The organism is Flavobacterium humi (genome assembly GCF_004745595.1).
Taxonomy (GTDB): domain Bacteria; phylum Bacteroidota; class Bacteroidia; order Flavobacteriales; family Flavobacteriaceae; genus Flavobacterium; species Flavobacterium humi.
This window is the reverse complement of record NZ_SRLH01000008.1, coordinates 57,672-115,342: the sequence shown is the minus strand read 5'-3', so window position 1 is coordinate 115,342 and position 57,671 is coordinate 57,672. Positions and strand designations below refer to the sequence as shown.

Annotated in this window: 44 protein-coding genes (2 of these 44 cut by a window edge); 25 read left to right on the top strand and 19 right to left on the bottom strand. The window is 41.7% G+C overall.

Annotated elements, in window-relative coordinates; all coding sequences use genetic code 11:
- Both E4635_RS14055 and E4635_RS14050 read left to right on the top strand, forming a co-directional pair.
- A protein-coding gene (locus E4635_RS14055) for a T9SS type A sorting domain-containing protein (protein WP_135527339.1) crosses the window boundary here: on the top strand, positions 1-1,758 show its 3' portion. The gene continues 543 nt to the left of window position 1, outside the view; the window shows 1,758 of its 2,301 coding nt (coding positions 544-2,301); its start codon lies beyond the left edge, outside the window; the stop codon is at positions 1,756-1,758.
- Between the two features lie 103 nt (positions 1,759-1,861).
- On the top strand, positions 1,862-2,650 hold the full coding sequence (locus tag E4635_RS14050) for an SDR family oxidoreductase (protein ID WP_135527338.1): 789 nt from the start codon (positions 1,862-1,864) through the stop codon (positions 2,648-2,650).
- Between the two features lie 9 nt (positions 2,651-2,659).
- On the opposite strand, the gene E4635_RS14045 is transcribed toward E4635_RS14050, so the two are convergent.
- Genes E4635_RS14045 through E4635_RS14015 form a run of 7 tightly spaced genes read right to left on the bottom strand, consistent with a single transcriptional unit; the run spans position 2,660 to position 6,652 of the window.
- Positions 2,660-3,109, bottom strand: coding sequence for a tetratricopeptide repeat protein (locus tag E4635_RS14045; protein WP_135527337.1), 450 nt, complete (start codon positions 3,107-3,109; stop codon positions 2,660-2,662).
- 56 nt (positions 3,110-3,165) lie between these two features.
- Entirely contained in the window at positions 3,166-3,435 is a 270-nt protein-coding gene (locus E4635_RS14040; RefSeq protein ID WP_135527336.1) for a tetratricopeptide repeat protein, read from the bottom strand.
- A 15-nt stretch (positions 3,436-3,450) separates the two neighbouring features.
- The gene (locus tag E4635_RS14035) at positions 3,451-4,251 is read right to left on the bottom strand and encodes a TPM domain-containing protein (protein WP_135527335.1); all 801 of its coding nucleotides are present in this window, start codon (positions 4,249-4,251) and stop codon (positions 3,451-3,453) included.
- Positions 4,251-4,688, bottom strand: coding sequence for a TPM domain-containing protein (locus tag E4635_RS14030; protein WP_135527334.1), 438 nt, complete (start codon positions 4,686-4,688; stop codon positions 4,251-4,253). Before E4635_RS14030 ends, E4635_RS14035 begins: the two co-directional genes overlap by 1 nt.
- A 12-nt stretch (positions 4,689-4,700) precedes the next feature.
- The gene (locus E4635_RS14025) at positions 4,701-5,282 is read right to left on the bottom strand and encodes a LemA family protein (RefSeq protein ID WP_135527333.1); all 582 of its coding nucleotides are present in this window, start codon (positions 5,280-5,282) and stop codon (positions 4,701-4,703) included.
- A 57-nt stretch (positions 5,283-5,339) separates the two neighbouring features.
- Positions 5,340-5,672, bottom strand: coding sequence for a MerR family transcriptional regulator (locus E4635_RS14020; protein ID WP_135527332.1), 333 nt, complete (start codon positions 5,670-5,672; stop codon positions 5,340-5,342).
- Positions 5,672-6,652: a M23 family metallopeptidase gene (locus tag E4635_RS14015; protein ID WP_135527331.1), complete on the bottom strand. Its 981-nt coding sequence runs from the start codon at positions 6,650-6,652 to the stop codon at positions 5,672-5,674. Before E4635_RS14015 ends, E4635_RS14020 begins: the two co-directional genes overlap by 1 nt.
- Before the next feature lie 210 nt (positions 6,653-6,862).
- Here E4635_RS14015 and alaS point away from each other — a divergent pair, with 210 nt between their 5' ends.
- The 4 genes from alaS to E4635_RS13995 all read left to right on the top strand — a co-directional run bounded on the left by alaS (position 6,863) and on the right by E4635_RS13995 (position 12,156).
- The gene (alaS, locus tag E4635_RS14010) at positions 6,863-9,499 is read left to right on the top strand and encodes an alanine--tRNA ligase (protein ID WP_135527330.1); all 2,637 of its coding nucleotides are present in this window, start codon (positions 6,863-6,865) and stop codon (positions 9,497-9,499) included.
- Positions 9,500-9,575: 76 nt separating this feature from the next.
- The gene (locus E4635_RS14005; RefSeq protein ID WP_135527329.1) at positions 9,576-10,331 is read left to right on the top strand and encodes a hypothetical protein; all 756 of its coding nucleotides are present in this window, start codon (positions 9,576-9,578) and stop codon (positions 10,329-10,331) included.
- 251 nt (positions 10,332-10,582) lie between these two features.
- Positions 10,583-11,536: a GSCFA domain-containing protein gene (locus tag E4635_RS14000; RefSeq protein ID WP_135527328.1), complete on the top strand. Its 954-nt coding sequence runs from the start codon at positions 10,583-10,585 to the stop codon at positions 11,534-11,536.
- Between the two features lie 2 nt (positions 11,537-11,538).
- Complete coding sequence (locus tag E4635_RS13995; RefSeq protein WP_135527327.1) at positions 11,539-12,156, top strand: DUF4230 domain-containing protein; 618 nt, start codon at positions 11,539-11,541, stop codon at positions 12,154-12,156.
- Position 12,157: 1 nt separating this feature from the next.
- On the opposite strand, the gene E4635_RS13990 is transcribed toward E4635_RS13995, so the two are convergent.
- The 4 genes from E4635_RS13990 to E4635_RS13975 form a co-directional block, all read right to left on the bottom strand.
- Entirely contained in the window at positions 12,158-13,915 is a 1,758-nt protein-coding gene (locus tag E4635_RS13990) for an aromatic amino acid hydroxylase (RefSeq protein ID WP_135527326.1), read from the bottom strand.
- Positions 13,916-14,068: 153 nt separating this feature from the next.
- A complete protein-coding gene (locus E4635_RS13985) occupies positions 14,069-14,602 on the bottom strand; it encodes a DUF4136 domain-containing protein (protein WP_135527325.1) in 534 nt (177 codons plus the stop codon).
- Between the two features lie 69 nt (positions 14,603-14,671).
- Positions 14,672-16,648 carry a urocanate hydratase gene (locus E4635_RS13980; protein ID WP_135527324.1) on the bottom strand — a complete coding sequence of 659 codons (1,977 nt, stop codon included), beginning with the start codon at positions 16,646-16,648 and terminating at the stop codon, positions 14,672-14,674.
- 150 nt (positions 16,649-16,798) lie between these two features.
- A complete protein-coding gene (locus E4635_RS13975; protein WP_135527323.1) occupies positions 16,799-16,978 on the bottom strand; it encodes a DUF5522 domain-containing protein in 180 nt (59 codons plus the stop codon).
- A 28-nt stretch (positions 16,979-17,006) separates the two neighbouring features.
- On the opposite strand from E4635_RS13975, the gene E4635_RS13970 reads away from it, so the two are divergent.
- On the top strand, positions 17,007-17,333 hold the full coding sequence (locus E4635_RS13970) for a hypothetical protein (RefSeq protein WP_135527322.1): 327 nt from the start codon (positions 17,007-17,009) through the stop codon (positions 17,331-17,333).
- 75 nt (positions 17,334-17,408) lie between these two features.
- On the opposite strand, the gene E4635_RS13965 is transcribed toward E4635_RS13970, so the two are convergent.
- A complete protein-coding gene (locus E4635_RS13965; protein WP_135527321.1) occupies positions 17,409-22,397 on the bottom strand; it encodes a GEVED domain-containing protein in 4,989 nt (1,662 codons plus the stop codon).
- A gap of 271 nt (positions 22,398-22,668) precedes the next feature.
- Positions 22,669-27,534, bottom strand: a complete 4,866-nt coding sequence (locus tag E4635_RS13960; protein ID WP_135527320.1) for an Ig-like domain-containing protein — start codon at positions 27,532-27,534, stop codon at positions 22,669-22,671.
- A gap of 523 nt (positions 27,535-28,057) precedes the next feature.
- On the opposite strand from E4635_RS13960, the gene E4635_RS13955 reads away from it, so the two are divergent.
- From E4635_RS13955 to hemL, 4 genes are all read left to right on the top strand, one after another.
- Positions 28,058-29,887 carry a T9SS type A sorting domain-containing protein gene (locus E4635_RS13955; protein WP_135527319.1) on the top strand — a complete coding sequence of 610 codons (1,830 nt, stop codon included), beginning with the start codon at positions 28,058-28,060 and terminating at the stop codon, positions 29,885-29,887.
- 72 nt (positions 29,888-29,959) lie between these two features.
- Positions 29,960-30,862 carry a 1-aminocyclopropane-1-carboxylate deaminase/D-cysteine desulfhydrase gene (locus tag E4635_RS13950; RefSeq protein ID WP_135527318.1) on the top strand — a complete coding sequence of 301 codons (903 nt, stop codon included), beginning with the start codon at positions 29,960-29,962 and terminating at the stop codon, positions 30,860-30,862.
- Complete coding sequence (locus tag E4635_RS13945) at positions 30,855-31,721, top strand: glucosaminidase domain-containing protein (RefSeq protein ID WP_135527317.1); 867 nt, start codon at positions 30,855-30,857, stop codon at positions 31,719-31,721. Before E4635_RS13950 ends, E4635_RS13945 begins: the two co-directional genes overlap by 8 nt.
- Before the next feature lie 8 nt (positions 31,722-31,729).
- On the top strand, positions 31,730-33,016 hold the full coding sequence (gene hemL, locus E4635_RS13940) for a glutamate-1-semialdehyde 2,1-aminomutase (protein WP_135527316.1): 1,287 nt from the start codon (positions 31,730-31,732) through the stop codon (positions 33,014-33,016).
- 51 nt (positions 33,017-33,067) lie between these two features.
- Here the strand turns inward: hemL and E4635_RS13935 are convergent, their stop codons facing one another.
- Together E4635_RS13935 and E4635_RS13930 are read right to left on the bottom strand one after the other, a co-directional pair.
- A complete protein-coding gene (locus E4635_RS13935; RefSeq protein WP_135527315.1) occupies positions 33,068-33,406 on the bottom strand; it encodes a hypothetical protein in 339 nt (112 codons plus the stop codon).
- A 62-nt stretch (positions 33,407-33,468) separates the two neighbouring features.
- On the bottom strand, positions 33,469-33,927 hold the full coding sequence (locus E4635_RS13930; RefSeq protein WP_135527314.1) for a hypothetical protein: 459 nt from the start codon (positions 33,925-33,927) through the stop codon (positions 33,469-33,471).
- A 116-nt stretch (positions 33,928-34,043) separates the two neighbouring features.
- Between E4635_RS13930 and E4635_RS13925 the strand changes: the two genes are divergently transcribed.
- The 3 genes from E4635_RS13925 (at position 34,044) to E4635_RS13915 (ending at position 38,203) form a co-directional block, all read left to right on the top strand.
- Positions 34,044-34,412 (top strand): hypothetical protein, encoded by a 369-nt coding sequence (locus tag E4635_RS13925; protein ID WP_246020803.1) that lies wholly within the window; start codon positions 34,044-34,046, stop codon positions 34,410-34,412.
- A 97-nt stretch (positions 34,413-34,509) separates the two neighbouring features.
- A complete protein-coding gene (locus E4635_RS13920) occupies positions 34,510-36,669 on the top strand; it encodes a TonB-dependent receptor (RefSeq protein ID WP_135527313.1) in 2,160 nt (719 codons plus the stop codon).
- A gap of 1 nt (position 36,670) precedes the next feature.
- Positions 36,671-38,203 (top strand): PepSY-associated TM helix domain-containing protein, encoded by a 1,533-nt coding sequence (locus E4635_RS13915; RefSeq protein ID WP_135527312.1) that lies wholly within the window; start codon positions 36,671-36,673, stop codon positions 38,201-38,203.
- A 67-nt stretch (positions 38,204-38,270) separates the two neighbouring features.
- On the opposite strand, the gene lysS is transcribed toward E4635_RS13915, so the two are convergent.
- A complete protein-coding gene (gene lysS / locus E4635_RS13910; RefSeq protein ID WP_135527311.1) occupies positions 38,271-39,962 on the bottom strand; it encodes a lysine--tRNA ligase in 1,692 nt (563 codons plus the stop codon).
- Between the two features lie 177 nt (positions 39,963-40,139).
- On the opposite strand from lysS, the gene E4635_RS13905 reads away from it, so the two are divergent.
- Together E4635_RS13905 and lipB are read left to right on the top strand one after the other, a co-directional pair.
- Complete coding sequence (locus E4635_RS13905) at positions 40,140-40,880, top strand: hypothetical protein (RefSeq protein WP_135527310.1); 741 nt, start codon at positions 40,140-40,142, stop codon at positions 40,878-40,880.
- A gap of 6 nt (positions 40,881-40,886) precedes the next feature.
- Entirely contained in the window at positions 40,887-41,585 is a 699-nt protein-coding gene (lipB, locus tag E4635_RS13900) for a lipoyl(octanoyl) transferase LipB (RefSeq protein ID WP_135527309.1), read from the top strand.
- A gap of 33 nt (positions 41,586-41,618) precedes the next feature.
- Here the strand turns inward: lipB and E4635_RS13895 are convergent, their stop codons facing one another.
- Positions 41,619-42,218: a ribonuclease HII gene (locus tag E4635_RS13895; protein ID WP_135527308.1), complete on the bottom strand. Its 600-nt coding sequence runs from the start codon at positions 42,216-42,218 to the stop codon at positions 41,619-41,621.
- Positions 42,219-42,416: 198 nt separating this feature from the next.
- Here E4635_RS13895 and E4635_RS13890 point away from each other — a divergent pair, with 198 nt between their 5' ends.
- The 4 genes from E4635_RS13890 to E4635_RS13875 all read left to right on the top strand — a co-directional run bounded on the left by E4635_RS13890 (position 42,417) and on the right by E4635_RS13875 (position 50,680).
- On the top strand, positions 42,417-45,515 hold the full coding sequence (locus E4635_RS13890) for a SusC/RagA family TonB-linked outer membrane protein (RefSeq protein ID WP_135527307.1): 3,099 nt from the start codon (positions 42,417-42,419) through the stop codon (positions 45,513-45,515).
- A gap of 13 nt (positions 45,516-45,528) precedes the next feature.
- Positions 45,529-47,094, top strand: a complete 1,566-nt coding sequence (locus tag E4635_RS13885) for a RagB/SusD family nutrient uptake outer membrane protein (RefSeq protein ID WP_135527306.1) — start codon at positions 45,529-45,531, stop codon at positions 47,092-47,094.
- 110 nt (positions 47,095-47,204) lie between these two features.
- Complete coding sequence (locus E4635_RS13880) at positions 47,205-49,118, top strand: putative porin (RefSeq protein ID WP_135527305.1); 1,914 nt, start codon at positions 47,205-47,207, stop codon at positions 49,116-49,118.
- A 200-nt stretch (positions 49,119-49,318) separates the two neighbouring features.
- Positions 49,319-50,680 carry a pyridoxal-phosphate dependent enzyme gene (locus E4635_RS13875; protein WP_135527304.1) on the top strand — a complete coding sequence of 454 codons (1,362 nt, stop codon included), beginning with the start codon at positions 49,319-49,321 and terminating at the stop codon, positions 50,678-50,680.
- Positions 50,681-50,763: 83 nt separating this feature from the next.
- On the opposite strand, the gene E4635_RS13870 is transcribed toward E4635_RS13875, so the two are convergent.
- Positions 50,764-52,440 (bottom strand): GLPGLI family protein, encoded by a 1,677-nt coding sequence (locus E4635_RS13870; RefSeq protein WP_135527303.1) that lies wholly within the window; start codon positions 52,438-52,440, stop codon positions 50,764-50,766.
- Between the two features lie 178 nt (positions 52,441-52,618).
- Here E4635_RS13870 and E4635_RS13865 point away from each other — a divergent pair, with 178 nt between their 5' ends.
- From E4635_RS13865 to E4635_RS13850, 4 genes are read left to right on the top strand one after another with little or no spacing between them, the layout of a single operon-like run.
- On the top strand, positions 52,619-53,812 hold the full coding sequence (locus E4635_RS13865) for a DUF2851 family protein (protein WP_135527302.1): 1,194 nt from the start codon (positions 52,619-52,621) through the stop codon (positions 53,810-53,812).
- Between the two features lie 41 nt (positions 53,813-53,853).
- Complete coding sequence (locus tag E4635_RS13860; RefSeq protein WP_135527301.1) at positions 53,854-54,081, top strand: PspC domain-containing protein; 228 nt, start codon at positions 53,854-53,856, stop codon at positions 54,079-54,081.
- An 8-nt stretch (positions 54,082-54,089) separates the two neighbouring features.
- Complete coding sequence (locus E4635_RS13855) at positions 54,090-54,968, top strand: helix-hairpin-helix domain-containing protein (RefSeq protein ID WP_135527300.1); 879 nt, start codon at positions 54,090-54,092, stop codon at positions 54,966-54,968.
- A 35-nt stretch (positions 54,969-55,003) separates the two neighbouring features.
- Entirely contained in the window at positions 55,004-56,176 is a 1,173-nt protein-coding gene (locus tag E4635_RS13850) for an acyl-CoA dehydrogenase family protein (protein WP_135527299.1), read from the top strand.
- 82 nt (positions 56,177-56,258) lie between these two features.
- Here E4635_RS13850 and E4635_RS13845 read toward each other — a convergent pair whose 3' ends face one another.
- Positions 56,259-56,927 (bottom strand): ferredoxin reductase domain-containing protein, encoded by a 669-nt coding sequence (locus tag E4635_RS13845; protein WP_135527298.1) that lies wholly within the window; start codon positions 56,925-56,927, stop codon positions 56,259-56,261.
- Between the two features lie 177 nt (positions 56,928-57,104).
- Here E4635_RS13845 and E4635_RS13840 point away from each other — a divergent pair, with 177 nt between their 5' ends.
- A protein-coding gene (locus E4635_RS13840; RefSeq protein WP_135527297.1) for a hypothetical protein crosses the window boundary here: on the top strand, positions 57,105-57,671 show its 5' portion. Its footprint extends 348 nt past the window's final position; 567 of the gene's 915 nt are visible here — the first part of the coding sequence; its start codon is at positions 57,105-57,107; its stop codon lies beyond the right edge, outside the window.

Here is a 57,671-nt window from a genome sequence, read left to right as displayed (position 1 = left end):
GTGGCCATCAGCCCGAATAACCCTAAAATGCTGTTCCTTGCCAGAGGATTGGGAGACAGCGGCATAGACGGCGGTTTGTTTATTTCCGTAAACGGAGGGAATAGCTGGCAGGAATCTTTAGCTGGTGTTTCAACCGAAGCCATCGCTTTCAACCCTGCTAACGGGAACGAAATCCTGGTAGGTTCTTCGATTGGTTTTGGCATCCACCCTGAAAACTTGTTCAAATCAACAGATAATGGGCTTAGCTGGAACGCTTTGCCAATTACCTGGACAGATGAAACACTAAATAATATTACGAAAATTGTATACAATGATTCCAATCCGAATAAAATTATCGTCCTTGACGAAAATGAAATTGTTCGTAGCGATGACGGGGGAGATACCTGGACAAATGTAGTATACCCGGTAGGGATTTCAATGGTATATTATTATGGGATCAACGCGTCTTACAACCCGGTTAATGAAAACCAGGTAGTGATTACCACAGATTTATACCCGCAGATTTCAAATGACGGAGGAGCTACATTAACACAAATCAGGGCACCTTTTTTTAATTGCGTTAGCACTTCTATCGGGAAATATGCTACCGGTTCACATTTGTATTACCATGCACAGGGCGGGCGTCTGCACAAAAACCTGCAAACCAATGTAACCTCGGCTTACGATACGGAATTGCCGAATTCATTTAACCCGAAAAGAAATTACAGCGTTGCCGATCCTACTATTGCGGGAAGGGTTTTCACGTATGCTTCTATGGGATTCTTTGGTGGTTACTTAAAAGTTAGCAATGATTATGGTGCTACAACGACTGATCTTTTACAGGCTTTCGCCGATGATATGCAGGAATTGACCATAGACCCGAACAACAGTAATGTTATTTATGTTTCTATGAGAAGTACCGAAAACAGTACAGTATATAAAATTGATTTTAGCGACCTAAACAATGTGGTTACCACCGAAATTACCACTCCGGAAGTGAGTGAGTTTGGTTACGGTGTGGTAACGGGGATTATTGTTGGCGGTGCCAATTCTGAGGAAATGTATATCGCTAAAGGCACAAAAGTGTTTAAATCGGTTGATGGCGGTGTGAACTGGATAGAGAAGATTTCCGGATTGGCTCTTAATGAAGGAAACGATATTATTTTCGATTTGGTAAAAAACCCATTCCATGCCAATCAATTGTCAGTAGCAACGAATGCGGGGATTTACACCACATCAGACGGCGCCGAAAACTGGACATTGTCTATGGGTTCAAACGTGAACAGGCTGAAATATTCGCCAATCAATGATGGTGTTATCGCAGCGGCAGCCCATACTTCGGCTTTAGGTGAGGCGGCAATCTATTACTCTATCGATAATGGTCTTACCTGGTCTACTGTTGCTGCAGCACAACTGAATTATGCCGCGACAGGTGCCGTTGATTTCAGTTTTGAAGGCACTACCATCGATGCTTATATCGGAGCTGTCGATTTAGGAGTGGTTAAATATTCTATCATCAACCTACCATTGAGCATCAAGCATCCTTCATCAAACGGCACTTTAGGATTGTACCCAAACCCTGCTGTTTCCGAAGTTACGCTTTCCGTACCGGATACAACCCAGATCCAGTCTGTAGCTGTTTTTTCTTTGCTGGGCCAGAAAGTGATCGAAAGCAACACGTCCAGATTAAACGTTTCCGGATTGGCAGTAGGAACTTATGTGGTGAAGGCAACGACATCTTCAGGAAATATTTTCATCCAAAAAATGATTGTAGAATAATAATTGCTTTTCCTATTAATTTTGGTTTTAAAAGGACCCCGGAGTATTGCACCGGGGTCTTTTTTTTACAAGAATAAAAGGTTTTTAGTATTTTTATAAAAAAATGGTAGCAATCAACGGTAAAATAGTCTGGATTACAGGAGCTTCGTCAGGAATTGGCGAAGGGCTGGCATATGCGCTGGCCGCGAAAAACTGCAAGCTTATCCTCTCCGGCCGAAACCGGGAAGCATTGGAGGAAGTGAAATCCAAATGCAATACCGAAGTAGCGCTCCTTCCTTTCGACCTGGCTGATTTCGACCATGCTAAAGATCATGTTGCCAAAGCATTGGAGGCTTTCGGGAAAATTGATGTCCTGATCAACAACGGTGGTATTAGCCAGCGATCCTTGTTGGCAGAAACCGATTTTAGCGTAGATAAAAAACTAATCGAAGTGGATTATCTGGGAGTAGTGGCTTTAACCAAAGCATTGCTTCCTCATTTTTTGCAACATAAAAGCGGGCATTTTGTAACGGTTACGAGCCTTATGGGAAAATTCGGTTCGCCTTACCGTTCGGGATATTGCGGAGCGAAACATGCCCTGCACGGTTTTTTTGATGTACTACGGATGGAACACCAGAAAGACGGTATCAATGTTACGCTAATCTGCCCGGGATTTATCCAGACCAATGTGGCCAAAAATGCTTTGACCGCCGATGGTTCAAAACAAATTACAGATGATAAGGCTACCCAAAACGGAATGCCGGTCATTGTTTTTGCTCAAAAATGCATCAAAGCTGTTGAAGCGTCCAAATTTGAAGCTTATATTGGAGGCAAGGAAGTCATGGGGGTTTACCTGAAACGGTTTTTTCCTAAATTCCTGCATTATTTTGTATTGAGGAGTACGGTGAGGTAAGGAAAAAACTTACTTGCAATATTGCTTAAGGAATTCTTTTGCATGATCGAAACCTAAACTGACCGCTTTTCTTAAATCGGAACAATAATCTTGCTTGTAATTGTTGTTTATGTAAAAAAGGGCCCTGTTGAGGTAAGCTTCACCACTTGGATCCAGAGTGATTAAACGGTTAAAATCATCTAAAGCGGTTTTGTCTCCAATAGTAGCTTTACAAATGCCTCTGTTTTGAATAGCTTGAAGAAGAGTTGGGTTTAATGTTATTGCCTTGTTAAAATCTTTAATAGCTTCACTGTATTTTTCAGCGTTCATTTTCAAATTTCCTCTGTTCAGATAAGAAGAAATGTGCTTTGGTTCAAATTCAATAGCTTTTGAATAATCAATAATTGCTCCATTGACATCATTGAGTTGTTCTTTTATTAAAGCCTTATTATAGTATGCTTTATAGTTGTTTTTATCCAAAGCGATTACTTTCGAATAATCAAGGAGCGCTCCTTTATAATCTTTAAGGACATTTTTTAGATGCGCCCGATTGAAAAAAACTCATGATTTGTACTGTCTAACGAAATAGCTTTGTTGTAATCTGACAATGCATTATCATACTCTTTGTTTAAATAATATAGATAAGCACGATTGAAATATTCGCCTGAAAAAGGTTTTAACCTTATTATTGAATCATAATAGGATATCTTGACATCTAAATTTTTACCATAAATCTCTTCAGGGGTTTGCGATTGGATTGGGTTTTGGAAAAATAAAATAAATGCTATTAAAACAAATTGTTTCATTACAGTAAATTTAAATTACCAGCTTCCGCCGCTTCCGCCACCAGAGAATCCGCCACCGCCAAAACCACCTCCGAAGCCGCCGCCGCCGCCAAAACTACCTCCGCCGGAAGAACCACCACCAAAACCGCCCCGGCCTAAACTGCTCAGGATGATAATATCGGATAAGTCCAAACCACCGCCACGGTTGCCCGAATTGCCGCCGTTGTTTTTGTTTTTGGCAATGATAATGATGATGAACACAAATAATCCTATGAAAAAGATGATTGGGATGCCGCCGCCGTCACCGCTTTTTTTGCGGGAACCTTTGTATTTTCCTTTGAAAACGTCAAAAAGGGCATCGGTACCTTTGTCCAGTCCGTTGTAATAACTCCCGGCCTTGAATTCCGGAATAATAATATTTCGGGTAATTTCCCCTCCGATTCCGGCCGTCAGTCGGTCTTCTAACCCATAACCGGCTGAAATCCAGATTTTTCTTTCGGCCTTGGCCAGTAAAATAATAACCCCGTTATCGTTTTGTTCGGTTCCGCCGATACCCCAGGCGTGCCCCCATTTTGGGGTAAGGATCCCGATGTCTTCGCCTTTGAGGCTTTCAATGGTAATCACAACGATCTGTGTGGTGGTCGAATCGGAATACTGGATCAGTTTTTTTTCGAGTTGTTTTTCTTCGCCTGGATTCAGCACATCGGCATAATCATACACCGAAGTCTGGAATTTAGGTTTTTCGGGAATGTCAAACTGGGCAAAACCAAGTTGTGTGAATAAAAAACAAACGGATAGCTTCAGGAAAAGCCAGTAGTTTTTTTTAAGTAAAGTCATTATCCTTTAGATATTTCGTTTGATAATTCGTTTGTGTCCCCATGCTGCCACGGGAAATAATGGCGAAGCTGTTCTCCAGCCCTGAGAATCCCGTCAATAAGGCCTTGCTTGAAGTCTCCGCTTTTGAAATGAGATGCCATAATGTCTTTGGTTGAGTCCCAAAAATCAGGTGTAACGACATCGTTAATGCCTTTGTCCCCGCATATGACAAATGTTTTGTCCTTTACGGCAACATAAATCAAAACCCCGTTTTTGAGCTGGGTCTGATCCATTTTCAGCATATGGAACACTTCCATAGCGCGGTCGTAGGCGGCTATGGAAGTTGTTTTTTCTATATGAACCCTAATCTCGCCAGAAGTCTCATTTTCAGCCATGCGGATAGCTTCAACAATTTCTTGTTCTTCTTCTTTGGTTAAAAAATCTTCTACTTTTGACATTTTTTGTATCGATTAGAATTTTACTTCAACTGGTTTTTCTGCTCCGGCCACCGCCTGGAAATACCCTTTTTCTTTGTAGCTTCCTAAAAACCAGCTGTTAGGAATGGCCAAAATATAACCGTTATACGCTTGTACCGATTCGTTAAAACGAGTCCTTGCCGTTAAAATTTGGTTTTCAGTGCTCGCTAATTCGTCTTGCAGTTTAAGGAAGTTTTCATTCGCTTTCAAGGTCGGGTATTGTTCTACGGTTACCAATAATCGTGATAAGGCAGAGGAAACCCCGCTTTGTGCCTGGTTGAATTGTGCCAATTGCTCCGGGCTGATGTTTTTCGGGTCAACGTTTATTGAAGTGGCTTTGGCTCTGGCCTCGATAACTGCCGTCAAAGTTCCTTTTTCGAAATCTGCGGCCCCTTTTACCGTATTTACCAAATTGCCAATCAAATCATTTCTTCTTTGATAAGCCGTATTTACATTTCCCCATTCTTTTTCAGTAGCCTGGCTGTATCGTAACGCTGAGTTCTTTATTCCAATAACCCAAAATCCGATGATTACAACTAATGCAATGATAATTCCGATAGGCAATAATTTTCTCATAATATCTGTTTTAAATGTTTAGTTTTTGTTTAATTAGTCGATGTGACAGGCAATTCGTTACAATTCGTTCTTGATATTCAACAATTGCGTCCTGATCATTTCCAGTTTGCGGATAATGTCAAATTTGTCCAGTGTTTTCTGCTGCCCTTCTTTCAGGTGTACTTTTGCGCCTTCTAATGTAAAGCCTCTTTCCTTGACCAAATGATAAATCAATTGCAGGTTTTTCACATCTTCAGGCGTAAACATCCTGTTGCCCTTGGCGTTCTTTTTTGGTTTGAGGATGTCAAATTCCTTATCCCAAAACCGGATAAGCGATTGGTTCACGTCAAAGGCTTTCGCGACTTCGCCCATGCTGTAGTATCTTTTATTTTCAGGTAATTCGATATGCATTAATCCAGAGATTGGTTTTCTTGAGTTGCTAATTTGGCAATAGCCGTATATTCCACAGCCGAAATATTTCCGTAATAGAAATTAAGAGGGTTGATGGCATTTCCGTTTTTATGTACTTCGTAATGGCAATGTGGTGCTTCGCTTCGTCCGGTGCTGCCCACAAATCCTATAATGTCGCCGCGGTTTACACGCTGTCCGACTCTTTTGTTATACCGGCTCAAATGAGCGTATAACGTCTCATATCCGTAGCCGTGGCGTATGACAATGTGGTTCCCGAACCCGGAAGCCGTATTGTCGGCGCGTTCTATCACGCCATCACCGGTGGCAAAAACAGGTGTTCCCGTCGGGGCGGTAAAATCCATGCCTTTGTGCATTTTCCGGGCTTTTGTAAAAGGGTCGCTACGGTATCCGTAACCGGAGGCCATGCGTTTAAGCTGTTCGTTCTTTACCGGCTGGATGGCAGGAATGGACCCTAAAAACTTTTCTTTTGCTTTGGCTAATTTCAAAATTTCATCCAATGATTTTGACTGGATGGCCAGCCTTTGGGAAATCTGGTCCACGCGTTGCGTCGTATTGGATACCAGCTGCTCGTTATTGGAACTTAAAAGCTCTTTGAACCGCTCGTTGGTTATAATCCCTTTTTTCTTCGGCATTTGGGAAAGCGGGGCATTGTTGAAATATACCCTGTATATATTATTGTCCCGGTCTTCAACGTTTGCCAAAACAGCGTCCAGCTCATCCATTTTCTTGTCCAGGATCTTATAGTTCAGTTTCAGGTTTTCAATTTGCCTGGCTTGGGCTTTGTCTTTCGGGGTTTCAAAATAAGGGGTGTTCAATAATACGACAAAACACAGAAAACCAAATAAAGCTGATGCGACTAAAAACAAAGCGGCATAACCCAAACTTTTGGCTTTCTTGGGTTTGATCTTATGATAGGCTAAATTTTCGGTGTCGTAATAATATTTAACTTTTTTCGACATAACTTAAAAATATACTACTTTTGCACTCATTATTACAAAGTAACAACTATTATACGTAATAACTTAAAAAATGTTTCAACTATTTGTAGTTTTTTGAAGCAGTTTTTCGGGTTTTGCTTTAGTAATAATCCATGCGGAATTACCCTATACGTTTGGTTTTTTTGCCGTGGCTCAATAAACAGATATTAAAATATAACGAATCAACATACCATGAAATCACAAGACATTCGCAAGCAGTTTTTGCAATTCTTTGAAAGCAAAGGACATACCATCGTTCCTTCTGCGCCTATCGTACTTAAGGACGATCCGACCCTGATGTTCAATAACTCGGGAATGGCCCAGTTCAAGGAATTCTTTTTAGGGAACGGAACACCTAAAAGCCCAAGGATAGCCGATACGCAAAAATGTCTCCGTGTGTCAGGTAAGCATAACGATTTAGAGGATGTAGGTTTTGATACGTACCACCATACCATGTTTGAAATGCTGGGGAACTGGTCTTTTGGCGATTATTTCAAAAAAGAAGCCATCAACTGGGCGTGGGAATTGCTGACGGAAGTGTATAAGATCCCAAAAGAAAACCTATATGTTTCCGTTTTTGAAGGAAGCAAAGAAGACAATGTGCCTTTCGACCAGGAAGCATGGGATATCTGGAAAACCCTGGTAGACGAGGACCGTATCATTTTGGGGAATAAAAAAGATAATTTCTGGGAAATGGGCGATCAGGGGCCTTGCGGGCCTTGTTCCGAAATTCACGTAGATATTCGTTCTGCGGAAGAAAAAGCGTTGGTTTCAGGAAAAAGCCTTGTAAACAATGACCATCCGCAGGTAGTTGAGATCTGGAATAATGTTTTTATGGAATTCAACCGTAAAGCAGACGGTTCGTTGGAAAAACTGCCGGCACAGCACGTAGATACAGGAATGGGCTTTGAACGTTTGTGCATGGCTTTGCAAAACAAAACCTCGAATTACGACACTGATGTCTTCTCACCGCTAATCGAAAAAGTGGAGCAGATCACAGGATTGAAATATACAACCAACGATGTCAAGGATATCAGCGAAGAGCAAAACAAAATAAATATCGCCATACGCGTTATTGTAGACCACGTACGTGCCGTAGCTTTCGCTATTGCAGATGGCCAGTTGCCTTCCAACACAGGAGCTGGTTACGTAATCCGTAGGATTTTGCGCCGCGCCATCCGTTACGGGTTTACTTTCTTAAATACAAAAGAACCTTTCATCAATAAATTGGTAGCTGTATTGGCAGATCAGATGGGCGAATTTTTCCCGGAAATCAAAGCCCAGCAACAACTTGTTACCAATGTGATCCGCGAAGAAGAGGCTTCATTCCTAAGAACTTTGGAACAAGGGTTGCAACTACTGGAAAATGTAGTGGCCGAAACCAATGCAAAAGAAGTATCGGGAGCCAAAGCCTTCGAATTGTACGATACCTTCGGTTTTCCGAAAGACTTGACAGCCCTGATCCTAAAGGAAAAAGGCATGACTTATGATGAAGAAGGATTTGAATCGGAACTGCAAAAGCAAAAAGCCCGTTCAAGAGCCGCTTCAGAAGTTTCTACAGAAGACTGGTCTGTACTTATTCCGGGCAATGTGGAAACCTTCGTAGGGTATGACCAGACAGAAAATGACGTCAAGATCACGCGGATCCGTAAAATCGATTCCAAAAAAGACGGTATCCTGTACCAGATCGTTCTGGACAACACCCCTTTCTATCCGGAAGGAGGAGGGCAGGTTGGCGATAAAGGAATTTTGGTCTCTGCCAATGAAACCATCGAGATCATCGATACCAAAAAAGAAAACAACCTGATCCTGCATTTTGCCAAGCAGCTTCCTGAAAATGTAAATGCGGCTTTCACGGCCAAAGTCGATACAAGCCTAAGGACTTCAACATCCAAGAACCACTCGGCTACACATCTTATGCACCAGGCACTGAGAACCCTTTTAGGAACGCATGTAGAACAAAAAGGATCTTTGGTAAACCCGAATTATTTGCGTTTTGACTTCTCGCACTTCAGTAAAGTCTCCGATGAGGAAATCAGGCAGGTAGAGGATTTCGTCAATGCAAGGATCGAAGAGCAATTGCCTCTTATTGAAAGAAGGAGTATTCCAATCCAGCAAGCACTTGAAGAAGGCGCTATGGCGTTGTTCGGGGAAAAATACGGAGACAACGTGCGTGCCATCAAATTTGGCGACAGCATGGAACTTTGCGGAGGAATCCACGTGAAAAACACCGCTGATATCTGGCATTTCAAAATCATTTCCGAAGGTGCTGTAGCCGCAGGTATCCGCCGTATCGAAGCCATCACGGGCGATGCCGTAAAAGATTTCTACACCACTCAGGAAAGTACGCTGGCAGGAATCAAGGAAACACTAAAAAACCCGCAGGATATCTTAAAATCAGTTGTTTCGTTACAAGACGATAATGCAAAACTTAAAAAACAGGTTGAGGTTTTGATGAAAGAAAAAATCGAAAGCCTGAAACAAAGTTTAGTTTCAGAAAGCAAAGAAATAAACGGTATCCATTTCTTGGCCAAACAGGTAGATTTGAGTATGAGCGGGACCAAAGACCTGGCACAGGCCATAGGAAGCTTTGCACCGGATTCTTTTGTAGTCCTGGCTTCCATTGAAGAAGGGTTGCCAAACATCCATTGCTATATTTCAAAAGAACTGGTAGCGGCCAAAGGTTTAAACGCCAATGTGGTCATCAAAGAACTTGGCAAATATATCGATGGAAATGGAGGAGGACAGCCGTTTTTCGCTTCAGGGAAAGGTAAAAACGCAGCCGGCATTACCGAAGCACTTGCAAAAGCCATTGATTTCGTAAAGTAATCCATTGTTTAATAAATTCAAAAAACGGAAGCTTCGGTTTCCGTTTTTCTTTTCTCCATAAAAATCAAAAACCCCAATGAGAAAATTAATGTACGTTTTTAGTTTCTTCGCAGTGTTCTTTTCCTCTTGTTCTAATGATGATTCCTCCAATCCTGGTTTTCTTTTGGTCAAAAAGGCAACTTCGGAAAATGGCAGTTCAACCTACCGGTATGACGGAAATAAACTGGTACAGGTAACTATAAATGCAAGTGATTATGTTGTAAATACGTATAATGGAAATTTAATCACAAAAACGGCTCGTTATTATGCGGATGGTACTTTGTTAACAGAAACACTATATGAGTATAATGCGAATCAGAAATTAATAAGCCAAAAACTTTTATTCCATCAGAATCTAGGGCTGGATCCAACTTCCCAAGCTTTCAGAAGAGTATTTACCTATAATCCTGATAATACGCTAACATATGAAGAGTATTCCGGGACCTTTCAAAACCAAACCACTCTAACCCACACAGGAAAAATGTGGCTGGATTCCGAAGGGCAAACGTTAAAGACTGAAGACTACCGGAACGGGTACTTATTCAGTACGGAAGAATTTACCTATGATACTGAAAAAACAATATTTGAAAATGCTGCGGGGATGCAAAAAGTGCCTAATTCGAATTCTGGTTTTGCCAAGCATAATATCCTAACGTATAAGTATTACAATTCCATGGGTAATTTGGTTAATGGTTTTTCGAATCAAATGACCTTTAATGCTGAAGGTTATCCAACAGAAATAAACATGATTTCGCTTTCGGGTGCCAGGAATTCCGTTCAATTTACGTATTAAGCACTGCGATTGATTAATTTACAAATAAAAAGCCTCACATTTCGTGAGGTTTTTTTATGTTTTTAGGCAGCTTATCCGGCTGTACTCTCTATCTTTTGCTTTTTAAAGAAAAAAGCAAAAGGATGCCGTTCCCATCCGGGCTGTAGCGAACAAGCTCCGGCAGCAGCCCTGTCAACCGCCACTGCAAACTGCAACTACCCACTCTAAAATTAAAAACTATTTACTATTTTTGAATACCAATACCAGCCATTATGCAATTCTCCACCAAAGTTCCCATTCCGGATTCAGCAAATCCCATCGGTTATGATTCCAAAATTGTTTCCCTGGGTTCCTGTTTTGCCGAAAGCATAGGGGAGAAATTCCAATACTACCATTTCGAAAACGCGATCAATCCTTTCGGGATCATCTTCAATCCGGTTTCCCTGGAAAGAAACATCCGCAGGATCCTCCAAAAAGAGTCCTTTACGGAAAAAGACATCTTCTTCCATAACGAGTTGTGGCATTGCTTCGAGGTGCATTCGAAGGCAAGCCACCCCGATAAGGAATATTTCCTGGAGCATCTCAACACTACCCTCGAAAGGGCAAACCGGCAAATAACAGAAGCAACCCATATCTTCATTACGTTAGGTACGGCGTGGGTTTACCGGGATATTGCCTCGGGAGAAATCGTAGCCAATTGCCATAAAGTGCCTCAAAAGCAATTTGCCAAAGAACTGCTTTCCACAGAAGCCATCCAAAAAAGCATACAACATATTTCCGATCTGATATTTGAAGCCAATAGCAAGGCCGTTATCGTTTTTACGGTTTCCCCGGTGCGCCACATCAAAGACGGCTTTACCGAAAACCAACACAGCAAGTCACATCTTTTTGCCGCCCTGCACGCCGTGTTAGGTTCTGCTGGACCGCGTTTGGGCTATTTTCCCAGTTATGAAATCATGATGGACGAGCTCCGCGATTATCGTTTCTATACCGAAGATATGCTGCATCCAAACACAGTAGCCATAGATTATATCTGGAAAAGATTCACCGAAACAACTGTTTCTCCAGCTGCCTTTCCCGTTATGGAAACCGTGGATGCCATTCAAAAAGGATTGGCACACCGGCCTTTCAACCCGGATTCCGAAAGCCATCAGAAGTTTTTGCAACATCTGAACCAAAAAATCAATACATTAGTATCACGGTTCCCCAACATGAAATTTGAATAAATATGGTCAATTTAATCAACTACAAGAAACTCTTTTACCTGCTGATCATCGGTATACTGGTTTTTATTGTCATCAAATCTTTTACATCTGATGCCGAGGCCACATCGGAATACAATTCCAACCTCATTCAGGAGCAGATCAAAAATGTGGGCAAATTAGTCGTTACCGAAGGCCATTTCTCCCAGGTACTTACCTACAAGGACCAGGACCGTTATTTTGGCGGCATGATTTCTTTTGATAAAAAGGCACTGGTTGTGGTCAATTCCGATGTTTCCGTAGCCTATGACCTGCGCCAGATGAAATACGACATCAGCGAAGAGGACAAGACGATTACCATACTCAATATCCCTAAAGAAGAAATCAAAATCAGCCCGGATATTCATTATTATGATATCGAACAGAGCAAACTCAACGAATTTACAGGAGAGGATTTCAATAAAATTACCAGGAAAGTCAAAGCGGACCTGGCGGCCAAAATTGAAAAATCCACATTAAAGGCAAATGCACAGAACCGCCTGGTGAGCGAACTTTCCAAACTTTTGCTGGTTACCCATTCCGTTGGCTGGAAAGTTCAGTATAAAGGAGAGGAAATCACTTCAGAGAAGCAATTCGCTTTATAATTTAAGCAGTAGCCTTATCGAAAATCAACTCTAATCCGTTAGAGATCAGCTTGTCCAGTTCCGGCCGGATGACTTTAAGGGCTTCCAGGTGTTTGATGGCCTTTTGTTCCAAAACCACATTTTGCCCCTGGTGTGCCAACTCGGTTATCTCCACCGTAAGAAGCCAGTCTTTCGGATGGTTTTGCACGACTTGCTCAAAGGTAACTTCCAGGCTCATATTGGCAGCTTTTCCTTCACGGATGTTACGGATATTTTGGTACAAACCTTCGAGTTCCTCCCGTTCCGGAGTCTTTTTGGATTTAATGGTTTTGCTCGATGGCACATGCGTAATCAGGTCAAAACTCCTCACATCGGCCGGGCCCGAAAAAGCGGAAATCACTTTCTTGCCTATTGCCATATCGTAAGTGCCCCATTCCGGCTGGAATAGTACGGTATCATGATGTGTTACGGTGCAGTTTTTAAAACTGATCGTGATAATCTGCCCTTGAAGATTACGGGAACCTGTGATGATTTCGCCGGATACGATAATATCACCTTCAAATTCCAATTGTACTTTCTGCCCTTCGGAAATCGCATAGGCGTTAAGGTCACGAGGGCTCATGTCTTCAATAGCAAGGTTGATGCCTTTCAGTTTCCCGACCGGAGAACCAAAGCCTTCACTATGGTATTCTGTTCCGTGGCCCACCAATTCCTTCTCCCTGTTGGATAAGGCTGTCTTTCCTGTTGTCTGGACATAAATCGGTTTGCCTTCGTGCTCAATCACATGGGTAAATACACCGGAAATCTGGACTCCTGTGCTCAATTCTATGGTGCCCAAAGCATTGGATTGGATCAGTTTCCGTATTCCGGAAAGCCCTCCGGTACGCAAGGCCATTTTGTTGGCAAATTCTTCCAGCACCTGGTTCAGATGGGCAAAATCAGGTGTGACATACAATTGCGGCTGTGGTTTGGTAATGTCGAAACTTTGGTCTACGGCACGGATGTCGTACGGAAGTTTTTTAACGTTATCAGTCATGCACCATGCGCTTTCCCCAATGGAAGACAGCAAGCCGGCGCCATATATTTTAGGATCCTCCACCGTACCGATCAGACCGTATTCCACCGTCCACCAATGCAGGTTCCTGATTTGGGCCATTTCAGAAAGTTCGCCCATATCATTCTGCAAATCATCCACACGTTTTTCGATCGCCTGGATTTCTTCTTTAGGAGTACCTTCGGCTTCTTTCAGGATGGAAAGCAAACGGATGGCTTCGTACATTTCATAATCCCTCGCTGATGAGATGGCCTTGCACCCGATTTCCCCAAAACGGCGCAAATATTCTGCATATTCCGGATTGGCAATAATAGGAGCATGGCCGGCACCTTCGTGGATGATGTCCGGAGCGGGTGTGTATTCTATATGTTCCAACTGACGGATGTCTGAAGCGATTACCAGTACGTTGTAGGCCTGGAATTCCATAAAGGCATTGGGAGGGATGAAACCATCAACGGCAACAGCTGCCCAGCCAATTTCTTTCAGGATACGGTTCATGCCGTACATGTTGGGGATGTTCTCGATTTCCAGTCCGGTCTTCTTGAGTCCGTCCAGGTACGAATCATGGGCTACCTTCGAGAGATAATCGACATTCTTACGCATCACATAACGCCATACCGCTTGGTTGATAGGAGTGTAGTCCTCGTAATTTTGCGGTTTGATAAACTGTTTTAAATGTTTAGGCAGTCTTTCTATTAGCGGATTGGTCTGAAATTCGGTATCCATGATTTCTGTGGGTGTTGTATTTCGGGTAAAATTACAAAATGTTTGATGAGAATACAATGCGAATTAACAATGTATTTTATCAAGGCAGGAAAGTAGCCGAAAAAAAGAAGCCTGTTTGCAAAACAGGCTTCCCGGAAAAAATAGAATGTTGTATTATTTGGGTTGAGGAGGGAATTCGGCAATAATCTTAGTGACAAATTCATTGATTCTTTCGTCTTTCTTATGGGTGTCCTGCGTTAGGTACCCGGTTCCCATTCCTTCCCAGATGAGTTCTTTGTTCTTGGCGTCGATCAGGTCGATATACAATGTCCCTTCCGTAGAAGAAGATACGTATGTTCTTCCGCCCCATAAATAAGGATTCCATCCGTAACCCCAACCATAACCCCATCCGGCGTTGAATTGGTTTACATCGATACGCTCCCTTTCCTTGGTGAAGATATTAACCAGCAAATCCGGTGTTTCGCTTTTTGTCATGCCTTTTGCAGCCAGTTGCGCATCGATGGATTTTAGGATCCTTTTTTTATCCAAATCGGAAATCTCGGCCTTGTCTATACCGTTTTTATGGAATGCGTATGTTTTGTACTGGCTGAAATTAACAGTTTTGTCGTAATCGGAATTTACCCTTACTGTGCTGCACGATGTGACAATAAATGCCAGTACCACGGTTATAATTTTTATTGCTTTCATATTTCGTTATTTAAGTTCAACGTTTGATGGTCTAAAGCTTAAATAATAACGTAAACTTTACACCTAAAATTATAATAATGAGTCATCTACTATAGTAGGGATGGTTACTTTTAATAAAGGTTGCGTCTCCATAGCTCTTTTTATTGCAAAAATAGCTCCTTCGTTCCTGGCCCAGCTTCTTCTGGAGATACCGTTATTGACATCCCAAAACAGCATGGATTCCAAACGCCTTGAAGCGGCAGGGCTTCCGTCAAGGACCATCCCAAAACCACCATTGATCACTTCGCCCCAGCCTACACCGCCGCCATTGTGGATGGAAACCCAGGTAGCACCACGGAAACTGTCCCCGATGACGTTTTGAATGGCCATATCGGCAGTAAAGCGGGAACCGTCATAAATGTTCGACGTTTCGCGGTATGGGGAATCGGTTCCGGAAACATCATGATGGTCACGGCCTAAAACCACGTACCCGATTTCGCCTTTGGCAATAGCCTGATTGAAGGCTTCTGCGATTTTAGTCCGTCCTTCGGCATCGGCATAAAGGATTCTTGCCTGTGAGCCTACTACAAGTTTGTTTTCTTGTGCGCCTTTGATCCATTGGATGTTATCGGCCATTTGCTGTTGGATTTCAGCAGGGGAATTTTTCTTCATTTCTTCCAAAACCTGGCAGGCAATAGCATCGGTTTTGGCCAAATCTTCCGGTTTCCCTGAAGTACACACCCATCGGAACGGCCCGAATCCGTAATCGAAGCACATTGGCCCCATAATGTCCTGGACATAACTCGGGTATCTGAAATCAATTCCGTTTGGTGCCATTATATCCGCTCCGGCGCGGGAAGCTTCCAATAGGAAGGCATTTCCGTAATCGAAAAAATAAGTGCCTTTTGCCGTATGTTTGTTGATGGCATCAGCATGGCGCCTTAATGTTTTTTGTACTTCTGTCTTGAATTGCTCCGGATTGTTGGCCATCATGGCATTGGCTTCCTCAAAAGAAATTCCTACCGGGTAATAGCCGCCGGCCCAAGGGTTGTGCAATGAGGTTTGGTCCGATCCCAGGTCAATATGCAGGTTTTCCTGGTCAAAACGCTCCCAGACATCTACAATATTCCCCAGATAAGCCAGAGATACGATTTCTTTATCTTGTTGGGCTTTGCGTACGCGGGCTACCAATTCGTTAATATCTTCGTGTATTTCATGGATCCATCCCTGTTCGTGGCGGATACGGGTAATTTTAGGGTTTACTTCGGCGCAGACCGTCACACATCCGGCAATAGTCCCTGCTTTGGGCTGTGCACCGCTCATTCCACCTAAACCTGAGGTTACGAATAAGTTCCCGGAAGGGTTCTTTTTGATTTTACGGAATCCGTTTAGTACCGTAATGGTTGTTCCGTGTACAATTCCCTGCGGGCCGATATACATATAACTTCCTGCGGTCATCTGGCCGTATTGCGTAACGCCTAAAGCATTGAATTTTTCCCAATCGTCCGGCTGGGAATAATTAGGGATCATCATTCCGTTGGTAACCACTACTCTTGGCGCTTCGCTGTGGGACGGGAACAATCCCATCGGATGGCCGGAATACATAACCAATGTTTGTTCCTCTGTCATTTCGGACAAGTACTTCATCGTTAGCAGGTATTGTGCCCAATTGCTGAACACGGCACCGTTCCCGCCATAGGTAATGAGTTCGTGCGGATGCTGCGCTACGGCATAATCCAGGTTGTTTTGGATCATGAGCATGATGGCTTTGGCCTGCTCGCATTTTCCCGGATATTCCGAAATAGGCCTGGCATACATTCTGTAATCCGGGCGCAAACGGTACATGTAAATACGTCCGTAGTTGCGTAATTCTTCTTTAAATTCAGGAATCAGTTCGGCGTGGTCTTTTGCCTCAAAATAGCGCAGGGCATTTTTCAGGGCCAGTTTTTTTTCTTCTTCTGATAATATCTCTTTGCGTTTTGGCGCGTGGTTTATAGAGGTGTCATATGGTTTCGGCTGTGGTAAAACAGATGGTATCCCTTGTGTTATTTGTTCTTGAAAAGTCATTATTGTATGTGTTTAATTATTCGATTATCGGTATTCTGTATTTGCGGGGAACAGAAAACTAGGGATAGCGAATGTCGGACCTATGGTAGGACTTGTGGATTTTAATTTTGTATTTGAGCGAATGAATGTCCATTTTTTGCGTTGGCTGTGTTAGGGTTTTTTATTGGTTCCTGTTTTTTTGTCAAAACCATAAGGGCAGTGCCGGCAGCCGCTTTTGCAGCAATAGCCTCTTTTCAGATGGTATTTTTCGGTAAAACATTTATAGCCTTCGGGAGTGTAATAGAAATCTTCTCCTTCGACTAATTTATTTTCTTTATTTTGGTCATTCATATGCACAAATTTAGGAACTTTACCTGTAATGATTGTATTAGTATTAAAATATTTAACGCCAAAAGGATTTCGGGGGATTACACTGTTTCCTTTCGTTATTTTGGTAAGTAGGAAAGACCGGGAAGATGCGGTAATGCTCCATCACGAAAGGATCCATATTTGCCAGCAGAAGGAAATGCTGGTCATTCCTTTTTTCCTATGGTATGGCCTGGAATTTTTAGGACGCTGGATGCAATACAAAAACAGGCATTTGGCGTACAGGAATATTTCTTTTGAAAGGGAAGCCTACGCAAATGAAAAAAACCTTGATTATTTACAAAAAAGGCCATTTTGGAATTTCCTGAAATATTTTTAAATATATTGATTTTGATAAAAAAGAAAAGGCCTCTAACTAATGAGGCCTTTTGCTTGTTTATAATCAGGATCGGAATTAATACACTACTTTTTTAACCACGATGCTATTGTTTTCAAGGATAACTTTCACCAAGAGAACATCAGAAGTAGGGTTTAACTCCTGGATGGTCAATTCGTTTTTGTTTACGTTTTTCTTGTTTACCAATAACTTTCCTAATACATCATACACGATGATTTCTTTTATTGGTTCCAAAGTAGATTTCACATTCAATCGATCGGTTTTGAATACAATTACTGAATTTTCAAGGGCATTCACATCAGGATTGCCCAATGTTGTGTTGGTATACCTCAGTATGAAGCGATTGTCAAAACGGCCTGGCGCAGCTGTAAAATTATACGGTGTATCACGCAAATTATGGATAGTGCCCGTTGCTACATCTTCCAGGAAGATAGGCTGGCTTTCATTCTCGAATAAACCGTCGGTTTTTGCAATGGCGATGCTATAGTCCCCATTCTGCGGAAGCAATACCCCAAGAGGGACCTGGTCGTTTTGGTCAAATGGCAAGGTTCTTCCCTGGATGACCATGTTTTCGTCTGCAATTCGGGAATAGAAATTCTGATTGACTCCTTCAAGAACCGTTGCATCGTACATTCTGTCCCTTTCCTGGGTTGCGCCTTGGGCATATCCTACCAGGATTCGGTTTACATTACCTGAAGGCGCTACTAAATCCAGCCAGATACGATGTCTTTCAATTTCTTCTTCGCTATTTGCCACATTTGCCTCAGACCTGTAAAACTGGCCATTGTTATACGTGTTGCTTCTCATGCTGTTGTTGAATGTCAGCGTGCCCGGTGTAGCGGTAGTGTGGTTCATCAATACGAAGAACGCCTGGCCGGCACCAATATAGCCGCTAAATCCTGGAGGGGTTGATCCCATGGCATTGTAAACCATATAATCGGATCCTGCATAATTATACGCATAATTGGTATAGAAAGGATCGGAATTACCTGCAATTGGCGGAGTTCCGTGCGTCCATAAACGGATATTACCGTCAACATTAGGATTGGCCGTTAAAAAGGCAGTGGCACGAAGCGCTGACGGATAAGGGTTACCGGTCAGGTTCCAGTTGTCATCGTCTTTGGTAACAGCTGTGGCTGTTGGCCCCGTGTAATTCACACCGTTGTATGTATCCCTGTTGATAGGCACAGAAAGGTTTCCGTTATTTGGCACTCCTATAAATGAAGCCGTAAAAGGTTGTATGGCTGTCGTAAATCCGTTTGGACCGCGAACAATGTACCCTTTTCCGACAACCATATTTTCATTGGCATTGGTCCAGCCTCCAAAATTACTGGTAAAAGCCCTTGGAGTGGTTGGCAACCATTTCCAGACTAAATTTGATGGTGTTAGGGGAGAAATCGAACTCAAAGGGAAACTCGCTACAGGGGATGACCAATAGACGTAATCCAGCCTTCGGATGTTTGAAATACGATCCATTTTGATATTTCCGGTATTGGTAATGTTGTTAATCTGCACCAAGCTCGCCTTGTCTTTTAAATTGAAATCACCTCCTGTGTTTACCTTCACAAAATCAGTTACAGTGATGTAATTGCTTGGAGCTACTGTTAGGAAGCCTCCGTTTAAAACCGTTAAGTTTAATGCTAAACCTCCGGTTCCATTAATGGTTGGGTCTGTTGTTGTGTTAGGGATGATAACGCAGTCTGCCGCAGTTGGAACTCCAACCGGTGTCCAGTTGTTGCTTTTATTCCAATCGATATCTACAGATCCGTTCCATATTTTGTTTCCGACAATAGTAACGGTAGTCTGATCGGTTTCAATCAAAGTCGTACCATTGCAAAGCGAATAGGTAACCTGTGCAGTATAAGTTGTAGTGGTGGCAGGGCATACGTTTAAGGTGTCCTGGGTTCCTACTACAGGCCCTGAAGTCCCGGCGCCTTCAAACCATTTTACAGAAGTTATGGATGTGCCGGATGGAACAAACCTCCATGCTTCGTTATTTACGGTCCAGTCTGCATCAAGGCCATTTCGGTTTGGTGCTACAACCGCTTGTGTTCCGGTTGCGTTTTGCACTCCTACGATGGCATTTCCGCCATTCCAGGTCCCGTCTACTTTTTTCTCTTTAATATAAACTTCGATAACATTTGTGTTTTCATACAACACCATCATGCCGGTATACAGCAAAGAATTATCAGAGAACATCGGTACGTCTTTCCAGGAAGCTACCAAAGCGCGGCACCCTGTATTAAGCGTGATCAATTCCCATCCCACTTCTCCACCTTTACTAGGGTCGATATCGTGGTACACACCATAAATGGTATTGGCAAACAGCGCTCCGGTTGTACTTGGTAAATTATCGCTGAAAGCATACCCAGAAGCGCCTCCTGCATTGGCAGTATTGAAGGACAAAGCCCCGTTAGACCCAATGATGCAAGAGCTGTAATTGTTGCCGTAATAACAGAAGTTAAAAGGAAGGTTGATCGTTGGAGACCAAACATCATCAATATTAACACTCACCGGATGCTGCAAACAGCCAAACTGGTAAGGAGGGTTGTATGGTATTGATTCTACGGTATAGTTGGTTGTTTGTCCCAAAGCCAAATAATTTGCTTCCAGATCAACGCAGTTCGAAGCTGCCGAACAGGTTATGGGCGCAGGATCGGCTCCGTTAAGGCCTAATCCGCCGGAAATTACAGAAGGACATCCCAATGTGGAAGTACCTGTGCTGTTTCCAGGCATACAGCTTGGCTGGTAAAAACTGGTTGGCCCTATCCAGAATCCTTTTGATCCTGCACTACAGTTGGAACGTATCCAAATGTAATAAGTAGTTCCGATGGTTAATCCGGTCAGGTTTACAGTAGTTACACCTGCTGCGGTTGATCCCGTTGGCGTAGTACCTGCTGTTGGAGCTGTCGTTGAGGTCGATACATAATATTGGTAACCAAGGGCGGGAGCAGGTGATGCAGCCGTCCAGTTGACAGTTGAGGTTGTTTGTGAAGTTACGGTAACAGCTACAGAAGGAGTACCGGCACAAGTAGCCGTGCTGACGTTTATCGTGTAATCTTCGTAAGTTCCGTATGTTCCTGTATAACAAGGTGTTGGAGGTCCCATGTCTACGGCGCCTATACGTATTCTGTGGTTTCCAAGAGAAGCTCCGGCTGGTACTATGAAGCTTCCGTTAAGAGTTGTTGGGTTGGTTGCTAATGAAGCGCCTGTGTATACTTCTTCGCCGGCGTCTGAAAAATCCAAATCATTGTTCCAGTCAATCCAGATCATGGTGTCGTAGGTGTATCCGGTAGCGAATGTGATGGCAAACGGAATTGTTTCACCTTGCTGTCCGTTCATTATCTGGGCAGAATAATTCCCATAGTTCCCGGCTTCTGCACCCGTACTGTTATTAATTGTCCCCATGACAACTCTGGTTATACCGGTACCGTCAACACTTGAAGGTGCCGGAACGCAATATCCTGTTGCGGCAGTTCCCGTAACATAGGCACTGCTACAACCGTTATTTGCCAAAATCCTGTAATAGTAAGTTGTATTAGCCGTTAATCCTGTTGCGCTCAATGTTACCGTAGGAGCACTCACGATAAATGGTGATCCCGGTACATTGGCAGTATAACCGGCATTTGTTGTTACTTGTATGGTATATGACATTGCTGATGCTGATCCTCCTGTTGGGGCTGTCCAGTTTACAGTAATGCTGTTGGCTGTTGCTGATGAATTGACACTGTTTGGTACAGCAGGGCAAGTGATTGCGTTTCCGGTTAGAGAACCTCCGGTTTTGTATACCGGCCCTCCGGTACAACTGGTGTCATTATAAGCAAAAATGTAATAATAATATCTGGTATTACCTGACAAACCGGTCGCGGTAAAACTTGTTGTCGTACTGTTTTGGATAAAAGTAAGCCCAGCCCCTAAAGAACTGATATTACCAGAAGAATAAGTGGTCCCGTTTACAGGTTGTGTAGGAGGTGTGCTTGAAGCAGATTGGATGATCAGGTATCCGTTTGCACTTCCCGTAAATGATACCGGAATTGTGGATGAAGTGACTGTCCCTGCAGTGAAGGCAGATGCCTGGCTCGCAGGAGCAACACACGGAGCCGGTGCGCAAACGATATTGAAACTGATGTTTCCGCCGGCCGTGCTCTCCGGATCAAGCATAATATAATATTGGGTCCCGCCTGTAAGTGCCACTGTCGGACTTGTTGCGGTACCGCTTAAGTCATCAAAACATGACCATCCCGTACTATTGCAAGTCCCAGCTGTTTTGTATTGATAATCTATATAGGCATAAGATGAAGTTTGTTGTATGGCATAATTGCCGGATGTTGCCGGTGTAAAAGTGTATATTTTTTCTTTACCGTCAGTTGTCCATCCGCAGGCAGAAGTGCCATAGGAGCCGTTGCCCGAAGCGATGGTTGCATTTACCGTTGTTCCGCAGGAAGCGATGTTGGTAATAGCCGAACATGGGTCAAAAGGAGTACTGGACGTTACACAAATACTGTTGAGTGTCATGTTGTTGTTCCCTCCGTTGTTGATGACTTTTATATAATAAATGCCATTGGCCAATGATGTTGCAGATATCGTTTCTGTTTGAAGAGAGTTGTTGGTTGTGTCGCTATTGGCACAGGCAATCTGAGACAATCCGGTGCATGATGCTGTAGACGACATCAGTTGCAGGAATAAATTCCTATTGTTCGCTTCCGCAGTTATGGTCACGTTTAACGGCCCTCCGGAAACGGTAAAAGTATACCATCCTTCCCTTTGAAAAGTGTTAAACGAACATCCGCTGGCATTTGGCGCGTCCTGCGAAGTATCGTTAATGGTCGCAGTGCCTCCACAAGCCCCGTTTATGGTAAGCGAGGTCGCTGTCGCACAGCTGGTGCCTTGGGCAAAATTGAGGGTTGGAAGGAATGCAAGTAGAGAGAGGAATACGATAAAAAGCCGATAGCTTTTTTTGAGGTCAATCTTAGTGGTAAGATTTGTTTTTTTCTTTTCTGTGGTATTTAGAAGAAAAGAAAGGTTAGCAATGTAATTTTTTTTCACGGTTATGGTTATGGTTTAGTTAGTTTTTTTTGGATAATTTTGTGAAAAATAATAAATTAACATTTAATTGGTTATAAATATCGATAAAGTGCATCTTTTTTCGACGAAAGATGTAAAATAATCGATAAAAAGCATAATTGTTTGAATATTTTCTTTTTATAAATTCATTAATTTTTAAAGAAAATGATAATTTTTGGTAAATAAATACATACAAAAAAAGCCATCCCTAAGGATGGCTTTTTCTATGAAAAAAAAGTGAATTTTTTGAATATTAGAAGATTACCTTTTTAGTAACCACTGCATCGTTTTCTAAAGTTACTTTTACAATCAATGCAGATTGTGTAGGGTTCAATTCATTTACAATAAACTCATTTGCACTGATATTTTGTTTTGCAACCAATGTTTTTCCTAAAATATCATAAACTGCTACATCTTTTATAGCCATTGTTCCTGAAGTTACATTGATGTGATTGTCTGCAAAAACTTTTACGGTACTATTGTAATCGAAATCCTCATTTCCTAACGATGCCTGAGTAAATCTCAATATAAAACGATCGTCGTAACGGCCATTGGCAGATCTGAAACTATAAGGAGAAGTACGTAAATTATGGATCACGCCTGTGGTCAAATCTTCCAAAAAGATATCTTGTGACGGATTGGCAAATAATCCGTCAGTGGTAGCAACGGCGATATTGTAATTCCCGTTTTGCGGCAATAACACTCCAAGTTGCACTTGGTCATTTGCATCAAATGGCAAGGCTCTTCCCTGGATAACCATATTTTCCCCTTCCACTTTAGAATAGAAATTTTGTGTCACTCCTTCTAAAACAGTTGCATCAAAGTTTCGGTCTCTTCCACGTGTTGCTCCTTGTGCATAACCTACTAAAATTCGGTTAACATTTCCGCCAGGGGCAACCAAATCCAGCCAAATACGGTGTTTTTCAATGTTTTCGTCATTGTTTACAGTATTTGCATTGGCTTCAGATCTGTAAAATTGGCTGTTGCCATACGAATTGCTTCTCATGCTGTTGTTGAATGTCAGGGTGCCTGGTGTGGCAGCGGCATTGTTCATTAACACGAAGAAAGCTTGTCCGGCACCTATTGATCCGTTAAATCCAGGAGGAGTTGACCCCATTGAATTATAAACAATATAATCGGAGCTGGAATAGTTGTAAGCATAATTCTGATAGAAAGGACTGGCGTTACTGTTGCTTGGAGCAGTTCCGTGTGTCCACAAACGGATATTACCGTCAATGTTTGTATTGGCTGCCAACAATGCTGTTGCGCTAATCGCAGACGGGTAAGGGTTACCTACCAAGTTCCAGTTATCGTCGTCTTTCGTTACGGCTGTTGCAGTAGGGCCTGTATAATTTACTCCGTTATAAACGTCTCTTATAATAGGAGTAGTGATATTTCCATTGTTTGGTACTCCTGTGAATGAAGCGGTAAACGGTTGGCTTGTTGTGGTAAATCCGTTCGGTCCGCGGATGATATACCCCTTACCGGTTACCATAGTTTCATTGGCATTTACCCATTTTCCAAAATTACTTGCATAAGCTCTAGGAGTTGTTTGTAACCATTTCCAGATAACGTTTGCAGGAGTTAGTGATGAAACCGAAGCTGTCGAAACACCTGAAACAGGAGAAGACCAATACACATAATCCAATCTGCGGATATTTGCGGTACGCTCCATTTTTATGTTTCCTGTATTGGCTACGTTGTTCACCTGTATTAAACTTGCATTGTTCCTGATGGTAAAGTTTCCGCTGGCGTTTACATCTACCCAGTCATTTACAGTTATCGTATTCGCAGACTGCAATTCTAAGGAAGCAGATGATTTTATTTTCATGTTTTTAGCAAAAGCATTGTAGCCTGATCCGGAAATAACGGTGTTGCTGCTGCTTGGTATTACAACGCAGTTTGCTGCTGTAGGAACACCTGCAGGGCTCCAGTTGCTTGCTGTTGACCAATTTGAGCTTCCGCCAATCCATGTTTTGGTATTGTTGGTCACTGTGATTGGTTTGGAAGCCACACATCCGTTTCCTAATGTTGCACTTACTGTGAATCCCCAAGTTGTTGTCGCTAATTGGGTTGCATTAGGTTTTACATAAATAGTGGTCAAACTCTGATTTACATATGGTATAGTACAAGCGAAATCAGTATAAGCATCTACAGTTCCTCCGCCCCATGTAAAGGTAGTGTTCAAAGGTCTTGTCCCGAATAAACGGATATCATCGATAGCCCATCCGTCTGCCCATCCGGCTGCGTATCTAAAACGTATTTTCAAGTTCGACTGTCCGGCAAAAGCAGTTAAGTCTAATGACGCGTTAGTGAATTTTGATGCAGAACCGAAATCGGCATTGTAAGTAACTGCAGTATTGGTCCATGTTGTCCCTCCGTCCGTTGAAACCTGAACAGAAGCTGTATCTGAACCATAATCGGAATAATAATGTTTGAAGGTTAAGGTCAGGTCAACATAATTGGTCGCGTTTATACTTGCTGTAGTGGTCATGATTGTTTCCAGGCTTTGGCCACTATAATCTGAAGTTGTAAGGGCGAATTTATTGCCAATGGTTCCTGAGCTTATCGCCGGGCGCCATACGGCTGTCCCATTTGGAGAATAAGTACTTGTTTTGACACTCCATACGGAATCTGCCCCACCGTTTGTGTTGATTGGAGTTGATACGGTTAACCCGCCTATACCGCTTTCAAAATCATCCACAAATAAATCATCTACAGTAAAATCACCCGTAGCACTTATGGTCAAGATATCGGTGTCCCCACAAAATATAGGTGTTGTTGGAGATATTGTAATGTTTGTAGTTGGATTGATAGTGGCTTTGATAGCTGTTCTTGTCCAGGATTCGCACGTTCCGTTAAAAGCCGTTACATAATAAGTAGTCGTAGCAGCTAATGCCCCGGTTGTCCAGGAACCTGTAGCTGTTGTTGCAAGCGGAGTCCCACCTGTTTCAGCGGCATACCATCTGAATTGAGTTGTGCCCGCGGTTGCTGTGGCTGAAAGGGTAACAGTACTTCCTGTTCCGCAAGAAGCGCCATTGGTCACACTGGTTATTTTTGCAACACAATCCGCTACAATACTAATGGTGTAATCTTCGGTTTCTCCTGTGGTATATCCTGTGGTACAAGGATCGATTGTGCTGGATTCTCCAAATGATCTGGTTCTGATTCTCATTACATACGTACCAGGAGTTTGTGCTACCGGTACAATAAAACCATAAGAAGTGTCTCCTGCAGCAGCGCCGCTCACGTATACATTTTCACCAGCATCTACGAAATCTCCATCATTGTTCCAGTCTACATAAGTTCTCATGTGGCTTGATCCAACAATATTAAGGTTGGTGTTTATACCGCCACCAGGAATTTGAGTTGCGATAACAATATTTTTATAATTGCCATAACCGCCTGTAGAATAACCTGTTGGCGCGTTAGCTACATCGTTCAATGTTCCAATGGAAGTAACCCCTGAAATATAAGTTCCGGATGTAGTTGAAGAAGGGATACAATGGCACACGCCGGTATTTGTTGTAAAACTCCAGGTAATTGGGGTTCCTGTGGTTGCGCCACATGCATTTCTCGGAACAATTTTCCAATAGTATGTTGTGCCTGCTGTCAAAGTGCCTGTGCTGTAAGTAACTCCAGCCTGGTTCGTCAAAAACGGAGGTGTTGATGCTGTCCCGAAGTAAACATCGTAAGAAGTTGCTCCAGCAGCTGCTGTCCAGCTTATTGAGCTTATGGCTCCCAAACCGGCATAACAAACACCAGTCGCTGATGTTGCCGGGCTAGGTGTGGTTGCTAAAGTAGCAATCGTATTGTTTACGGTCACCGCGATGCTTCCTTCTCCTGCACTCCAGCAAGAACCATTGTAGGCACGGATATAATAAGTTCCTGAAGTATTTACTACTAAAGGTGTTGCAGAATTGTTTGCTGTAGATGTACCGCCTGAAACTGTTTGCCAATACCAGGTTATACCTGCTCCAGGTGTTCCGTTTCGGGTTATGGTAACTCCTGTAGGATTACATTGTGGTGAATTGCTTGTAGGTGTTCCAGGATCGCTAGGGGTATTTACGGTCAATGTTTGTCCGTTGTTTGTTCCGTTAGGATTTGTCACAAGTACTGTTCCTGAAGTACTTCCAGCTGCAACCACTGCTGTTATTGTTGTTGAGTTTACCACAACAACGCTTGTACATGCTGTACCGTTTACAGTTACTGTTGTCGCACCGGAATTAAAATTCGTCCCGGTTATTGTAATAGTTTGCCCTGTGCAAAGTGAGCTAGGGGAAACGCTTGAAACACTAATATAATTGAAAGTTACTCTACCGGCACCTCCAATACCTCCGACTCTGTTTCCACTTCCTCCCCCGGCATATTCTCCTCCGGAAGCACCGCCTCCAGGATTAGAACCGTTTTGTCCCGGTGAGTTGTTGGTTCCTGTTCCTCCAGCCCCGAAAATAGAGATTACTGTTGCAGAACTTCCTCCGTTTCCTCCGGAATTCCCTCCGCTGGAACCATCGTTACCGGTATTATTTGTTGTTCCTCCCGATGAAGTTCCTCCGCCACTGTTAGTAGGTGTGTTGAGGCCAAGAGAATTCCCGCGGCCTCCCGTTCCTCCGTTAGCGTTCATGTTTGTTGAAGGGGCTATGGATACAATGGTTGAAGCACCTCCGTTTCCTCCCGTACCTCCAGCAGCAGCTCCGGCTGTTCCTCCGGTTCCCACTGAGTAGGTAAAAGTCGTTACTCCGCCGGTTACCGCAATAACCCTGGTTGTTGCGCCACCGCCACCGCCGCCGTTTCCACCATCATTGTTGGAGCTGGAACCGCCACCGCCACCGCCGGCACCCCAGGCACTTGCCGTAACTGAAGTTACCCCTGCTGGGACATTAAAAATTTTACCCACTCCTGGTGTGTTGTCATTACCCGGAAATTGGGCATAAATATCATTACTCAAGAAAAATGCAGATAAAATCATCAAAGACAGAACCCACGAAAAGGAAGGGATTCGATTTTGTTCTTCTTTTTGGGTTGGGAAAAATGGATTTTCCAACCATGATTTTTTAGTGAGGGTGTGCGCTACCAATAAAGCACACTCCTTCATCTGAAAGAAGTAGTTTTTCGCCATAAGAGAAATATGTTAGTGAGATAGAATTTCATTAAAATGAATTAATGAGATTCGCTGTAAAATTATATTTAAATATTGAATCAGCCTAATATTTTGGATATCAGTTAGCTTATTAAAAGAACTTTTCATCGATAATTCTTGTTATTTGTAGGATAAATAGTATAAAATAAACGATCTTCTAACTGAATTTATTTTTTGCAGGCAGAAAATTGGTGAGAAGGTCTCACTTTTTTTAGTGAGATGCTTTTACAAAAAGCCATCTGTTTTTGTCATTTTGATGTTGAAAAACCATTGGATAAAAACAACCATGAGCAGGTAATAAAAAAGAAGCGAAAAGATTACAAGGTTTTTCGTGTTTTTCTCAAATTGACCTCAAAATAGGAAGCGTACGCTAAAACAACCTGCTGGCACTGTTTATTTTACAGGATATTTGCCTTATATTTGACAAGCCTTTAATTTTGTAAGACAATTACTTTGATAATCAAACTATTTTGATTATTTTTAAAGTTAAAATCCGAAACTTATGAAACCCATTTACACCCTTGTCATGTTTTTTATTGGCTGTATTTATGCCAATGCACAATTGTATGTAGGACCCAATTCGTATATGTACGTAAATGACGAAATGGTCTATGTAAAACAGGATGTCGAACTAAATAGTGCAAACAGTACTATTTATTTGCGTAACAACGGTCAATTATTGCAAGGGACAACAGGTTCCGGTATCAATAAAGGAACGGGAAGCCTGTCTGTTTTCCAGGAAGGAAGTACTAATAATTTTCAATATAACTATTGGTGTTCGCCTGTAGGAGGAGCTTTGGCGGCAGCCGGGAATTCTCCTTTCGGGATCCCGCAACTAGGTGTGCCGATAACAGCGACAGCCACTACTGCAGCAACCATTTTGCCAAGCAGCAACCCTAACGGAACTTCAGGAACCGGAGCTTTGTCAATTGCCGCCCGATGGATTTACAGGTATTCGGCAGGAACCACTTATAATGACTGGATTTATGTTAATGCTGCTTCCACGATTGGTGCCGGGCAAGGTTTTACAATGAAAGGGACGAGTGGTTCGGATAGTACGATACCTTTTTCCGGAGCAGGTTCCAATAATTCAGGAAGTGCCCAACGATATGATTTCAGGGGTAAGCCAAACGATGGAACTATCAACGTCCCGGTAACAAACGGAACAATGACTTTGACCGGTAATCCTTATCCAAGTGCCATTGACATGCAATTGCTTTTGACGGATCCTACCAATACGTCGCTTTGTGATGGAACTGCTTTGTATTGGGAACACGATAAAACAGTCAATTCCCATTATGCGGAACAATACAGGGGAGGATATGGGGTTTACAACGGAGCCACCAATGTATATACGCCGGCAACTTTCTATACTTATACAGGAGGTGGTACTCAAGGGCCGGTTTATTCTACACCGATGAACATGTATCAAAGAAGATTTGCTCCAATCGGGCAAGGTTTTATGTTAAGAGGGATTTCAGGAGGGAATGTCCAGATAAAAAATACGCATCGGGTATATAGGAGAGAAGGGATTCCAAATAATTCCCAATTTGAAAGAAATGCAAATGAAGATGATACTGCAGGAAATTACGAAGCAATCCCAAATGTTGCCGGTATTGATTACACTCAGATCAGTAAAGCGATAACACCATCCATCCGGATAAATGCTTCTCTTAACGGCAGGGCTGTTCGCCAGATCGCATTGGTTTTTACACCAAATGCCGTGGACGGGTTGGATAAGGCCGATTCGAAATCCGGTGATATTGCTTCCAACTTGCCGTACGATATGTATTTATTTTTGAATAACACCGAATATATGCATTCTGCCACAAACTTTGCAATGGATAAAGTATTCCCTGTCGGCTTCAAAAACAATACTGCTGCAGTTTTTAAGATTCAGGTGGCTTCTTTGGATAACCTTCATGATGTGTCGCAGGTTTTCCTTCACGATAAGGTGACAGGATTATACCATGATATAAAAAATACCGAATTCCAGCTTTCCCTTCCGGCGGGAGTAAGCAATAACCGTTTTGAGATCACGCTTCAGGACACAACGCTTTCCACCGATGATGCTATAGCGGCTAATTTTAAAATCTTTGAAGACAATGCCTCTTATACATTAATAATTAAAAACCCGAATGTCATCGCTTTGGAATCTTGCTATTTGTATGATATTTCAGGAAAAATAATCTTTTCGAAAAAAGACCTGGGCGCTAACCCGGATTACGAATTCAGCACCTCAGGATTGAGTGAAGGAATCTATATCGTAAAACTTATCACCGAAGATAATAGGGAGGTTACCCAAAAAATCACGATCAAGGGAATAAAATAATAAAAAACAATCCTAATTTTTTAAGCAGTCTTCGGACTGCTTTTTTGATTTAATGTATTTTTGCATAAGTCAATGGAAGTATACAATCAAAATATAAAACTCGGCAACAGCCAGATTACCTTATCTGTAAAACGGGAAGATTTGCTGCATCCATTTGTATCAGGCAATAAATTCAGGAAATTAAAATACAACCTGGAAAAAGCCGGGGAGCTCGGGTATGAAAGGCTGGTTACTTTCGGCGGGGCTTTTTCAAACCATATTGCCGCTGTTGCGTTTGCCTGCCAGGAGGCCAAAATGGAATGCGTCGGGATTATCCGGGGCGAAGAGCTTTCTGCCAAAATCGAAGAAAACCCGACATTGTCTTTTGCCCAAAAATGCGGCATGCAATTTGAGTTTGTCTCACGCAGTGCTTATCAGGAGAAAGACTCGGCGGCTTTTATTTCCGATGTAGAAAAAAAATACGGCAGGCATTACCTTCTGCCGGAAGGCGGTACCAATGCACTGGCCATAAAAGGATGTGAGGAGATTTTAACTGAAGAAGATGCCGGTTTCGATATCATTTGTTGCGCCGTAGGGACGGGAGGAACCATTTCAGGAATTATAAACAGTGCCGGGCCACATCAAAAAGTTATTGGTTTTCCTGCGTTAAAAGGTGATTTTTTAACTGATGAAATTCGTAAGTTTGCAAAAAATCAGCATTGGGAACTCTGTACGGACTATCATTTTGGAGGTTATGGGAAAGTAACGCCGGAATTGATTGGTTTCATCAATCGGTTTTATGAGCAAACGGGCATACCCTTAGATCCTGTTTATACTGGGAAAATGGTTTTTGGCGTTATGGATTTGATCCAAAAGGGATATTTTACGGAACATTCAAAAATACTGATGATCCACACGGGCGGTTTGCAGGGCATCCGGGGTATGAACCAGATGTTGGAGAAGAAAAAAATGACTAAAATACTATTTGATGAATAAACTAATTGCACTTTTATTACTATCGGCACTGATAGGTTGCGGTACTGCAAAATCAAAAATTAAAAGTACTAAAAAACCAACTGTAAAAGTGGCAACTTCACAAAGTAAGCCTTATAAGCATAAAGTTGAAAGTCCTACTGCCGTTGTTATTGATGAGAAAAAAGAGAAGATCGAACTGCTGGAAGCTACCTCAAAAATAAAAGTAACTACAGAAGTTGTGCTGGCTTATATCAATCAATTCAAAGGTGTGGCAAAAGAAAATATGGTAAAGCACGGAATTCCGGCAAGTATCACGCTGGCCCAGGGCATACTCGAATCCGGAGCAGGAACCGGGATGTTGTGCGGCTTGGCTAATAATCATTTCGGGATAAAATGCCACAAGGAATGGACAGGGCCTTATGTTAGGTATGATGATGACAGCCTGCAGGAATGTTTCAGGAAATATGAGCACGCAGAAGAATCCTACCGAGACCACTCGTTTTTTTTAACCAGCCGGCCATGGTACGCGTCCTTGTTTAAATTACCAAAAGACGATTATAAAGGCTGGGCAAAAGGACTGAAAAAAGCAGGTTATGCTACAGATCCGAAATATCCGGACAAATTGATAGGGCTTATCGAAAGATACCAATTACAACAATATGATGCCGAAGCACTGGGGATTGCCTATCAGGCTAAACCTAAAGCAGAAGTCAGGCCGGAAGCGTCAAAAGCACCTTCTGCAGATCAACATGTTGTAAGCCAGGGAGATACTTTATATTCGATTTCTAAAAAATACAATATACCGATTGAGGTTTTAAAAAATAAAAACAACCTGTCCGACAATGCTATTTCCATCGGGCAGATACTTATAATCAGATAAAATAAATCATGTTATACCAAAGAAGCAGTCAGCTTTTTGCCGAAGCTGAAAAAGTAATTCCGGGCGGAGTCAATTCGCCGGTAAGAGCATTCAAATCAGTTGGTGGAACGCCAATTTTTGTTAAAAGTGCCAAAGGCGCCTACCTGTTTGATGAAGATGGGAACAAACTAATCGATTATATTAATTCCTGGGGACCTATGATTTTGGGCCATGCTTACGAACCGGTTGTCAATGCACTGGTTGAAAAAGCAAAACTGGGGACATCCTTTGGGATGCCAACCGCTTTGGAAACGGAAATTGCCGCTTTAGCAGTTTCTATGGTTCCGAACATCGATAAGATCCGTTTTGTCAATTCCGGTACAGAAGCCTGCATGAGTGCTATCCGCCTGGCGCGTGGCTATACCAAAAGAGATAAAATCATCAAATTTGCAGGGTGTTACCACGGCCATTCCGATTCATTCCTGATCCAGGCGGGAAGCGGTGCGATTACCTTTGGTTCACCAAACAGCCCTGGCGTTACGGCTGGAACAGCTAAAGACACGTTGTTGGCCAATTATAATGATTTAGCCAATGTAGCCTCGTTGTTTGAAGCCAATAAAGATGAAATTGCCGCTATCATAATCGAACCGGTTGCGGGTAACATGGGTTGCATTCCGCCAAAAGAAGGTTTTCTTGAAGGTTTGAGACAACTTTGTGACGATAATAATACCCTTTTGATTTTTGATGAAGTCATGACGGGTTTCCGTTTGGCATCTGGAGGAGCTCAGGAATTGCTGGGCATCAAAGCAGATATCGCTTGTTTTGGAAAAGTGATCGGAGGCGGGTTGCCGGTAGGCGCTTTTGCTGCCCGAAATGAAATTATGAATTACCTTGCGCCGCTTGGGCCGGTATACCAGGCCGGGACATTGTCAGGAAATCCGTTGGCCATGGCTGCAGGTTTGGCGATGTTGCAGTCGCTGCATTCGGATAAGGCCATTTTCTCAAGGTTAGAAGAAAAAACAGCGTATCTGGAAAAAGGAATCGCCAAGGTTTTAAACAACAATAAGATCATCCATACGATAAACAGGGTAGGGTCTATGATTTCGGTGCATTTTGATGCTAATCCGGTTTTCGATTTTAATTCGGCCAAAAACGGGGATAACGATACTTTTAAAAAGTTCTTCCATGGCCTGTTGAAAGAAGGGGTTTACATTGCACCATCGGCTTATGAGACCTGGTTTATAACCGATGCATTGACTTATGAAGACCTGGATTTTACCATTAATGCCATTGACAAAGTCTCCAAAGATTTATAAATAAAAAAGCTCACCGTTCAAGTGAGCTTTTATTTTTTTATGCAATTAATCTTAGTGGATTAATTTTTCATACAAACCAACTGACTGTAATTTTTGAATTTGATCGTCAGATAAAGTGGCTCTTAATTTTGCATCGATAATACTAGATAATTGCTGTTTGTCAGCTTCTGTTAATTTAACATTTTCATTATCTAAATCTTTGTGCTTTTTTAGGAAAAGTTGGAATAAAGCTTGTTGTGTTGCTCCGTCAACTTCTACTGCTTTACTTAATTCGAAAGTCTCCTGTTTTGCTTTTTCTTCAGGGAATGGCTTTCTTTCTTTTGCTTGTTGTGCATTTGCCCCGAAAGAAAATGCGAAAAGCATCATAAGTATTGGTAATAGTTTTTTCATAATAGTCTGAAATGTTTAGTTATAGAATCCAAATCTAAACATTTTTTTTAAATAAGCAAAAATTATTCCGAAACTTCCTTGTTCGCTTTTTGCCTGTGGGCACCTCTCATTCTCTGCATATGCCCGCTTCTTTTTTTATGGTTGTCTTCCCATTTTTCAAATTGTTCCTTGCTTAGGATTTTTTTCATTTTTGCCTTATGTTCAATTTGCTCGTCCAGCATTTTGTTGCGCATTTCGAACTTTTCATTGGCGGTTAATTCCTTTTTGGCTTCTTTTCCGGCCTTCATTTCAGCCATTTTGGCTTCTCGTTTGCTGCTTTGCTCGGCAATAAGGGTAGCCATTTCTTTTTGTTGGGCAGCGGATAAGTCCAGTTCCAGTGTCATTTTTTTCAATTGCAGCTGATTTCGCTGTTCAGCAGACATTTTTTCAGTATCAGCCTTTGCTGCTGATTTTTTTTCCTGTGCGATTCCGTTTAATGCAAGTCCTGCAGTGAGAACGATTGCCAATGCGATTTTTTTCATGTTTTCAGATTTATGATTTGAATATAAGACTGCGGGATTTCAAAAAAGTTTAACCGTTTTTCAAAAAAGGGTGTTTTTCCTAGTAGAAGTATTTTTTTAAAGGGTAAATTTGTGGCGTGAAGAAAGCAATTGTAATAGTAGTATTCTTATTTGTGCTCAAGCCGGTCCTCCCGGTTTTGGAATACATTCTCCATTACGATTATATTGCCAAGGAACTTTGTGAGAACAAAGCCAAGCCCGAACTTAAATGTAACGGTAAATGCCATTTGATGAAAGAGTTGGCCAAAGCTTCTGATGGAGAAAACCCTACTTCGCAGGATAAAAAGAATACACAACAGGAATTTGAAGTCTTGTTCCTGGAAAAATGGGCCACAGTGGTTATCCTAAACCCAAATTTTCCAATCCAAAAAGAGAATGACTTCGATTCTCCGGATTTATACTTCCATCAGGCCGGTAAGGCCGTTTTCCATCCGCCAACTGCGTAATTATTGTATTATTTTCTGAATTCGGTTGATTTCCAGCCGAGTGTGCCTTGTTGACTCTTGTCGTCAGGCGATAGTATGTAATAATTAAATTTTTAAGATGAAAAAAATATTCCTTGCCGTGTTGGTTTTAGGGCCTATGTCGTATGGACAAAATGCCCAAAGAAAAGATACTGCCGGCACAAAACAATTAGATGATATTGTGGTAACCGCCAGCCGTGGTGCTTCGCTCAGAAGAGAAGTCCCGGTCGCGATTTCTAAAATCTCACAAAAAAGCATCAATGAAACCAAAGCAACCACCGTTTCCGAAATCATCAACAAAGCGCCAGGGGTTTTGATGGTCAACTTAGGAAACGAGCAGCATATGATGGCCATCCGGCAGCCTATGAATACAAATGCGTATTATTTATACCTTGAAGACGGGTTGCCTATCAGGCCGATGGGCATCTTCAACCACAACGCGCTCCTGGAAATAAACCAATTCAACCTTCAGAATATAGAAGTGGTAAAGGGACCGGTTTCCTCGCTGTATGGACCAGAAGCTGTTGGCGGGGCAATCAACCTGATTTCTTTAAAACCATCTCTTGAGCCGGAACTGAAATTGGGGATCCAGGCCGATGGATTCGGGTATAAAAGATTTCAGGCCGCCGGTGGAACAACTATTGGGAAATTAGGTTTTTATGTGGCAGGGCTTTCAAGCTTGCAAAAGGATTCCTGGATGACATTCTCCGATTATAATAAAGACAACATCAATGCCAGAGTAGATTATGCAATTAGTCCCAGGACCCGATTAACCAGTACTCTTTTTTATGGAAAATATTATTCGGATATGACCGGAAGTGTCAACGAAAGTGATTTTTACAACCGCACATACAAAAGTACCACTGATTTCACGTACCGGAAATCGGATGCGCTGCGAAGCAAGATAACCCTGGAGCAGGATTGGAACGAAAAGGCCCATACTTCTTTTACGGTTTTTACAAGAAACAATAAATTAGGACAGAACCCTTCTTACGGGATTCGTTGGACACCGGGGCAAACTACGGCCAAGGGCGAAATCAATTCCAATAATTTCAAAAGTTACGGCGTTATTGGGCAGCACAATCAATCGTTCCGGTTCTGGCAGTCAACGCTTGTTGCCGGTGGGCTTTTCGATTATTCCCCGGTAGATTACAATGCCTACCAAATTGACCTGAAGGCGAACCTAAACCCAGGAGGGCAAACGGTGAGCAGTTATGAGATCATCGCCGAACGGCCGGACATCAAATTAGCGGATTACGAAGCCAGGATATACAATAAAGCGGGCTTTGTGCAGTTAAGCTGCAAACCTTTACAGGAAGTAACACTTACAGCAGGAGCACGTTACGATGATATGAGCCTGGATTATACCAATACCATCGATCAATCTTCAGGAGATAAAAAATACGATCAGTTCACGTTCAAATGGGGAGCTAATTATAATCCGCTGGATTTTGCAGGCTTTTACGGAAATTATTCACAGGGATTTTCCCCACCGGGGCTAACATCTGTTTTCCGGGCAAAACCGGGGACAGGTGGGAATACAGGAAACCCGGCAGCGTTTTATTATAACCTGGAACCGGCCAAATTTGACAATTATGAAGTAGGAGGCTGGTTGCATTTTCTTCAGCACAAACTCAGCATTGAGTATTCCTTATATTATATGGAAGGGGAAAATGAATTGCTGAACATCCGTCAGCCCGACAATTCCACAGATTACCAATCTGCAGGGAAAACACGCCATAAAGGAATCGAATTTGCCCTGCAGTATTGCATGAACGAGCAATGGAAGTTCCGCATCGGAGGCACAACGGCCCAGCATACTTTTGTTGATTTCAGGGTTTCGGATAAACCTTCAGACCCAATCCGGGATTTAAATGGTTTTGAAATGCCTTCCGCTCCGAAATGGACTGGGAATTCAGAACTGAACTATTACCCGAAATGGCTGCCTGATTTCAGGGCTTCCATAGAATGCCAAATGACCTCAAGTTGGTTTGAAGACCAGGTCAACACGGTAAAATATAATGGATATACTGTTTTTAACACCAGGATGGGCTACCGCTGGAAAGGAATCGAATGTTATGTCAATGTGATGAACCTCACCGACAAATTATATGCCTATAATGTAACCAAAGGAAATACCGCCACAGCTGCACCAAGTTATACCGCCGCCGCTCCGCGAACTTTTGTGTTTGGGCTGCAATACAGCCTTTCGCTAAAAAACAAAGCTAAAATACTTTAAAATGGAAAAGCAACCGAAAAAGAAAAGCTTCCGTGAAAAGCTGACAAAAAAACTCAAGCAGAAAATATACAAATGGCATAAAATACTGGCTTTTATTACGATAATCCCGGTTTTATTCTGGTGCTTGTCCGGGTTGATGCATCCTTTTATGGCCCATTTTTTCAAACCCGAAATCGCAAGGGATATTCTTGAGGCCAAAAGCATCGATCCTTCCGGGATTAAGATCAGCCTGAAGGAAGCGCTACTGCAAAATAACATCCAGGAAATCAAGAATTTCAGGTTTGTTTCGTTTGAAGGCCATCAATATTACCAGGTGAAAACAATAGAAGATAATTTAGTCTACCTCAATACCATCGATGGCAAATTGCTTAAAAACGGAGACGGATTGTACGCCGCCTGCCTTGCGCGTTATTTTTTGGATGACGCTAAAACGCCTATTGCAAATCAGCAGTTTATAACCGAATTCAATAACCAATATAAGTATGTGAACCGATACCTTCCGGTGCATAAAATCAGTTTTGACCGGCCGGACCAAATGCAGGTTTATGTGGAAACGGCAACAGGCAAACTGGCGACTTTCAACCCAAAATCACGACAATGGTTCATTTGGTTTTTCGATACATTCCATAATTGGTCTTTTATAGACGCGATCGGCAATAATGCGGTCCGGATTTGTTTGATGGTCTTCCTTTTGGTAATTATCGGTTTTTCAGCGCTTTCGGGAATACTGATTTACGGTTTGTTTTGGAAGCAATTCAAGAAGGCAAAGACTTCCGATGCCTCGTCAAAAAGAAGGAAATACCACAGGCAGGCAGGATTGATGCTGGCCTTGTTTACCCTCACATTTGCCTTTAGCGGCGCCTACCATGCTACTAAAAAATGGAACCCGATTCCTGTGGAAAAAATGGTTTACGAACCGGTTTTTAAAGTTCAAGATTTGGATGCGTCAGGAATGAAAGGGTTTTTAGCGTTGAAACACTTTAAAAATATGACCCTAATACAATTTAAGGACAGTCTTTTTTACCGATGTCAATTTGCAGGAGAAGAACAGGATGAAGTACGGTATTTCAATTCGGTTTCCCAAAAAGAAAACAAAACAGCCGATACGGAATATGCACAATTTTTAGCTTCTTATTTCAATGGTAAAATTTCGGGAAAAGATAAAAACTGTTGCGAAATGGATGGTGTTGCGGAAACAGTTTCAAATAAAAAAGAACACATAAAAGAAACAGCATCCATCACGGATTTCAAAAACCACGATTACGGATTTGTCAACAAAAGGCTCCCTGTGGTCAAAGTCGCTTTCGAATCTGAAAATAACAAGACCGCATTTGTCGAAACCGGGACATCCCATTTGGCCGCTTTTATTACCGATAGCGACAGGGCGGAAGGGTATTCGTTCGCTTTTTTCCATAAATTCCTTTTTATGGAATGGGCCGGGAAGGACATTCGGGACCTGACGATGGTTTTGGCCGCTTTGGGCGTGCTCACAGTTGGTATCCTGGGATTGTCACTGCTTCTGAAACGCAGGTAATGAATGTGTCGGATAAAAAAAAGGAACTCAATTGAGTTCCTTTTTTTTATTGAAGTTTACTATATTATTAGTTCAAAACCACCGTTTTGTTCTCGCCGTCAACGACAACTTTGGTTAATCCGTGTTTGGCCAGGCCTTTCATTGCGGAATCCCATTTCTTCCCACTCAGGGCCGATTTTTCTTTTAGTTGGGCCAGTGATTGGTTGTTTTCGGATTTTAATAATTCCACAATCAGTTTTTCTTCTTCAGACAATTCAACCTGTTTCTTTTCAGGGCGCATTTGCGGGAAAAACAACACTTCCTGGATGGATGGATTGTTTGTCAGGAACATGATCAGCCTGTCCATTCCGATACCAAGTCCGGAAGTTGGCGGCATTCCATATTCCAAAGCACGCAGGAAATCTTCGTCAATGATTCCGTTGGCTTCGTCATCTCCTTTGGCCGCAAGTGCCATTTGGGCTTCAAAACGGCCTCTTTGGTCAATAGGATCGTTTAGTTCAGAATAAGCATTGGCAATTTCTTTTCCGCAAACCATCAATTCGAAACGCTCTGTCAGTTCAGGATTGTCACGGTGTGATTTGCATAATGGAGACATTTCTTTCGGATAATCGGTAATGAAAGTCGGCTGGATGAAATTCCCTTCGCATTTAGCCCCGAAAATCTCATCGATCAGTTTTCCTTTGCCCATGGTTTCATTCACTTCGATTCCCATTGATTTTGCCGCTTCGAATAATTCGTCTTCCGATTTGCCTGAAATGTCAAAACCGGTAAACTGCTTGATGGCATCGGTCATGGTTACCCTGGCATACGGCGCTTTGAAGCTTACTTTGTGTTCGCCAAAAGTAGCATCCGAAGTACCGTTTACCTCATTGGCGCAATATTCCAGCAGGTTTTCGGTAAATTCCATCATCCAGTTGTAGTCCTTATAGGCTACATATATTTCCATGGCAGTAAATTCCGGATTATGCGTTCTGTCCATTCCTTCGTTACGGAAGTTTTTAGAGAATTCATATACACCGTCAAAACCACCAACGATCAGTCTTTTCAAATACAATTCGTTTGCAATCCTCATATATAAAGGAATGTCCAAACTGTTGTGGTGCGTAATAAAAGGACGCGCCGCAGCTCCACCGGGTATTGATTGCAATACTGGCGTTTCCACTTCCATATAACCGGCCTGGTTAAAAAACGTACGCATGGCCGTGAACAATTTTGTCCTTTTCATGAAAACGTCTTTCACCTGCGGGTTTACCACCAAATCTACATAACGCATACGGTAACGCAGTTCCGGGTCCGAAAACTCGTCATATACTTTGCCGGTATCATCTGTTTTTGGCATCGGTAAAGGACGTAAGGTTTTGCTCAAAAAGGCAAAATTCGTCACACGGATACACTGCGCACCTACCTGTGTGGTAAATAATTCACCTTCCACACCGATAAAATCGCCAAGATCAGTTAGTTTTTTGAATACCTGGTTGTATAGGGTTTTGTCCTCGTCCGGACAAATAACGTCTCTGTTCAAATACAGCTGGATTCTTCCTTCGCTGTCCTGCAATTCGGCAAAACAAGCTTTTCCCTGGTCACGGTTACTCATCAAACGCCCGGCAACAACAACCTTCTTACCCTCTTCAAAAGTTTCCTTTATCTGCTTCGACGTATGGTTTACGGGAAACAAATTTGCCGGATACGGATTGATGCCAAGTTCTCTCAACTTGTCCAATTTCTCTCTTCTGATGATTTCTTGTTCTGAAAGTTGCATAATTCTATTGTTATTTTAAGCGTGCAAAGATAGTTATAATTTGAAAATGAGCCAATTTTGAAAATTTGAAAATGAATTTAATTTTTCGAAGCGGTTATTCCGTGCTTTTGCAGGTTGGTTTTCCCGTTAGGGCGATTGGCAAACTTTTTTGTACTTTTGAGGAAAATTACATAAAAAATGAAAAAAGCAGTATTCCTATTATTTTCAATCTTAAGCCTGACCAGTTGTACCTTTACCGAAGATATCTACATTAATCCTGACGGTTCTGGGAAATATACGTTAGATATGGACGGCTCGAGCATGATGGCCATGGTTCCTAAAGATTCAGTCCGAAACGAAAAAAGCATTGATTCGGTTTTCTCTTTTAAAGAAGTTTTTGCAGCCAAAAAAGACAGCATCGCCAAACTTTCGAAAGAAGAACAGGAAAAACTGAAAAAACTGGAGAATTTCAATATGAGGATGAAAATGGATTATAAAGCCCAGCAATTTTTGTTTTCGATGAATACCGATTTTAAAAATGTAACTGAATTGCAGGACGCTATGGCTAACATGAATGCCTTTCAAAGCATGGGTAAGAACAAAGTAGGGGCAAATGCGATGGCTTCGCCGGAAAGTTTCGGGAACAACAATTCCATTTTGAAATATTCGTATAACGGGAAGAAATTTACCCGGAAAGCGGTTATCGATAAAAGCCGTATCAAGAAAGTTGAAAACGATTCCCTGGCGGAAAGCTATAAAATGATTTATGCATCGTCCAAATATGTTATCAAATACCATTTTCCAAAACCGGTTAAAAGTATATCGAATACGGCCGCTTTGTTTTCTGAAGACAGGAAAACGGTAACCATTGAATATCCTTTCAATGAATATATGGACGCTCCCGAGAAATTGAACTTTGAAGTTGAATTTACAAAATAACCAACGATGAATAAAAAAGTCCAGCTCCAGGATTTGGGGAACAAGGATTATAAAGCCACCTGGGATTTCCAGGAAGAGCTTTTTGCAAACATAGTGGATGTTAAAATAAAAAACAGGAGGGATAACCAGGAAGAAGAAACGCCTAATTATTTCCTGTATGTAGAACATCCGCATGTGTATACGTTAGGGAAAAGTGGCGATATTTCAAATTTGCTGCTTTCCGAAAAGCAATTGGAAGCCAAAGGCGCGACTTTTTATAAAATAAACAGGGGCGGCGATATTACCTATCACGGGCCGGGCCAGATTGTGGGTTATCCGATTATCGACCTGGAGAATTTTTTTACCGATATCCATAAGTACCTGCGTTTCCTGGAAGAGGCGATTATCCTTACTTTAGCCGAATACAATATTATAGGTGCAAGGAGTGAAGGGGAAACCGGGGTTTGGCTAGGAGTAGGAACTCCTTTTGCCAGGAAAATATGCGCTATGGGTGTCCGGGCTTCACGCTGGGTGACCATGCACGGTTTTGCACTTAATGTAAATGCCGATTTAGGGTACTTCGACAATATTATTCCTTGTGGGATAAAAGGTAAAGCGGTAACGTCCATGCATGTGGAACTGGGAAAGGAAGTGGATGAAGAGGAAGTGAAACGGAAAATCGTAAAACACTTTTCGGATTTGTTTGACGCCGAGATGATCAATTAAAAAACGAAGAGGTTCAGTAACGGACCTCTTTTTTTATAATTCCAGTTGGAGTTGTTCCGGCAGCAAACGGAACGACATCCGGTGGTATTTTGTTGTGCCGTACTTGGCAATGGCTTCCCTGTGTTCTTTGGTAGGGTAGCCTTTGTTTTGCTTCCAGTTGTACATAGGGAATTCTTCATGGATTCTGTTCATGTATTCATCCCGGTAGGTTTTAGCCAATACTGACGCTGCAGCAATGCTCATGTATTTGGAATCTCCTTTTATAATAGTCGTAAACGGAATGCTGTTTACGGGTTTGAACCGGTTTCCGTCCACAATGACATAAGAAGAAGTAGGATTTAACTTGCAAATGCTTTCCTGCATTGCTTTTATTGAAGCATTAAGAATGTTTATTTCATCAATTATTAAGGGTTCCAGATGGGTTACGGCAAAAGAAATAGCATGCTTTTCGATAATGGGTTTTAGTAAATCCCTATTTTTTTCGGATAGTTGTTTTGAATCGTTTAGTAAAAGAGATTCAAAATTTTCCGGAAGGATCACAGCCGCCGCAGTTACAGGCCCAGCAAGGCATCCACGGCCTGCTTCATCTGTACCGGCTTCCAGAAGTTCTCCTGAATAATTGTTTTTTAACATTCTGCAGTTTTTACAAAACTATAAAATTAGACGCAACCTTTTGTAGTATCGATCATCTTTTTATTGAGTTTCTGCGATTTTGATAAATTTCACCAGAAAAACTTTAACTTAAATAAAATGGAATAATAGATGGTATTATTTTGTTTTTTAAGAAATTATTAAGAAGTTTGCGGAATAACTAACTCAAATAAAATTAATATGAGATCAAAGTTCAAATGGATTTTTACGCTTTTACTGGCGTTTACAATGCAGTTTTCTTTCGCTCAAGAGAAAACTATTACGGGGGTGGTAACCGATGCTACAGGGCCGCTACCAGGAGTGAATGTTGTGGTTAAAGGAACGCAACGTGGCACACAAACTAATTTTGATGGAAGTTATTCTATCAAAGCTAAAGAAGGGGAAACTTTATTGTTCACTTTCATGGGAATGAAAGATATGTCTATGCAAGTAGGCGGATCGGCTTCTATAAATGTTAGGATGTCTGATGAAGTTGCTACTCAATTAAGCGAAGTTGTGGTACAAGGATATGGTAAAACAGCAACAAAGCCTAAAGCTATGACAGCTGCAACTACAGTTAGTGCTGCAACTTTTGAGAACAGACCTAACGTTACTTTGTTGCAATCTTTACAAGGTGCTGCGCCAGGATTAACAGTTTCAACTTCTTCAGGATCACCTGGTTCTGCTAAAATTGACTTGTTGATTAGAGGTATTGGTACTCTTAATAGTTCAACTGAGCCATTATATGTTGTTGACGGTACGCCAACAAACTCAGTGGTATTCAGAAACTTAAATCCAGAGGATATTGAATCTGCATCTGTATTGAGAGATGCGATTGCAACATCTATCTATGGAAATAGAGGAGCAAATGGAGTTATTATCATTAATACTAAAGCAGGTAAATTTGATTCTCCTTTGAAAATGAGTTTTTCAAGCTCAACTGGTTTCTCTTCTTTGCCAAAAGACGATTATAACTTAGCGAATTCTCAGCAATTAATGCGTATCGAAAGAGCGTATGGTGATGGTGGAGGAGCTGGATTCAACCCTTTCTTTGGTGCTGGTGTTCCATTGACTGATGCAGAAATCGACAGTTTTGCAACGACAGACTGGAGAAAAGAATTTTTCAACCTTGGAGTTACGCAAAGCCAAAACCTTAGCTTAACTGTGGGAGGAAAAAACATCAATAACTTTACGTCTATTGGTTACATGAATCAGGATGGTATCGTACCAACAACTGATTTCCAAAGATTTACTTTCAGAACAAATACTGACGGTAAAAGTGAAAACGGAAAATTCAAATACGGTACAAACCTTACTGTAGCTTATTCTACAAGACACCAATTGGATCAGGAAACAGCTGCAATCGATAACAATACTGTACAAAACCCATTGTTGGGATCTTTAACAGGATTGCCTTATTATGGTTATGATGACCGTGTTTATCCAGGTTCTGGACAAGCATTATACGATATGATCGGTACAAACTTTACGTATGGTACTACTACTTTCGTAATGCAGGATATCTTGAAAGAAGGAAATGTTCCAAACAGAGTTAATGATTTCAAAGTTTTGGCAAATGCTGATTTGACTTACAACTTTACGGATGCGTTTTCTGCCGGAATGACTATGGGAGTTGATTACAATTCAGCTGAAAGAACATTTGCAAGAGCGCCATGGGCTTACCTGGCAATTGCAGTAAGAGAAACAAACGCTGTTCCTTTCGGAGGATTGGAGCGTCAAACATACGACAGGGATTTTGGATACAATACAGTTGCTAAAGTGTTGTATAACAAAACATTCAAAGAAAAACACGCTGTGTCTGCAGGATTGTATACTGAGTATATCAAAGCACACAGAAGAGTAGGTCAGTTGACACAAAACGGTTTAGATCTTAAAACATACGCATTTGGTGCTGGAACAGGATGGACAAACGTTGGAGCAACTTACGCTACATTAAGACCTACAGTTGCTGCATCTAAAGCTGATGCTGGTTCATTCTCATATTTCGGTACATTAGGATACGAATATGATGGTAAATATGCTGTGGATGCTATCGTAAGAAGAGATGCAAGTTACAGATTCGTTGATGATTTCAAATGGGGTACTTTCTGGTCTGTTGGTGGAAGATGGAATATTGACAGAGAGAAATTCATGGAAAACTCTATTTTTGACATGTTGAAATTAAGAGGATCTTATGGTACTCAAGGTAACCAGAATATCCAGGCAGCTGTTGCCGGAGGAAATCCTTTGTACCTAGGAAACAACCTAGTTAGAGATTTAACCGGTTCTGGTACAGGATATGGTAACTCAGGAGCTTATGTAGTTGGTCAGATCGGAAACACAACACTTCAGTGGGAAGAGCAGGCAATGTCTAACATTGGTTTGGATTTCGAAATCTACCACGGAAGATTCTCAGGAAATTTAGATGTGTACAAAAGACAGACAACTAAATTATTCAACAATATCAACCTTTCTGCTAGTGTTGGAAACGGTACGTCTATGGACGGTAACAACGGAGGAATCGTTAATAAAGGTATTGAGCTTGCGTTGAAATATAAAATCATCAAAAACTCAAAAGACTTTAAATTAAGCGTTTTCGCTAACGGATCTTACAATAAAAATGAGATCACGGATATTGAAAAAACTATCGACGGAGACAGAATCTACGAAAACGGTTCATTAGTTGGTGAGTTCTATACAGTTCCTTATGCTGGTGTTAACCCTGCTGACGGTAACTTACAATTCTTGGATATTGACGGTAACTTAACGGCTAATCCAAGTGACAGTGACAGAAGAAGAACAGGTAAAAGCGATACTCCGGTTTACCAGGGAGCTTTCGGTTTAAATGCTGATTACAAAGGATTTTTCTTGGATACTCAATTTGCGTTCGTTCAAGATGTTTACAGATATGACTGGGGATTGTTATGGTTATCAAGACCTAGCTACATCGGAGGTCAAAATATGTCTGCTGACTTATTGAATGCTTGGACTCCTACAAACACAGATTCTAACATTCCTTCTCTTGATGCTACTAACTTTGATGCAGGATCTACCTATTCAGATATGTGGTTGAAAGATGCTTCTTATATCAGATTGAAAAACGTTTCATTAGGATATAACTTTAGCAGTCAGTTCTTAAGTGGTACTTTCATCAAATCGTTGAAATTATACGCTCAAGGAGAAAATCTATATACCTGGACGAAATGGAGAGGTTTTGATGCAGATAGTGTTGATGGAAATAACTTAGGTAAATTCCCTTCTCCAAGAACAATTTCTGTGGGTGTAAATGTTGAATTTTAAATAAAATAATAAGATGAACAAATTAAAATTTCTTATAATATCGATATTGGCATCTGGTATGTTTGTATCGTGCCAGGATGCGTATGAGATTGTTCAGGATGGTGAGTTGAATGAAGATGTGGCAATACAGAATGTCGCTGACATGAAGTCTTACTCAAATGGAGTATACGCAACAATATCCGTATCTAACGAAATCGGTTTCACGGGAATTTTCACGGATGAAACTGGAGTAGGTAGAGGTACTGGAGGACAAAACCTTGATACGCACAGATTCCAATTGACTGCTGCCAATGGTTATGCTGAAGCTATCTGGTACGGTCACTACAGAACGATCAACAGAGCGAACAGGTTGTTGAAAGCTGCTGCTTTAATCACTCCTATTGATGCTGCTGAAGAAGCACAATACAATACTATTGTAGCTGAAACAAGAGCTATCAGAGCGTTTTCTCACTTCCAATTGTTAAGTTATTTCTCAACAGATTTGGAAAATGACAATGCAGAAGGTGTTATCCTAATGGATAGAGTTCCTGCTTTCACGGAAGATTTGCCTAGAAGTACTAATGGTGAGGTTTTCGCATTAATCGAATCAGATTTGAATTTTGCGTATGACAATGTTTCTACAGCTAATACGTATAAATTCATCACTAAAAATATGATCAATGCTTTAAGAGCAAGAATGTATCTGTACCGTGGTAATTATACTTTAGCACAACAATACGCTCAGGATGTTATTACCAATTCAGGATTGAATTTAACAGCTGCAACTCCTGTTCCTGCTGGAGCTCCAATCAACGGTGCTGCTGGTTCTACTGCTTGGAACAATTCATTCTATGGTACTGCTTCAACAAATCCGTACAGAAAAATGTTCAATGATTCCAGCCCTGCTGAAGTTATCTTCTCTTTAGATAGACCTGCAGTTGGAACTTGGGATAATGTGGCTGGTCATTTTGTGACTAATACTACAACGGCTGGAGGTTCTCCATTCTTTGAAGTAGGTAGAAAATTATTCAACCTTTTAAGAGCTACATCTGGAGACGTAAGAAGATATGCTAATGTGGATCCAACATCTATTGTTAACCCTAATTATGCTACAGATCCTAATTACCCTAATACAGATGTACTGATTGTTGATAAATACCCTGGTAAAACGGGTGCTGTACTTAGAAATGACTTGAAAGTATTCAGATTGTCTGAAATGTACTTCATCTTGGCTGAGTGCTACCAACACAATGGTGACTTAAATGGTGCTTCTAATTCAGTTGCTTCAATAGTTAAATCTATCAGAGATGCAAGAAACTTTTTAGCTCCACAAGCATTGCCTGTGTATGCTACAGCTGTTGACGCATTGAAAGATATTCTTTTGGAAAGAAGATTGGAATTATGTTTCGAAGGACACAGATACCTTGACCTTAAGCGTTTAGGAGCTGCTGCCGGAGTATCTATTGACAGAGATGCAACAGATGACGAAGTTCCAGGTATGCCAGTAACTATTCCTATCACGGATCACAGGTTTACGATGCCAATCCCAACTTCTGAAATCAATGCAAATGCGAACATTGATCAAAATCCTGGTTACTAATTTTTAGTGCTATATATTTTAAAAGGCTGCCATTCGGCAGCCTTTTTTTTTAAGACGACTTTGTATATTAGTAATTTCAAATGTGTATTTTTGCAATTGATTATTACAACATGAAGTACTTTTTCGCTTTTTATTTTTTGCTTGTCTGTTCCTTTGGGTTTTCCCAGGAAGTAAATCCGGTGGGGAAAGATACCATAAGGAAATCTTTAAGAGATGTGCCTAAAGAAAATCCCAAAGCGTCTATTGATCAATACCGTATCGTAACACTCGAAAAAGATACTACATACGTTGATACGTCACTAACAATCCAAAAAGAGTATAAATTCAATTACCTCCGGAAGGACAATTTTGGTTTGTTGCCTTTTAATAATGACGGGCAAACCTACAATACTTTAGATTTCGGCCTAAACCGGCAAAGTGCTTATCCTGAATTCGGATTCAAGGCCAAACATTTCAATTATGCCAAAGCGGAGGATATCAATTATTATTCCGTGGCAACCCCATTAACGGAATTATATTTCAAAACCGTTTTGGAACAAGGGCAGTCCCTGGATGCTTTTATCACGTTGAACACTTCTGAAAACCTCAATTTTTCCATTGCCTACAAAGGGCTTCGTTCGTTAGGGAAATACCTCAATTCCTTATCCAGTACCGGGAATTTCAGGTTTACCACGAGTTATTTTACCAAAAATAAAAGATATGCCGCCAATTTCCATTTCACAGGCCAGGATATACTCAATAACGAAAATGGCGGGATAATCAAGCGTGGCGATTTTGAATCAGGGGATTCCCAATTTACAGAAAGGGCAAGGCTGGATGTTTATTTTGAAGATGCCAGTTCCCTTTTAAAAGGAAAACGCTATTTTATCGACCATGCATTTCGCATCAACAGGAATGAAAATGCCAATACTGTTTCGCTAAACCATCAATTCAGTTATGAAACCAAGTTCTTCGAGTTTAAGAAGAAATCGGAAACCGACCGGTTTGGGGATGCCTATCTTATTTCTGATTACCGGGACCTGACCAAAAACAACATCATGTACAATAAGTTGGGTGCTACTTTTTCGAATTCCTTAATCGGGAATTTTAATGTTTTCGTTGAGGATTTCCAATACAATTACTTTTACGACAAGTACGTCCTTTCCAATAACCAGGTTTCGGTTCCGCACGCAAACAACAGTAAACTCAATGCGGCAGGAGGGAAGTATTTTTATACCGGCAATAAAGTTAACGGCTATGCCTTGTTTTCCACTTCCGTTTCAAAACAGTCTTTTTCCACAATAGACATTTCGGCAAAATATGAGCTGAATGAAAAGAACCGTTTTTCGGCACAATACCTTAACCTGAACAAGGTCCCGGATTTGAATTATACGTTGTACCAAAGTGATTTTATCGGTTACAACTGGAAGAATAATTTCAGGAATGAGAAGATCAGTACCGTCAAGCTAAAAGCAGCTACCCAATGGCTTACCGCCGAAGCACAATGGAGCACACTTGACAACCATCTGTATTTCAGTGATGATGACGCTTCCGACACTATCGTTATTTCCACCCCGAAACAATACAATAAAACCATCAATTACCTGTCGGTAAAAGTCAGGAAAGAATTCAGGCTGGGCAAATTCGGGCTTGACAACACGGTTTTGTTCCAGGAAGTGTCGCAGGAAGATGCGGTCTTGAATGTGCCTAAATTCGTAACCCGCAATACCGTATATTACACGGATTATTTTTTCAAAAAAGCCTTATACCTGCAAACCGGATTCACATTCCAGTATTTTTCAAAATACAACGCCAACAATTACAATCCTCTCATAGGCGAGTTCTATGTCCAGGATACCGAAAAAATAGGCGATTTCCCCCTAATCGATTTCTTTGTCAACGCCCGCGTGCGCCAAACCAGGATTTTCCTTAAGGCGGAACATTTTAATTCCGGTTTTACAGGACGGAATTATTATTCGGCACCCGATTACCCATACAAGGATTTTGTAATCCGTTTTGGCTTGGTCTGGAACTTCTTCCAATAGGTTATTGGGCGTGACCGCAAGGGTCGGGCTTTCGGCTTTATCTTTTGTTTGCCGGGCTTTTCGCTCTCGCTCAAGCCTCAGCGGCACAAAAGGATGTCGCCTCTATCCCTCACGCAATTCGGTGCAATTGAAATAGCAATATTCAATTTCTATTTTTACCTTTGCAATTGCAAACAGGTTGCAGTAAACTTATAAGTGAAATGAAATACGCAAAAAACATATTGGAAACTATTGGGAATACCCCTTTAGTAAAATTAAATAAAGTCACCGCTGAAGTAGATGCTTTGGTTTTGGCCAAAGTAGAAACATTCAATCCCGGGAATTCGGTAAAAGACAGGATGGCCGTAAAAATGATCGAAGATGCGGAAGCGGACGGTCGCCTTAAACCTGGCGGGACCATCATCGAAGGGACTTCGGGGAACACCGGCATGGGATTGGCCCTTGGTGCGATTGTTAAAGGATATAAATTAATCTGCGTTATTTCGGATAAACAATCCAAAGAAAAATGTGATATCCTGCGTGCGGTAGGCGCTAAAGTGGTTGTTTGCCCAACAGACGTAGAACCAACCGATCCGAGATCGTATTATTCGGTTTCCAAGCGTTTGGCAGAGGAAACACCTAATTCCTGGTACGTTAACCAATACGACAACCCAAGCAATGCTACGGCGCATTATGAGCAGACCGGTCCTGAAATCTGGGCACAGACCGAAGGAAAGATTACACATTTCGTAGTGGGTGTAGGTACTGGCGGAACTATTTCCGGAGTGGCTAAATATTTGAAAGAGAAAAACCCAAATATCAAAATCTGGGGTATCGATACATATGGTTCTGTGTTCAAGAAATACCATGAAACCGGAATTTTTGATGAAAATGAAATCTATACCTACATCACCGAAGGCATTGGGGAAGACATCCTTCCAAAAAATGTTGATTTCTCCTTAATTGACGGATTTACCAAAGTAACCGATAAGGATGCCGCTGTGTATACCCGTAAAATCGCCCTGGAAGAGGGGATTTTTGTAGGGAATTCGGCAGGAGCAGCCATCAAAGGCCTTATCCAGCTGAAAGAGCATTTTAAACCGGAAGATGTAGTGGTCGTTTTATTCCACGATTCGGGCAGCCGTTATGTGGGTAAAATGTTTAACGATGATTGGATGAGAGAGCGCGGTTTCCTTGAAGAAGTGATTACCAAAGCCGAAGACCTGATCAAGGAGCACATCAACAAGCCATTAATTACCGTTCGTACCGAAGAATTGGTTTCGCATGCCATCGAAAGAATGCGCAAGTATAAGATTTCACAGATCCCGGTGGTAGATGTCAACGGTTTTGTAGGTTCTGTTGATGAATCGGATTTGTTCCAAAGTTATATCAGTGATAAAAATGTGGCCGACAAACCTATCCGTGAAGTAATGGGAGCAGCTTTCCCGATTGTGAAACTAGGTGCTCCGGTAGAGGAAGTATCGAAATTGATCAATAAGGAAAATCAAGCGGTCCTGGTCGATTTAGGAAATGGCAAACACCATATCATCACCAAGCACGATATTATCAATTCGATAAAATAAAGTACGTTTTAGTTTAGTGTAAATTCACGGGTTTTCCTATTTTCAAAAGGAAGGCCCGTGAATTTTGTTTTATAAATCATGGCTTAATTCCCAATCAGGCATCCTGAAATATTCCAGGAACTGAAACTGGTACCTTCTACAGCTCCCTGCGGGATTTTTATCTGCATCGTATGTTTGCCTGGTGAAAGGTTCCCTAAATCTATCAAAATAGGATTTGTTACCGTTCCCGGGCACCAGTTGGACCGGCTGTAATCCGAAGAAGACAAGCCGTTAGGGAAATTCCCCGAAGCAGGATTGCTCAACCGGTACGATCCGCAGTCTGTCCTCCAGGGTGTAAAAGCAAAAACCGCAGCACCATCCAAGAGTATAGTGTTTTTCTTTGGCAAATATTCATCACCGTTCTCCCAGCCGCCATGCCCGGTTGCCGTGTAGCGTAATTGAATGTTTTTCAGTCCTTCGGGAACTTCAAAAGTCACTTCAAGGCCTTTTTCACTGTCAAACATAGTCGCATATTCCTGACCGGCCATTTCCATTACATTGTTAGTGTTGAAAAGCGGCAGCAGCCATGAGCTCTTCGGTTTGCTGTCTTCTTCCGGGTGGATGGAAATATTCAGGCTGGCTTTGTGGCCTCCTTTGTCATAATTCCCGATACTCATTCCAATCCAGACTTCCTGGTTGCTTAGTGCGGGAAGCATTTCCGAAATGTCCTGGCGGTAATAAACGCTATCCTGCCAGGCTTTGTTTTTCAATTGGATGGTATTGTATTGTTTTACCCCAAAAGGAGTGAAAAAACGCATGAGTTCCAATAAAGGAGCATAATTTCCTGTCCGAACCACTCCCTGGTATTTTTTGCCGTTGCCATTTTCATACACCGGTAAGGTTTTGACGCCTTTTTGCAGCCCATCAAGGTAAGAAATGGGTTTGTCGGTAGGGATCAGGAATACGGAACCGGTCCTGTCATAAGCATCTCCGTTAGATTGTTCGGTTACATCGGCAAAAATCTGGCTGCCTTTTTTAATGACGGGGAATTTTACTTTTCGGACCATTATAGTACCATTGGCATACCGCAGGATGCTATCGTTGGATTTGGATTCGTCAGAGAAATTGATAACCTCTTTCTTAAATACCGGAATATTTGTGAAGCGGCTTTTCCATAAGATATCGCGGTAAGATAACTGGTCTACTTTTTTCGGAAGAGGATTTGGTACGGATAACAATGCCGGGACTGTTTTGGATAGTGTTATTTTAGTGGCCGTGACCTGGTAGTTTCCATTGCGGACCATTTCCAGGACCAATCCCAGGGTTTGCCCTAAAACCGTTGGAGCACCTTTAAAATCTAATTCATTGGTATACCACAATTCGATGGTGTTGGAATTGATGATTGTTTTTGCCTTTTTGCAGCTAAAGCCCTGGATTTTTTTGGTTTCGTTGCTCAGTTCGAATTTTTGTTTTGACAAAGCCAGGCTATCCATGGTTATTATTGATTTCCCGTTTTCAAATTGGGCCCATTGTGTGACGGTACCGGTTGAAAAATCGACAAACACCTGTTCCCTGGGGAAACCGGTTTGGTTGTGCATGATTTTATCAGAAGTAACCAAGCTGGTTTTGTCCGAAGCCAGGAGCACGATCGGATCTTGGTTTTCTAGGACAGATCCGTTGGAACTTCTGCTGTAGGTTACTTGTACCGATTTAAGACCTTTTTGGGATTGTGCAGTCCATGTAATACAGGCAATGAGGGCCAATAAGTAATATTTTTTCATAAAGTTAAGTAGGTTGTTGGTGCGGCAAATATAATAATTTGGATGCATCAATAGGGAAATGAGGAAAAATCAAATATTATTTTTTTAAGTTAATTACTACAAAATTAATTTTGGTATGCTTTTTTTAGTACTTTAGTACTTCATTTATACGCCATTTTATTATTTTTATTTACACGCCATGAAAGAAGACTTCCTTCACCACGTTTGGTTATACAAAAAATTTTGCACTCCCGCCAATTCTTCAGGATTGAAAACTTCACAGGGAGATCCGTTAGAAATCCATCACACCGGATATTACATAGAACAATCAGGCCCGGTTTTCTTCAATGCCCAACTTACGATTGCCAACCAGAAATGGGCCGGAAATGTTGAAATTGACCTTAAATCTTCCAATTGGGATATTCGCCATTGCAAGCAGGATCCGAGGTATGACGCTATCATTTTGTATGTAGTTTGGGAAAAAGACGAGGCTGTTTTCAGGAAAGATAAGTCTGAAATTCCTGTTTTGGAACTTAAAGGTTATGTTTCTACGGAGCTGATTAAACAATACCGGGAACTTAAAAATCCTCAGCCGAGGTTTTCCTATGAGAAGGATATCGGGTCTTTTTCAGGGTTTCGGATGGAAAATTGGCAGCAGCGGCTATTTTTTGAGTGGCTGGAACAGAAATCAAAGCCTATTGAAAAACTGCTACAGGAAAACCGGAACGATTGGGAAGCGGCATTTTTTTGTTTTTTGATGAAAAACTTCGGTTTAGATACGAATGAAGGCATTTTTTTCAAGATAGCACAGTCCCTTCCGTTTGCTGTAATCAGGAAAGAAGCCTTTGAAAGGGAAAACCTCGAAGCACTGTTTATGGGCAGGGCAAATTTGCTGATGCCGGATAAGGAAGATATTTATTATAAAGGATTGCAGAGCCGCTGGAACTATTTGCAGCAGAAGCATCTGTTGGGTTTGGTTTCTCTCGGGCCGGTTGTTTTTTTCCGGCATCAACCCGATAATTTTCCTACCATGCGATTGTCGCAACTGGCTTCTTTGTATCATTCGAACCATAATTTGTTCACTACAATAATGGAAGCAAACAATATAGCGGAGCTCTATGCCGTGTTTTCGGTTTCGGCCAGCGATTATTGGCAGGCCCATTGCCGGTTTGGGGAACAAAATCCAAAAAAGATCAAAACGGTATCGAGGAGTTTTATTGATTCGCTGTTGCTCAATACGGTCATTCCATTCCGTTTCCTGTATAAAAAGAAGCGGGAAAAGGCGTTGATGGCCGAAATGGCTTTTTTGCAGGTGCAGGTTCCTTCAGGGGAAAACATGGCGGCGGCAATTGCTCGGGATACATTGGGTCAACCCTATTGGAAAAGCAATTAATTTCGTAATTTTACGGACAACTGAAATTCTAATCCGCAAACATGAGATTCGTTATCAAATTAAAATACCTGTTTGAAAAACAAGGCTTCCATATTGCATCGCGCCTGGCCGAGAAATTGGGGATGCGGGCAAACAACGTAAGACTGTTTTTCATCTATATATCATTTGTGACGGCAGGATTGTGGTTTGGCGTGTATTTAACCCTGGGTTTTTTGATTAAACTGAAGGATTTGGTGCGGGCCAAGAGAAGTTCGGTGTTCGATTTATAACTGTTTTTATGAATCTTAAAGAGTATCTCGCGTTCAATAAAGAACAGCGTGTGGGACTGGCTACCTTGGCCGGATTGATCGTTTTTTTGCAATTGCTTTATTTCCTGGTTGATTTTACTCCAAAGGAAATCATTTCCAAGGAAGCGGAAAAATGGCTTTCGCTGCAAACGGAGATCGATTCGCTCAAAACCGCCAGCCGGGAAACCTCGTATAAGATGTATCCTTTTAATCCCAATTTCATTACAGATTTCAAAGGCTACAAACTTGGGATGAAAGTAGCGGAAATTGACCGGTTGCTCGCGTTCAGGAAAACCAACAGGTATGTGAATTCCGCGCTCGAATTCCAACAGGTTACTAAAATTTCCGATTCTTTGCTGGCGGCCATTTCTCCTTATTTTAAATTCCCCGATTGGGTGAACAATAAAAAACAGGGGTTTTCTTCTTTTGAAAAATCATCTTTTAAGCATTTTGAAAAGAAAGAAAAAATAGTTGTAATCGATATCAATCAGGCAACTAAAGAACAGTTAATCGGGATTTATGGCATCGGAGAAGGCATTTCGGAGAGGATCCTGAAATTTAAGGTTTCCCTCAACGGAATTGTGAGTATGGAACAAATGGAGGATATCTGGGGATTGTCGCCGGAAGTTATCGCCGAATTGAACAAACATTTCAAGGTCATTAGCCCAGTCGTAGCGCAGAAGATCGACATCAATAATGCTGCGGTGAAAGAATTGGCCCGTTTTCCTTACTTCAGGTATGCTTTGGCCAAGGAAATTGTAACCTACAGAAGCATGAACGGAGGAATTCGTTCGGTTGAGGATTTAATAAAAATAAAGGGGTTTCCTGTTGAAAAAGCAAAAATTATTGCCTTATATTTGGACTTCTAAAAAACACAACAAATATTTTAAACAGTCGCAGTTATATGGATTCAGTATATTTTACAGAAGAGCATCAATTATTTAGGGAGAGTTTACGGGATTTTTTACAGAAAGAAGTAGTGCCTCATATCGAAAAATGGGAAAAAACAGGCACAATCGAGCGTTTTATCTGGAAGAAATTCGGGGAAATGGGCTTTTTTGGATTGCGGTACCCTGAAGTTTATGGCGGACTGAACCTGGATTTGTTCTATACTGTAGTGTTTTTAGAAGAACTTCAAAAAGTAAAATCTTCCGGTTTTGCTGCGGCTATGTGGGCACATGCTTACCTGGCCATGACCCATTTGAATGCGGAAGGCAGCGAACGGATTAAGCAAGATTACCTGGCGCCAAGTATTTCGGGCGATAAAATAGGAGCATTGTGCATTACCGAACCTTTCGGAGGCAGTGATGTTGCAGGAATGCGTACAACAGCGGTAAAAAAAGGGGACAGCTATATCATCAACGGTTCCAAGACATTTATTACCAATGGAGTATATGCCGATTATTATGTCGTGGCCGCTAAAACTACCCCGGATATCGGGAATAAAGGAATCAGTATGTTTTTGGTGGATGCGAACCTGAAAGGGATTACTGCCACAAAACTGGATAAATTAGGCTGGAGAGCTTCGGATACGGCTGAAATTGCCTTCGATAATGTTGAGATTCCTGCAGAAAACCTAATGGGTGAGGAAGGGAAAGGATTCCCGTACATCATGCAGCATTTTGCCTTGGAACGTTTGATTATGGCTATCAATGCCCATGCGAGATCGGAATATGCTCTTGAGTATACAATCGATTATATGTCCAAGCGCGAAGCTTTCGGGACAACAATAGACAAGTTCCAGGCGCTACGCCATACCATAGTAGAGCATGCTACGGATGTGGAGCATTGCAAAATATTCAATTATGCGGCCGTTGCTCGATTGGACAAAGGAGAATATGTGGTTAAAGAAGCAACCATGGCCAAACTGAAATCTACTAAAGTCGCGGACGAAACCATTTACAGCTGCCTGCAAATGCTGGGCGGTTACGGTTACATGGAAGAATATCCGCTAGCACGTTTGTTAAGAGACAGCCGTTTAGGACCAATCGGAGGCGGGACTTCGGAAATCCTTAAAGAAATATTGTCGAAAATGATTTTCGATAAACAAAATTATCAGCCGGCCGTGAAACCTTGATTTTACGATACTGCGCGCATTTCTGTCAAATAAGCAGGAGATAAAATATGTTTTAAAGCCGGGATTGCTATTTCCGGCTTTTTTATTCTTCAATAACAAGGGCATCCGGTGAAGCGCCAAGTTCCAGCAGGTATTTAGTGATGCTGTTTACGAAATCCGTAGGGCCGCATACGTAAAAGTGCTGGCTGAAATCGGCAATATATTCAATCAGGAAATTCCGGTCGATCCTTTTTCCGACATAGCCAATCACGTTCTCGCGGGTAAATACCTTAAGGTAGTTGTTCTTCAGCATTTTCGACAATTCTCCATCCAGGATCACATCGTCTGAAGTTTTGTTGGTGTAAATCAGCTTATTGTTTCCTAATTTGTTTTTCTTGTGCAAATCCCTGAAAATGGCAATAAAAGGCGTAATGCCCGCTCCGGCGGCGATGAAAACGCCTGGTTTTTTGTATTGGATCGCCCCGAAGACATCGTGTAAGATCAATTCGGAGCCGGCATTGACCTTTCCGAGCATATTCGTGACACCATCGTGGTCGCGGTAAATCTTGATCGTAAATTCGAGGTATTTCTGGCTTTTTAAGCTGGTGAAGGTAAAAGGGCGGAGCTCTTCTTCCCAGCCGGGCAGGTTAATGGAAACATCGGTAGCTTGTCCGGGAATAAAATCATAATCCTTGGGTTTTTCGACAACAAAACATTTTACATCGTAATTAATGTAAAAAGACTGTAATACTTTGACAACGTGATTTTCCATAATGAAGCAATTTGAACTTACCTACAAAATTAATCAATTAGATTCTATTTTTGAGTTTGTCGTTGTGGTTTGTTGATTTTGTAAAACGTTGTAATTCCGACTGTCGTGAGAATTGGAGTCAAGCAATAAGGAAAGTGTTTTATCGTTATAAGGATTGTATTAATAAAACTAATTAAAATGATAAAACAATTTTTTTGGGGCGTAAGTCTTTGTTTGATCTCTCTTTCTTGCGATCATGATTCTCAAGAGGGTAGTGCTCATTCCTCAAACGTGCAGATGACCGGGTATAAGATAAATTACCTGTCTACTTTTCCAGATACCAATGGAGCAGGGACCTATCAAAAAATTACCATTGGAAACATTCTTGATAACAAGTTTTTTTCAGAGGACAGTGAAGTGATTTATAATGGAGTCAGTCAAGGAGTGCAAACACATCAAAATTATTTTTATTCCAATAATCTTTTAAGTACAAGAAAAGCGGATGATGATAAAAAAGATTTTTTTTATGACGGAAATCAAAATTTAATCGGACTTAATTGGGCCAAATTAGGGCAAAATGACGGGACATACCATTTATTGGCAAATTACAGGTTTTCACATCACCCCAATAATATTGTTTTTGTGGAAAGAATAAGTTTGCCTTATAATGATCCTGCGGCAGAAATACAAAGAAGGTGTATAGTCCAGTTTGATTCCAATGATAATATAATCAAAGCGGGAACAGATGCTGACCTGAATGGTGTT

Coding starts and splice junctions, on each gene's coding strand:
- E4635_RS14050 (WP_135527338.1), top strand. CDS start 1,862: ATGGTAGCAATCAACGGTAAAATAGTCTGGATTACAGGAGCTTCGTCA.
- E4635_RS14040 (WP_135527336.1), bottom strand. CDS start 3,435: ATGAAACAATTTGTTTTAATAGCATTTATTTTATTTTTCCAAAACCCA.
- E4635_RS14035 (WP_135527335.1), bottom strand. CDS start 4,251: ATGACTTTACTTAAAAAAAACTACTGGCTTTTCCTGAAGCTATCCGTT.
- E4635_RS14030 (WP_135527334.1), bottom strand. CDS start 4,688: ATGTCAAAAGTAGAAGATTTTTTAACCAAAGAAGAAGAACAAGAAATT.
- E4635_RS14025 (WP_135527333.1), bottom strand. CDS start 5,282: ATGAGAAAATTATTGCCTATCGGAATTATCATTGCATTAGTTGTAATC.
- E4635_RS14020 (WP_135527332.1), bottom strand. CDS start 5,672: ATGCATATCGAATTACCTGAAAATAAAAGATACTACAGCATGGGCGAA.
- E4635_RS14015 (WP_135527331.1), bottom strand. CDS start 6,652: ATGTCGAAAAAAGTTAAATATTATTACGACACCGAAAATTTAGCCTAT.
- alaS (WP_135527330.1), top strand. CDS start 6,863: ATGAAATCACAAGACATTCGCAAGCAGTTTTTGCAATTCTTTGAAAGC.
- E4635_RS14005 (WP_135527329.1), top strand. CDS start 9,576: ATGAGAAAATTAATGTACGTTTTTAGTTTCTTCGCAGTGTTCTTTTCC.
- E4635_RS14000 (WP_135527328.1), top strand. CDS start 10,583: ATGCAATTCTCCACCAAAGTTCCCATTCCGGATTCAGCAAATCCCATC.
- E4635_RS13995 (WP_135527327.1), top strand. CDS start 11,539: ATGGTCAATTTAATCAACTACAAGAAACTCTTTTACCTGCTGATCATC.
- E4635_RS13990 (WP_135527326.1), bottom strand. CDS start 13,915: ATGGATACCGAATTTCAGACCAATCCGCTAATAGAAAGACTGCCTAAA.
- E4635_RS13985 (WP_135527325.1), bottom strand. CDS start 14,602: ATGAAAGCAATAAAAATTATAACCGTGGTACTGGCATTTATTGTCACA.
- E4635_RS13980 (WP_135527324.1), bottom strand. CDS start 16,648: ATGACTTTTCAAGAACAAATAACACAAGGGATACCATCTGTTTTACCA.
- E4635_RS13975 (WP_135527323.1), bottom strand. CDS start 16,978: ATGAATGACCAAAATAAAGAAAATAAATTAGTCGAAGGAGAAGATTTC.
- E4635_RS13970 (WP_135527322.1), top strand. CDS start 17,007: ATGATTGTATTAGTATTAAAATATTTAACGCCAAAAGGATTTCGGGGG.
- E4635_RS13960 (WP_135527320.1), bottom strand. CDS start 27,534: ATGGCGAAAAACTACTTCTTTCAGATGAAGGAGTGTGCTTTATTGGTA.
- E4635_RS13955 (WP_135527319.1), top strand. CDS start 28,058: ATGAAACCCATTTACACCCTTGTCATGTTTTTTATTGGCTGTATTTAT.
- E4635_RS13950 (WP_135527318.1), top strand. CDS start 29,960: ATGGAAGTATACAATCAAAATATAAAACTCGGCAACAGCCAGATTACC.
- E4635_RS13945 (WP_135527317.1), top strand. CDS start 30,855: ATGAATAAACTAATTGCACTTTTATTACTATCGGCACTGATAGGTTGC.
- hemL (WP_135527316.1), top strand. CDS start 31,730: ATGTTATACCAAAGAAGCAGTCAGCTTTTTGCCGAAGCTGAAAAAGTA.
- E4635_RS13935 (WP_135527315.1), bottom strand. CDS start 33,406: ATGAAAAAACTATTACCAATACTTATGATGCTTTTCGCATTTTCTTTC.
- E4635_RS13930 (WP_135527314.1), bottom strand. CDS start 33,927: ATGAAAAAAATCGCATTGGCAATCGTTCTCACTGCAGGACTTGCATTA.
- E4635_RS13920 (WP_135527313.1), top strand. CDS start 34,510: ATGAAAAAAATATTCCTTGCCGTGTTGGTTTTAGGGCCTATGTCGTAT.
- E4635_RS13915 (WP_135527312.1), top strand. CDS start 36,671: ATGGAAAAGCAACCGAAAAAGAAAAGCTTCCGTGAAAAGCTGACAAAA.
- lysS (WP_135527311.1), bottom strand. CDS start 39,962: ATGCAACTTTCAGAACAAGAAATCATCAGAAGAGAGAAATTGGACAAG.
- E4635_RS13905 (WP_135527310.1), top strand. CDS start 40,140: ATGAAAAAAGCAGTATTCCTATTATTTTCAATCTTAAGCCTGACCAGT.
- lipB (WP_135527309.1), top strand. CDS start 40,887: ATGAATAAAAAAGTCCAGCTCCAGGATTTGGGGAACAAGGATTATAAA.
- E4635_RS13895 (WP_135527308.1), bottom strand. CDS start 42,218: ATGTTAAAAAACAATTATTCAGGAGAACTTCTGGAAGCCGGTACAGAT.
- E4635_RS13890 (WP_135527307.1), top strand. CDS start 42,417: ATGAGATCAAAGTTCAAATGGATTTTTACGCTTTTACTGGCGTTTACA.
- E4635_RS13885 (WP_135527306.1), top strand. CDS start 45,529: ATGAACAAATTAAAATTTCTTATAATATCGATATTGGCATCTGGTATG.
- E4635_RS13880 (WP_135527305.1), top strand. CDS start 47,205: ATGAAGTACTTTTTCGCTTTTTATTTTTTGCTTGTCTGTTCCTTTGGG.
- E4635_RS13875 (WP_135527304.1), top strand. CDS start 49,319: ATGAAATACGCAAAAAACATATTGGAAACTATTGGGAATACCCCTTTA.
- E4635_RS13870 (WP_135527303.1), bottom strand. CDS start 52,440: ATGAAAAAATATTACTTATTGGCCCTCATTGCCTGTATTACATGGACT.
- E4635_RS13865 (WP_135527302.1), top strand. CDS start 52,619: ATGAAAGAAGACTTCCTTCACCACGTTTGGTTATACAAAAAATTTTGC.
- E4635_RS13860 (WP_135527301.1), top strand. CDS start 53,854: ATGAGATTCGTTATCAAATTAAAATACCTGTTTGAAAAACAAGGCTTC.
- E4635_RS13855 (WP_135527300.1), top strand. CDS start 54,090: ATGAATCTTAAAGAGTATCTCGCGTTCAATAAAGAACAGCGTGTGGGA.
- E4635_RS13850 (WP_135527299.1), top strand. CDS start 55,004: ATGGATTCAGTATATTTTACAGAAGAGCATCAATTATTTAGGGAGAGT.
- E4635_RS13845 (WP_135527298.1), bottom strand. CDS start 56,927: ATGGAAAATCACGTTGTCAAAGTATTACAGTCTTTTTACATTAATTAC.